At 35.6% G+C, this 57,671-nt stretch carries 39 protein-coding genes (1 of these 39 running past the window's edge); 36 read left to right on the top strand and 3 right to left on the bottom strand.

What is annotated here, in order from left to right; all coding sequences use genetic code 11:
• Both BD809_RS00195 and BD809_RS00190 read left to right on the top strand, forming a co-directional pair.
• Positions 1-11,087 carry the 3' portion of a T9SS type B sorting domain-containing protein gene (locus BD809_RS00195; RefSeq protein ID WP_148780938.1) on the top strand. The gene continues 6,796 nt to the left of window position 1, outside the view, so the window shows 11,087 of its 17,883 coding nt (coding positions 6,797-17,883); its start codon lies off the left edge, out of view; its stop codon occupies positions 11,085-11,087.
• Positions 11,088-11,176: 89 nt separating this feature from the next.
• On the top strand, positions 11,177-12,133 hold the full coding sequence (locus BD809_RS00190) for a PorP/SprF family type IX secretion system membrane protein (RefSeq protein ID WP_148780937.1): 957 nt from the start codon (positions 11,177-11,179) through the stop codon (positions 12,131-12,133).
• Between the two features lie 207 nt (positions 12,134-12,340).
• Here the strand turns inward: BD809_RS00190 and BD809_RS00185 are convergent, their stop codons facing one another.
• Positions 12,341-12,739, bottom strand: coding sequence for a DoxX family protein (locus tag BD809_RS00185; protein ID WP_148780936.1), 399 nt, complete (start codon positions 12,737-12,739; stop codon positions 12,341-12,343).
• Between the two features lie 14 nt (positions 12,740-12,753).
• A complete protein-coding gene (locus BD809_RS00180) occupies positions 12,754-13,908 on the bottom strand; it encodes a DNA polymerase III subunit (RefSeq protein ID WP_148780935.1) in 1,155 nt (384 codons plus the stop codon).
• A 168-nt stretch (positions 13,909-14,076) separates the two neighbouring features.
• On the opposite strand from BD809_RS00180, the gene BD809_RS00175 reads away from it, so the two are divergent.
• From BD809_RS00175 to BD809_RS00160, 4 genes are all read left to right on the top strand, one after another.
• A complete protein-coding gene (locus BD809_RS00175) occupies positions 14,077-15,264 on the top strand; it encodes a phosphoglycerate kinase (protein WP_148780934.1) in 1,188 nt (395 codons plus the stop codon).
• Between the two features lie 197 nt (positions 15,265-15,461).
• Positions 15,462-17,090 carry a lytic transglycosylase domain-containing protein gene (locus tag BD809_RS00170; RefSeq protein WP_246131381.1) on the top strand — a complete coding sequence of 543 codons (1,629 nt, stop codon included), beginning with the start codon at positions 15,462-15,464 and terminating at the stop codon, positions 17,088-17,090.
• Between the two features lie 16 nt (positions 17,091-17,106).
• On the top strand, positions 17,107-18,093 hold the full coding sequence (locus BD809_RS00165) for a DUF4837 family protein (RefSeq protein ID WP_148780933.1): 987 nt from the start codon (positions 17,107-17,109) through the stop codon (positions 18,091-18,093).
• A gap of 37 nt (positions 18,094-18,130) precedes the next feature.
• Positions 18,131-20,257 carry a Tex family protein gene (locus BD809_RS00160; RefSeq protein ID WP_148780932.1) on the top strand — a complete coding sequence of 709 codons (2,127 nt, stop codon included), beginning with the start codon at positions 18,131-18,133 and terminating at the stop codon, positions 20,255-20,257.
• Positions 20,258-20,312: 55 nt separating this feature from the next.
• On the opposite strand, the gene BD809_RS00155 is transcribed toward BD809_RS00160, so the two are convergent.
• Entirely contained in the window at positions 20,313-20,501 is a 189-nt protein-coding gene (locus tag BD809_RS00155; RefSeq protein WP_148780931.1) for a Sec-independent protein translocase subunit TatA/TatB, read from the bottom strand.
• Between the two features lie 219 nt (positions 20,502-20,720).
• Here BD809_RS00155 and BD809_RS00150 point away from each other — a divergent pair, with 219 nt between their 5' ends.
• The 30 genes from BD809_RS00150 to BD809_RS00005 all read left to right on the top strand — a co-directional run bounded on the left by BD809_RS00150 (position 20,721) and on the right by BD809_RS00005 (position 57,051).
• On the top strand, positions 20,721-21,593 hold the full coding sequence (locus BD809_RS00150; protein ID WP_148780930.1) for a M23 family metallopeptidase: 873 nt from the start codon (positions 20,721-20,723) through the stop codon (positions 21,591-21,593).
• 3 nt (positions 21,594-21,596) lie between these two features.
• The gene (locus BD809_RS00145; RefSeq protein ID WP_148780929.1) at positions 21,597-23,096 is read left to right on the top strand and encodes a GH3 auxin-responsive promoter family protein; all 1,500 of its coding nucleotides are present in this window, start codon (positions 21,597-21,599) and stop codon (positions 23,094-23,096) included.
• 25 nt (positions 23,097-23,121) lie between these two features.
• Positions 23,122-24,816: a DUF6909 family protein gene (locus tag BD809_RS00140; RefSeq protein ID WP_148780928.1), complete on the top strand. Its 1,695-nt coding sequence runs from the start codon at positions 23,122-23,124 to the stop codon at positions 24,814-24,816.
• A gap of 3 nt (positions 24,817-24,819) precedes the next feature.
• Positions 24,820-25,821, top strand: coding sequence for a hypothetical protein (locus BD809_RS00135; RefSeq protein ID WP_148780927.1), 1,002 nt, complete (start codon positions 24,820-24,822; stop codon positions 25,819-25,821).
• Between the two features lie 6 nt (positions 25,822-25,827).
• Positions 25,828-26,856: a dTDP-glucose 4,6-dehydratase gene (gene rfbB, locus BD809_RS00130; RefSeq protein ID WP_148780926.1), complete on the top strand. Its 1,029-nt coding sequence runs from the start codon at positions 25,828-25,830 to the stop codon at positions 26,854-26,856.
• A 19-nt stretch (positions 26,857-26,875) separates the two neighbouring features.
• The gene (rfbA, locus tag BD809_RS00125) at positions 26,876-27,730 is read left to right on the top strand and encodes a glucose-1-phosphate thymidylyltransferase RfbA (protein WP_148780925.1); all 855 of its coding nucleotides are present in this window, start codon (positions 26,876-26,878) and stop codon (positions 27,728-27,730) included.
• Between the two features lie 3 nt (positions 27,731-27,733).
• Entirely contained in the window at positions 27,734-28,285 is a 552-nt protein-coding gene (gene rfbC, locus BD809_RS00120) for a dTDP-4-dehydrorhamnose 3,5-epimerase (protein ID WP_148780924.1), read from the top strand.
• Positions 28,278-29,135: a dTDP-4-dehydrorhamnose reductase gene (gene rfbD, locus BD809_RS00115; RefSeq protein WP_148780923.1), complete on the top strand. Its 858-nt coding sequence runs from the start codon at positions 28,278-28,280 to the stop codon at positions 29,133-29,135. Before rfbC ends, rfbD begins: the two co-directional genes overlap by 8 nt.
• Before the next feature lie 86 nt (positions 29,136-29,221).
• Positions 29,222-30,244, top strand: coding sequence for a UDP-N-acetylglucosamine 4,6-dehydratase (inverting) (pseB, locus tag BD809_RS00110; RefSeq protein WP_148780922.1), 1,023 nt, complete (start codon positions 29,222-29,224; stop codon positions 30,242-30,244).
• Complete coding sequence (gene pseC / locus BD809_RS00105; RefSeq protein WP_148780921.1) at positions 30,237-31,388, top strand: UDP-4-amino-4,6-dideoxy-N-acetyl-beta-L-altrosamine transaminase; 1,152 nt, start codon at positions 30,237-30,239, stop codon at positions 31,386-31,388. The genes pseB and pseC overlap by 8 nt, the downstream gene beginning before the upstream one ends.
• Positions 31,381-32,094, top strand: coding sequence for a pseudaminic acid cytidylyltransferase (gene pseF / locus BD809_RS00100; RefSeq protein ID WP_148780920.1), 714 nt, complete (start codon positions 31,381-31,383; stop codon positions 32,092-32,094). The genes pseC and pseF overlap by 8 nt, the downstream gene beginning before the upstream one ends.
• On the top strand, positions 32,072-33,556 hold the full coding sequence (gene pseG / locus BD809_RS00095; RefSeq protein WP_148780919.1) for a UDP-2,4-diacetamido-2,4,6-trideoxy-beta-L-altropyranose hydrolase: 1,485 nt from the start codon (positions 32,072-32,074) through the stop codon (positions 33,554-33,556). Before pseF ends, pseG begins: the two co-directional genes overlap by 23 nt.
• Positions 33,543-34,562, top strand: a complete 1,020-nt coding sequence (gene pseI, locus BD809_RS00090) for a pseudaminic acid synthase (RefSeq protein ID WP_148780918.1) — start codon at positions 33,543-33,545, stop codon at positions 34,560-34,562. The genes pseG and pseI overlap by 14 nt, the downstream gene beginning before the upstream one ends.
• A 32-nt stretch (positions 34,563-34,594) precedes the next feature.
• Positions 34,595-35,842 carry a lipopolysaccharide biosynthesis protein gene (locus tag BD809_RS00085; protein ID WP_170251707.1) on the top strand — a complete coding sequence of 416 codons (1,248 nt, stop codon included), beginning with the start codon at positions 34,595-34,597 and terminating at the stop codon, positions 35,840-35,842.
• Positions 35,823-37,148 (top strand): capsular polysaccharide export protein, LipB/KpsS family, encoded by a 1,326-nt coding sequence (locus BD809_RS00080; RefSeq protein ID WP_148780916.1) that lies wholly within the window; start codon positions 35,823-35,825, stop codon positions 37,146-37,148. Before BD809_RS00085 ends, BD809_RS00080 begins: the two co-directional genes overlap by 20 nt.
• Positions 37,149-37,182: 34 nt before the next feature.
• Positions 37,183-38,589, top strand: coding sequence for a hypothetical protein (locus tag BD809_RS00075; protein WP_148780915.1), 1,407 nt, complete (start codon positions 37,183-37,185; stop codon positions 38,587-38,589).
• Positions 38,561-39,856, top strand: coding sequence for an O-antigen ligase family protein (locus BD809_RS00070; RefSeq protein ID WP_211356676.1), 1,296 nt, complete (start codon positions 38,561-38,563; stop codon positions 39,854-39,856). The genes BD809_RS00075 and BD809_RS00070 overlap by 29 nt, the downstream gene beginning before the upstream one ends.
• Positions 39,853-40,542 (top strand): WecB/TagA/CpsF family glycosyltransferase, encoded by a 690-nt coding sequence (locus tag BD809_RS00065; RefSeq protein WP_148780913.1) that lies wholly within the window; start codon positions 39,853-39,855, stop codon positions 40,540-40,542. The genes BD809_RS00070 and BD809_RS00065 overlap by 4 nt, the downstream gene beginning before the upstream one ends.
• A 130-nt stretch (positions 40,543-40,672) precedes the next feature.
• On the top strand, positions 40,673-41,773 hold the full coding sequence (locus BD809_RS00060) for an MraY family glycosyltransferase (protein WP_148780912.1): 1,101 nt from the start codon (positions 40,673-40,675) through the stop codon (positions 41,771-41,773).
• The gene (locus BD809_RS00055) at positions 41,774-43,084 is read left to right on the top strand and encodes a UDP-glucose dehydrogenase family protein (protein WP_148780911.1); all 1,311 of its coding nucleotides are present in this window, start codon (positions 41,774-41,776) and stop codon (positions 43,082-43,084) included.
• On the top strand, positions 43,081-44,052 hold the full coding sequence (locus tag BD809_RS00050) for a UDP-glucuronic acid decarboxylase family protein (RefSeq protein ID WP_148780910.1): 972 nt from the start codon (positions 43,081-43,083) through the stop codon (positions 44,050-44,052). The genes BD809_RS00055 and BD809_RS00050 overlap by 4 nt, the downstream gene beginning before the upstream one ends.
• Positions 44,053-44,073: 21 nt before the next feature.
• A complete protein-coding gene (locus tag BD809_RS00045) occupies positions 44,074-45,351 on the top strand; it encodes an O-antigen ligase family protein (RefSeq protein ID WP_148780909.1) in 1,278 nt (425 codons plus the stop codon).
• Between the two features lie 295 nt (positions 45,352-45,646).
• Positions 45,647-46,645 carry a hypothetical protein gene (locus tag BD809_RS00040; RefSeq protein WP_148780908.1) on the top strand — a complete coding sequence of 333 codons (999 nt, stop codon included), beginning with the start codon at positions 45,647-45,649 and terminating at the stop codon, positions 46,643-46,645.
• Between the two features lie 183 nt (positions 46,646-46,828).
• Positions 46,829-47,569: a hypothetical protein gene (locus BD809_RS00035; protein WP_148780907.1), complete on the top strand. Its 741-nt coding sequence runs from the start codon at positions 46,829-46,831 to the stop codon at positions 47,567-47,569.
• Between the two features lie 87 nt (positions 47,570-47,656).
• Complete coding sequence (locus BD809_RS00030) at positions 47,657-47,932, top strand: hypothetical protein (protein WP_148780906.1); 276 nt, start codon at positions 47,657-47,659, stop codon at positions 47,930-47,932.
• A gap of 38 nt (positions 47,933-47,970) precedes the next feature.
• The gene (locus BD809_RS00025) at positions 47,971-48,432 is read left to right on the top strand and encodes a tail fiber protein (RefSeq protein ID WP_246131380.1); all 462 of its coding nucleotides are present in this window, start codon (positions 47,971-47,973) and stop codon (positions 48,430-48,432) included.
• Entirely contained in the window at positions 48,425-48,886 is a 462-nt protein-coding gene (locus BD809_RS00020; RefSeq protein ID WP_211356675.1) for a T9SS type A sorting domain-containing protein, read from the top strand. The genes BD809_RS00025 and BD809_RS00020 overlap by 8 nt, the downstream gene beginning before the upstream one ends.
• A 10-nt stretch (positions 48,887-48,896) precedes the next feature.
• Positions 48,897-55,484, top strand: coding sequence for an RHS repeat-associated core domain-containing protein (locus BD809_RS00015; RefSeq protein WP_148780903.1), 6,588 nt, complete (start codon positions 48,897-48,899; stop codon positions 55,482-55,484).
• Positions 55,485-56,033 carry a hypothetical protein gene (locus BD809_RS00010; RefSeq protein WP_148780902.1) on the top strand — a complete coding sequence of 183 codons (549 nt, stop codon included), beginning with the start codon at positions 55,485-55,487 and terminating at the stop codon, positions 56,031-56,033.
• Positions 56,034-56,355: 322 nt separating this feature from the next.
• On the top strand, positions 56,356-57,051 hold the full coding sequence (locus tag BD809_RS00005) for a tail fiber protein (protein WP_148780901.1): 696 nt from the start codon (positions 56,356-56,358) through the stop codon (positions 57,049-57,051).
• Positions 57,052-57,671: the final 620 nt, after the last annotated feature.

Below are 57,671 nucleotides of genomic sequence, written 5' to 3'. Positions count from 1 at the left end.
TTAGAGTGACGGATGGAGAAAGTTGTGAGGCAACTTCTGCCCCTATAGTTGTGGCACCGTATACTCCGGTTACAGCTACTGCAACTCCAACAGATCCTACATGTCCAGGAGGCACAGGTTCTATTTTGGTTACAGCTACGGCAGGTTCAGGTCCCTTTACCTATGTATTGGATGGCACGACAAGTGTTGGACCAGTTGCAGCGACAAGCAACACCTTTACTGGAGTAGCTATTGGTGCGCATAGCATTGAGGTTAGCGACCAGTATGGATGTTCAGTAATGGTAAATGCAACGATTGCTTCACCCCCAGCACTAACAGCTGATATTGCGATTACAAGAGATTATAGTTGTGATGCAGCAGGTACAGGTATTATATTCGGTCAAATAAGTGTTACTAACCCTGCAAACGGAAATGGCTCATATGAGTATAGTATTGATGGGGTAGATTACACCAATGTTACAGGAGTCTTTGATAACCTTACTGATGGTACGTATACTTTATATATTAGAGATACCAATACGAGTGCATGTCCTGTAAACTTGGGAGATTTAACAATCGATCCCTTACAAGAGGTTACAGATATCGCTTTTGTACAAACACAAATGCAATGTCCTGCACTTACAACAGATGTAACATTAACCGCTACGGGGACTAATGGCGCTTCTTCATTTGAATATAGAATAGCTGCTCCGGCAGGAGACGCAACTACATTTGCAGCAACAGATACATATACATTAGCTGCAGGAACCTATACATTTGAGTCACGAACTACTACAGATGGCTGTGTGTATTCTGAGACGTATACGGTTGATCCTATCGATCAAATTGTAGTCAATGCAAGTGTTACTGCAGAGCCTACCTGTAACGGAGATACAGATGGAGCTTTATCATTTAATGTTACCAATTTAGGTACACATAATTATACCTATACAGTTACCAATGGAGCGGCAGTTGTTGTTGCTTCAGGAGGACCGATAGCAACTACCCCAACACCTATTACAGGCTTGGGAGCAGATACCTATACGGTAGAAGTTACGGATATCACTACTAACTGTACCAATACAGATACAGTTGTTATCACAGAGCCTGCGGTCATAACTGTTTCTGCCACGAGTGCTGAAGCTAATTGTGGCGATTCAACAGGAGCCGTTATTGCAACAGCATCCGGCGGACGTGGATCTTTACAATATGAGTTAAGAGACAGTGCGGGTGTTGTAATTATAAGAGGATACCAATCATCAAGTTTCTTTGCTGCACTAGCTGCTGGAGACTACACGGTTTTTGTTCGTGATGCTAGCTTACCAACAGCTTGTGAAACGCCAACAGGTGTGCCAATCACGGTTGGAACCAAAGCAGCGCCAACTATTGCAGCCGTTTCAGGCGGCGATGCATGTTATGATACAACAGATCAAGCGAGTCAATGGATTACCATTACTCCGGGAGTAGCGGCTCCTTTAGGTCCGTTTACGTATAGTTTAAATGGGGGAGCAGACGTAGCAGTTACGTTTTTACCGGGACCTGCACCCGCTAATACCTTTGAGATCCCAAGTTTAACACCGGGAACTTATGATGTAACCGTTACTAACACAGATACCAATTGTACGACAGCTACGACGACGTTTACAATTGCCCCACAAGTTAGAATAGTAGCCTCCTTAACCAAGGACTTAGATTGTAGTGGAAGTCCAGATGCAGTGATTGATGTAACGACTGCGGATGGAAATGGAACGAGAACTATTGAAGTGAGCTCTGATGGAGGAGCAACCTATACAGCAACTACTTCACCATTTACAACAGGCGTTGCGGGTAATTATCAGTTTAGAGTAACAGATAGTGAAGGATGTACTGCAGATTCAACAATAATTATAGTAACTGACAATCCAGAGCCAGTAGCTACTGCGGTTGCAAGTGATGCAACATGTAATGGTCTTGCAGATGGTTCTGTAGTAATTACAGTTGACACCACAATAGGTACAGGACCTTATGAAATAGACTTTAATGGTCTTGGATATAGTAATCAAACAACTTACGGAAATTTAGCAGCGGGAACATATACTTATTTTGTTCGTGATGCCAAAGGATGTATCAATAGCCCTGCATTTTCGATAACAGTAGGAGAACCTGCTCCAGTAGTTGTAGGTACTGAGAATAATGTTGATATTACATGTGGTGCTACGGGAAATGTTTTGGGAAGAATAGATTTATCTAATATTACCGGAGGAACATTGCCTTATACGTATAGTTTATTAAACTTAGATAACACCTTAGCTACAACCAGTACTGTTCAACCAATCGGTCCAACAACAGATGATTTTGTTGTCTTTAATGATCTTGATTTTGGTGATTACAAAGTGCGAATTGAGGATGATAATGGATGTATCTATGAATTCACTTACAATATTGCAACACCAGCTATTTTCACAGTAGCCACGAGTACAACTGCAACTTGTTCCAATGGAGTAACGGCTGATATCAACGTATCAGGAGGTACGGGGCCATTTTTGATTAGGGAGTACCCTTCGGGTGTTGCCGGACCATTAAATGGACTGCCGGTGAGTTCTGGAGCACCAGAGCGAAATCACAGGTTTACTAATATACCTTTCGATTCACCATATACATACGAGATAATCGATACGAATACCGGGTGTACTGATATTCAGAGTATAGCGCCTGTTAGTAGTCCATCATTAATGAATATCGCAGTTACTGAAAATAATGTCAGCTGTACTACAAATGCAGATGGCTCGATTGATTATAGTATAGATACTTATCAAGGAAATCAGCTAACTTACGATGTATATAGAACATCAGATTTATTCACTGACATTAATGGTACACTTGTTTTTGGAAACGGTAATCCTGAGGCTGTAGGAGCAACTGCCACGGGTACTATTAGTGGATTTGGACCGGGAGAATACTTACTTCGAGTAACTGAATCTGATCCAACAGTGCTTGACCCTTGTAATGCGTCAATAGAATTTACAATTACAGAGCCAACTCCGCTAGCTATAGTGGAAACTAGTAATACGGTAGGGAATTGTAATACGTTTGCTGAAGTGGTGGTGAACGGACAAGGAGGTACTCCTCCGTATCGTTATGCACCTGTTCTTGATGGGGCTGCGGCACCTGCACCAGCTGCTTACAATGCAAATAATGTACTTTCTTTAGATCAATCATTAGGATTGGACTGGGATGTGTATATATTGGACGCGAATGACTGTGCAGTTTTACCACCATTAGATGTGACAATAACAGCAACGGCAGATCCGGTTTTTACTAGTGTACCTGCATTTGTTGATGATGCGTGTACTTTTGATAATAATTATACATTTACTGTTAATGCAACAGGTACAGGTCAACTACAATATGGTATTGATGATGGGGATACGGGTACTGCAGATACACCAGTTTTTGTAACGGATACACCAAATGATGGAATCTTTACTTATACCGTGACTACTCCGGGAACCTATACTTTAACTGTTAGAGATGCCAATGGATGTTTTGATACAGGAAGCATTACAGTGTATGAAGAAGTTTTAGTTGATGCTGATTTTACTACACCACCAACATGTCGTAATGCAGATGGTGAAATTACTGTCACAAGTGTTACCGGTGGTTCTGATTATGCAACCAACCCAAGTAACTTTAGTTTTACATTGGTTGACAACGGAACAAATGCTATTGTAGCAGGTCCTCAAGCTTCTAATATTTTCCCAGGCATTGCTGCGGGTGATTACAGAGTTGAAGTGCTTGATTCTGCAATCGCATCTGCACCGGGTTGTACAGCAACTGTAAATGTATCACGTACAGTACCTTTAGATCCTATTGTCACGGGAACCTCAGAAGATGTATCTTGTTTTGGAGCTAGTGATGGATCAATTACGGTTGTTCTAGATCCAACTACCGATGGTGACACGCCATATGCTTATGAAATATATCAAGGAGCTACCTTAATTGCAGGACCACAAGCGAGTCCGGTGTTTACAGGATTGTTTGCGGCGGGTACTTATCAGATGGTTGTGACCTCAGGAAGAGGCTGTGCAAATGCGCCGGTTGATATAGTAGTAGGAACACCTACACAAGTGACAGCAACAGCATCACAAACAGCTTATAGCTGTGCTGCAGATAACAGCGAAATTTATCCTGATATTACAGTAACCATTGAAAATGGTACGCCTCCGTATACGATATCGTATACTACTCCGGCGATCACCGTTACCAATCAAACAGTTACTGATGCAGATGGCACTACTGCCGGAGTACAGTACGTAATTGATGCCGATCAGGCAGGGAACTATGATATCACTGTAAATGATAGTAATGGATGTCCGCTTGTATTACCAACAGAAACGGTAAATCCGTTCCCGATTATGAACAATCCTTTGGTTACCAGAGATGCTACGGCAATTAATGGTGGCGTAATTTCATGTGATAATCCTGAGGGTGTTATTGTTTCTATTGATAGAATTTTAGGAAACACATCGGGATACCAGTTTGATTTACTTCCAATGGGTACGGCTACACAGGTGGTTGCAGAGGATGCTTCGGGAACTACAAGTAGTGCTACCTTTAATTTGGCTGCTCCGGGTAGTTATACCTTTAGGATTACAGATTTACAAACAGGATGTACGATAGATACAGCTCCTTATGTAGTAGCACCTTACGATACCATAGATGCTATTGCTACCGAGGTAACTTCAGTACTATGTGCAGGAGATACTACGGGAGAGATTAATTTAGAAATTACCGGGTATACGGGTACCTATAATTATATAGTAACAAATACAACAACAAGCACTGTAGAGGCGACAGGTTCAGGAGATACTGCTCTGGCTAATCCTTTATTGATATCTGGGTTACCAAGCGGAACTTTTACAGTAAATGTTGAAGCTTTGGACACTCCGTTCTGTGATGAAGTTTCTAATGTTGTAACTATTACACAACCTACACCTTTGGCACTATCATTGTCAAGTGCAACAACACCAAACTGTACAGACTTAGTTTCTCATGTTGTTATGGACGCTGTTGGTGGGGTAGGACCTTATAGTTTCAATTATGCGGCAGGTGTATTGCCACAACCGGATCCGGCTACGTATCCAGAGACAAATACATTTGATTTGGATCCTGCTACAAGTTTGGATTGGGTAATTTTTGTACGCGATGCCAATAACTGTGTGGAGCGTGTTGAGATTACGATCCCGGATGTAACACCAAATCCGATATTGAATGCTCCGCTTCCACAATTTGTAGATGATCCTTGTACATTTGATAACAATTACACTTTCACTGTTACTGCTACCGGTTTTGGTACGTTAACATATCAATTAGATAGTGGGGTAGCTGTTGTAGGTAATGTTGATAACAACACGCATCAGTTCACAGTAACTGCAGCGGGAACTTATCAGGTAACAGTGTACGATGAGAATGGCTGTCCATCAAATCAGGAAACTATTACGGTGTATCCAGAGTTGATAGTCACAGCAACCTTTACTGATCCAACCTGTAGAGCTGCCGATGGAACGGTAGTTGCAACAGTAACCGGAGGTTCTGCGAGTGCAGCAAACTGGACTTTTGATCTTATTGATGTGGGCACAGGAGTGACACTGGTAGGTGTTACGCAAGTTGCCGGTCCGGGAGCTAATGAAGTAACATTTGGAAATGTACCTAATGGAGATTATCGCGTTGAAGTTACAGATTCAGCGATTGGTCCAGCACCAGGATGTACAGATACCTTTGATATTACAGTACCGAGATTTGAAGATCCTATTGTCACAGGAACTTCAGAGCCTGTATCTTGTTTTGGAGCTAGTGATGGAACAGTTACGGTTGTTTTAGATCCATCTACTGATGATGATACACCATATGCTTATGAATTATACCAAGGAGTAACCTTGATCGCAGGACCACAAGCAAGTCCAGTATTCACAGGATTAGCTGCTAATACTTATGATATGGTTGTAACATCAAGCAAAAGTTGTGTAAACACACCGGTAGCTATTACTGTAGGTACACCTGCAGTGCTGGATGCCACGACTTCACAGTCTAACTATACGTGTGATGCTTCTAATAATGATAACTTCCCTGATATTACGATTGATATCACCGGAGGTAATGCACCGTATCGTATTTCATATAACGGACCTACAGGAACGTTTACGAATATTGTAGTTAATGGAGTACAGCATGTGGTTGATGCCGATATTGACGGTACATATAACTTCACTATTGAAGATAGCAAGGGATGTACCTTTGCAGTTTCTGAAACGGTAAATCCGTTCCCGATTATGAACAATCCTTTGGTTACCAGAGATGCTACGGCAATTAATGGTGGCGTAATTTCATGTGATAATCCTGAGGGTGTTATTGTTTCTATTGATAGAATTTTAGGAAACACATCGGGATACCAGTTTGATTTACTTCCAATGGGTACGGCTACACAGGTGGTTGCAGAGGATGCTTCGGGAACTACAAGTAGTGCTACCTTTAATTTGGCTGCTCCGGGTAGTTATACCTTTAGGATTACAGATTTACAAACAGGATGTACGATAGATACAGCTCCTTATGTAGTAGCACCTTACGATACCATAGATGCTATTGCTACCGAGGTAACTTCAGTACTATGTGCAGGAGATACTACGGGAGAGATTAATTTAGAAATTACCGGGTATACGGGTACCTATAATTATATAGTAACAAATACAACAACAAGCACTGTAGAGGCGACAGGTTCAGGAGATACTGCTCTGGCTAATCCTTTATTGATATCTGGGTTACCAAGCGGAACTTTTACAGTAAATGTTGAAGCTTTGGACACTCCGTTCTGTGATGAAGTTTCTAATGTTGTAACTATTACACAACCTACACCTTTGGCACTATCATTGTCAAGTGCAACAACACCAAACTGTACAGACTTAGTTTCTCATGTTGTTATGGACGCTGTTGGTGGGGTAGGACCTTATAGTTTCAATTATGCGGCAGGTGTATTGCCACAACCGGATCCGGCTACGTATCCAGAGACAAATACATTTGATTTGGATCCTGCTACAAGTTTGGATTGGGTAATTTTTGTACGCGATGCCAATAACTGTGTGGAGCGTGTTGAGATTACGATCCCGGATGTAACACCAAATCCGATATTGAATGCTCCGCTTCCACAATTTGTAGATGATCCTTGTACATTTGATAACAATTACACTTTCACTGTTACTGCTACCGGTTTTGGTACGTTAACATATCAATTAGATAGTGGGGTAGCTGTTGTAGGTAATGTTGATAACAACACGCATCAGTTCACAGTAACTGCAGCGGGAACTTATCAGGTAACAGTGTACGATGAGAATGGCTGTCCATCAAATCAGGAAACTATTACGGTGTATCCAGAGTTGATAGTCACAGCAACCTTTACTGATCCAACCTGTAGAGCTGCCGATGGAACGGTAGTTGCAACAGTAACCGGAGGTTCTGCGAGTGCAGCAAACTGGACTTTTGATCTTATTGATGTGGGCACAGGAGTGACACTGGTAGGTGTTACGCAAGTTGCCGGTCCGGGAGCTAATGAAGTAACATTTGGAAATGTACCTAATGGAGATTATCGCGTTGAAGTTACAGATTCAGCGATTGGTCCAGCACCAGGATGTACAGATACCTTTGATATTACAGTACCGAGATTTGAAGATCCTATTGTCACAGGAACTTCAGAGCCTGTATCTTGTTTTGGAGCTAGTGATGGAACAGTTACGGTTGTTTTAGATCCATCTACTGATGATGATACACCATATGCTTATGAATTATACCAAGGAGTAACCTTGATCGCAGGACCACAAGCAAGTCCAGTATTCACAGGATTAGCTGCTAATACTTATGATATGGTTGTAACATCAAGCAAAAGTTGTGTAAACACACCGGTAGCTATTACTGTAGGTACACCTGCAGTGCTGGATGCCACGACTTTACAGTCTAACTATACGTGTGATGCTTCTAATAATGATAACTTCCCTGATATTACGATTGATATCACCGGAGGTAATGCACCATATCGTATTTCATATAACGGACCTACAGGCACGTTTACGAATATTGTAGTTAGTGGAGCACAGCATGTGGTTGATGCCGATATTGACGGTGTGTATAACTTCACTATTGAAGATAGCAAGGGATGTACCTTTGCAGTTTCTGAAACGGTGAATCCGTTCCCGATTATGACGAACCCAACAGCTACATTGGTAACTCGAATTAATTGTAATCCGGATCCGGAAGTTGTAACCGTTACCATTGATGGTGGAACACCGAGTGGGGACTTCTTGTTCGAAGTAACCAATGGTCCTGCTGTTGTAGCTTCGCAAACGATTACAGCTACTGGCCCTACAACGAGCGCTACGTTTAATTTACCGGCTGTGGGTACTTATAACTTCACCATAACGGATCAAACAACAACATGTACGATTCCGATAGCATATACAGTAGCTCAATTCAATACTATTGAAATTGTTGCTGCTCAGGAAACACCAGAAACTTGTTTCGGTGATGCAGATGGAACGATTAATATTTCTATTACTGGATACACAGGCGCGTATAGCTATCGTGTATTAGATGCATCGAGTACTGTAGTTGCTACGGGAACCGGTGACACCGCAGTTAATCCATATGTATTGCCATCGACCTTCTCCTTAGGAAGCTATACCGTTGAAATTACTGAAACAGTAGATCCTTTCTGTGTAGAAGTTTCGAACAGTGTACAAATTAATGGTCCGTTGGCACCACTGGATTTAACTATAATACCGATAAACTTACAAGAATACTGTGACCCTGCATCAAATGGTGGTTTCCAAGCTACTGTAACAGGAGCACAAGGAACAGTAACCTATAGTATTGGTGGTGCACCGTTACCTGATAATATTACAGGTAGGTTTGAAGGTTTGCCTGCAGGCACCTACACCGTAACGGCAACTGATGACAATGGTACATTTAGTTGTACGGATGTAGAAACAGTGACTATAGCTGCACCAGCAAATGATGTGGTTGTGACGCTTACTTCGACAGATGTAACTTGTTTCGGATCGGTTGACGGACAAATAGTAGCTTCTGCTACCGGTTCTAATGGACCGTTTAGATATTCGATCAGAGCGGGTGGTGGTACAGAAAGTGCGCCTCAGACCTCAAATACTTTTGAGAATTTACGTCCGAATGTAATGTATACAATTACTGCGTATGATGAAATCGGGTGTGTAGCTACAGAAACAGCTACCTTAGCAGAACCTGCAGAGGTAACAGTTAATGTAACTTCTGGACCATTACTAAATTGTGGAGACACAACTGGTACGTTTACTGTTTCGGGCACAACAAGTGCCGGTGGAGGAATAACAACCTACTATGTAGTCGATCAGGCAGGTATAACGACCTCTCAGGCAAACGGAAACTTTACGTTACCGGAAGGTTCGTATCAATTCTATGTGGAGGATGCTAATGGTTGTGAATCGCAACGCTCTAATGCTGTAGTGGTGGCACCAATTGAAGACATCACTTTAGTCCTGGATACTAGATTCTCCGAAAGTGTAAATTGTTTTGGTGAGGCATCAGCAAGAATAAACGCTTCAGTAACCGGAGGATTCGGAGACTACACATTTGAACTAGTTGGACCAGTTTCAGGAATACAATCTCAAAGTCTGTTTACAGATCTTCCAGCAGGTAATTATGAATATATTGTAAGGACTGCTAGGGCTTGTGAAGCGAGAGCTACCTTTACTGTGGATACACCAACTCAATTAGTAGCAAGTGTAACCGAAACTGACGTGTTATGTAATGGAGAAGATGATGGACAGATTAGAATCGAAGTAACGCCTGGTACAGGTACTGCACCATATTCCTTTGCTATTAGTACAGATGCTGGCAGATTCTTAAATGATGCATCGGATGGTCTACCTAACGAGCATACTTTCTCAGATCTAGGACCGGGAGTTTATGATGTATATATTCAAGATGCTAATGGATGTAGCTTAATAGAGCAACGTACGATTATCGAGCCTAATCCTTTACAGGTAGCTGTGCTAGGTGCAATTACACCGGAAACATGTGCTGACGAAAATGATGGTGGTGTAACGATCGAAATTACCGGAGGTACTGCGCCGTATGAAACTAATATCACCAATAACGACGCAGACTTTGTTGCAGGTCAGTTCATATTTGATAATTTACCCGGAGGCGGCTTAACGATCTTCGTTAGAGATGCCAATGGATGTCGTATTGAATTGCCTGTATTGATTCCTGAAGGTGTTGCACTTACTGCAACATTAGAACAAGGATTAGAATGTCCTGTTTATCAAATTGGAGAGGATAATCAAACGGTATTAGTTAGTGAAGAAAGTCACTTTATTCAATTCAACATTCCTGAAGTTCTTCAAGATGTCAATATTATTTACACCTTGAACGGGATCAATGGAACACCGAACCCTAGCTCAAATCAAAACACTACAGGACGATTTGTAGTGGAGCCGGGTCAATATGAAGCGGTAATGGAAAGTGGACTGTGTACACAAATTATTGATACAGTGCGCGTAGACGAATATGTACCATTAACTGTTCCTGTTCCTCAAATGACTAACAATCCGGAAGATCCTAATGAATATAGTATTCAGGTTGAAGGTGGTGTTGGTGAGTATACATACTATGTAACATTCGAAGGTGAAGAAAGAGAATTAACTTCTGATATCTTTGCAATTCGTAAAAGCGGACTGTACCTGATTCGAGTTGTGGACGCAAGTGGATGTGAAGTTTCAGCAATTCATGAACTCACATACATTAATATCCGTATCCCGAATTACTTTACGCCAAATGGTGATGGTACAGATGATTACTGGTATCCTGGTCAGATCACACCATTTGTTGACGATCCGTTCTATTTTGAAAACATGGAGGTTAAAGTGTTTGACCGATATGGCCGTTTATTAGGCGAGTTTAGTGGAGATGAAGAAGGATGGGATGGTATTTACCAAGGCAAAGAGTTACCATCAGGTGATTACTGGTATACCATTATCTTAAATGATGTAGATGACAGGCAATTTACAGGTCACTTTACGCTATATCGATAATATGAAGTAAAATAAAACGTTAGAAAAAGAATTGATCATACAACCGATTGTTGTGTAAAGCCCCCATCGGTCAATAATTTTAAGTGTAGATGAAAAAATGTAGTTTAATAATAGGGTTGTTTCTGGGATGTTTATCCTACGCACAAGAATTTTCAGCACCAGTGCAGAATCAATACCTTGCCGATAATCCATATCTTATATCCTCTGCCTACGCGGGGATAGGAGATTGCTGGCAGGTGCGCGCCTCTGGTTTTGAGCAATGGGTGAGTATCGAGGATTCTCCGGGCACACAGTCCTTATCTTTTGATGGAAGAATCTCAGACCGCTCAGGTATTGGTGCCATTTTATTTAATGACCAAAATGGGTTTACAACGCAAAAAGGAGTACAACTTTCTTTTGCACATCACTTGACGCTGAGTGAATATGATAATATGTATCTTTCTTTTGGGTTAAGTTATAAGTTTACCCAGTTTGGTATTGATGCCAACGAATTCAATAATGGAAACCCGGATGAACCTATGAATCCGAATCTACCGGATGTAACCGTAAATAATTCCAACTTTGATATCGGTTTCTTATATCGTTTTGGTCGATTTTTCTTTAGCGGTAATGCGGTAAACTTGTTACAGAAGGAAATAGATGATTTTAATCCTACAGAACCTTCTACGATACAGAATTATTATATGTATACCGGGTATACATTTTTTCACCGATTTAGTAATATAGAGATCGAACCTTCGGTGTTATACCAGAATTTTGCAGGAGATGGACGTAGTACAGCTGATTTAAATCTCAAAGTGCGAAAAATGCACGATACAGATTACTATTGGGCCGGATTAAGTATCCGTTCGCTCGTAGATCAGAGTTTTAAGCCACTTTCGGTTTCTCCCATGGTGGGAATAAAGAAATTTAATTTCTATGTAGCCTATGCGTATCAAATTAACGTAAATGAGGTTTTACAGCCAAGTACGGCAGCAGGGTCTCATATGATCACGTTAGGGTTTGATTTTGGATGTCGTCAAAGTAAATGTGGATGTACCTATTAAATCTATTAACCACAACTTAAATTTTGAACCCTTTGCTGTACAGCAAAGGGTTTATTTTTTGAATGATAGTGTAAGAAAATACTTTTATATCCGGTAAGGTCGAGCGGAATCGAAATCTCTTAATGATACTAATCAAACTGGCCTCTGGATTCCTGTGGTTCGAGCGCAGTTGACCAGTCGAGTAAAACACTTTAGACTAATGCATCACTAGGCGTTTACCACATACAAACCGAAAATGGCTACCAAGAAATAGCAGGTAATGGTTAAGGCACCCGGATAATCTTTTGCCACCCGTTGACCAAATAAAAGGGCAAGCAGGGTAATACAAGAGATAAACATAGCGAACGTCGCCACATACGTCTCTCCGGAATATATCAAAAAAGTAACACCCAGGATACAACCTAAAGCTGCGATAAATTCTAAGACTAAAACAATACCTAATAAAATAGGAACCTGTTTTGCAAGTATGGTATTTTCAAAATGTTGCTTCAGCCAAACCGTGTTACCTTTAAAATCGAAGACTTTGTCTAACGCAGATTGTAAAAAGGTTATAAACAAAAATGCCAGAATAGTTATAGGCACAAGGTGAGTAAGAAAATTTTTCATTAGGATATGGATTATTATTGAGATTTGCGATGAAGCAAACGTGTGAGCTGTATGGACAGATCGGTTAATATAATTTTGGCATTTCCATTACGCTCTATATGAAACATAGCATCTTGCAGTTCGTTAGTAATATCCATAATATTGGCACCATGTACAAAAGGAGCAAACTTTGCAAGATCAAAACCGGGCGTATTGGGTTCCAGAAACACCAGCTCCTGAGCGCCATAATTAAGTAGCATCGCCTGTCTGAAGAAATCAATACAATACTTCAAAAACTTCTTTTGAGTTTCTCTCCCTGCTCCGGCGATAGATTCACTCCAAACTATCAGATCATTGACAGCAGATTTATTTCCTTTTGCTCTAAAAGCAGTTCGAATCCATTGAATGAACCATTCTTCAAACTGATCATCCCCGCCATCGTGATGCAATAAGTGAATCGCTTTATTATAATCGCCCTCAGCCTGATGTGCGATTTTCGTTATTTCGTTTTCCCCGGCTTCAGATAAGGAAAGTAAAGCTTCCTTAATCACCTCTTCTCCCAATGCAGGAAAATGTACCACTTGACAACGGGAACGGATAGTTTGCAAAAGTTGCTCTTCATTTTCTGTAATCAGAATGAAGATAGTTTTCTCAGGAGGCTCTTCAATTAACTTCAATAACTTATTTGAAGCAGCATTGTTCATTTTATCTGCCATCCAGATAAGCATCACTTTATATCCGCCTTCATAACTTTTTAAGGAGAGCTTTTTGACAACCTGTAAGGCTTCATCAACTCCAATTTGTCCCTGCTTATTTTCGATACCCAAAGAAACGTACCAGTCAAAAATACTTCCGTAGGGAGTTTTAGACACAAAATCCCGCCACTCTTCGGCAAACTGATCGGCAGTTGGATGTTTTTTTACTTTTTGATTTGTAGCCACCGGATACGCAAAATGTAAATCAGGGTGTGCCAAATGATCAAATTTTATATTGCACGCTTTATTGGCACCGCCGTTTTCCCCATCAGTATTCCCACATAAAATATATTGTGCATAGGCAATAGCCATGGGCAATGTGCCACTGCCGTTAGCACCGACAAATAGTTGAGCATGAGGAATTCTTCCTCGATCTACACTCGTTGTTAAGTAATTCTTTATATGACTTAAACCTAGAATTTCAGAAAATCGCATGAGCAAATATATTTATTATTACTGGCTCCTTGTCAATCAAGCAAGAAATTATGTAAGCTAATTATCTGATGCTGGTGAATCAGCAAAAGATTGCTGTAAATTTTTTGAATTCTTTAATAACTTTTTAGATTAATCCCTTTATTTTCGTTTGCAAATAACCACCGTACAATGAAAACGATACAAGACTTTAATTTTGAGAATAAAAAAGCACTAATCCGTGTAGATTTCAACGTTCCTTTAAATGAAAATAAAGAGGTAACAGATGCCACTAGAATAGAGGCAGCAAAACCTACTATTATTAAAGTTTTGGAAGATGGCGGGAGCGCTGTTTTAATGTCTCATTTAGGTAGACCTAAAGGAGTTCAGGAAGAATATTCCTTAAAACATATTGCTGATAAGGTATCTGATAGCATCGGTGTACAGGTAAAATTTTCTGAAAACTGTATAGGCGAAGACGCTGAAAAAATGGTTGCTGATTTGGAACCTGGAGAAGTGTTGTTATTAGAAAATTTAAGATTTCATAAAGAAGAAACCGAAGGGGACAGAAAGTTTGCTGAACAATTGTCCAAAATGGGAGATATATACGTTAATGATGCGTTTGGAACCGCACACCGTGCACATGCATCAACCGCAATTATTGCAGAATTTTTTCCGAATAAGAAGTGTTTTGGGAACCTATTGGCAAAAGAAATAGAGAGTATCGAAAAGGTTTTGAAAACAGGGGAAAAACCTGTCACTGCTGTTTTGGGAGGATCTAAGGTATCATCAAAAATAACCATCATAGAAAACATCCTTGATAAAATTGACCACCTGATTATTGGTGGGGGAATGACCTATACTTTTATCAAAGCTCAGGGAGGAGCCATCGGAGATTCTATTTGTGAAGACGATAAGCAAGAGTTAGCACTGTCAATACTTAAAAAAGCTGAAGCAAAGGGTGTTGAGGTACACTTGCCGGTTGATGTTCTCGGTGCAAATGCTTTTAGCAATGATGCAGAAACGCAGGTAGTGGCAGTAGATAAAATTCCGGATGGATGGCAAGGATTAGATGTAGGTCCCGAAACCATCAAAATATTTCATGACGTACTTATGAAATCCAAAACGATCCTTTGGAACGGACCTTTGGGGGTTTTTGAAATGGAAAATTTTGCAGAAGGAACAATAGCTTTGGGAAAATCTATAGCTAAGGCAACTGAGCAAGGAGCATTTTCTTTAGTTGGAGGGGGAGATTCTGTCGCTGCTGTTAAACAGTTTGAACTTGATGATGAGGTAAGTTATGTCTCGACTGGAGGTGGTGCTATGTTAGAAAGCTTGGAAGGCAAAACACTGCCAGGTATCGCAGCTATGGAAGAATAGAAAGCCGCTCTAAACGTAAGAAAAGACCTATTAAAAATAGAATTAGTTAAAAACCAGTTGTTTAAACTGGTTTTTTTTGGTTTTTAACTAGTGGATTTTTTTGTTTTTGGAAAAAATATACGATTTTAGCACTTATGCAGTTACTAGCTGTATAGTAACGTAAAATATCACACCAAATTTCCAAATGTAGTATGAAAATGAGTCGTTTTTTTAGAGTAAGTATACGTGTATTTCTTTTAATTATGGTTGTCCATGGATCAGCCCAAGAAAAAGAAACACGAGCTTCTAAGCGCAACAAGAAGAAGTCAAAACAAACCGAACAAGCTATAAGTATCGGTCAAATCACTAAAGATACTGTACAAGTTGTAGATACGTTAAGTATCGTAAAAAAAACGGTTCAACATGAAACGACTACAATTACCTTAACAAGTATCAAAGATAGTGTCATAGATGTCGCCAGAGATCACCCCAAACTGGCTGAGCTGGATTCGATTTGGAAACAAGAACTTTACAATTCTGATTTATTTGACAGCTTATACAAATCGGTTACCACGCTGGACTACAAACCTGTAGAGTTTGTGGATTTGCCTACCGATACGTTAAAAGCAAGATTGGCAGAGCTCAATGCCAGAACCCCATTTAATGTAGAATACAATCCATCGTTGGAGAGTGTGATAAAGAGCTATCTTAAAAATCGTCACGAACACCTTGATCGATTGATGGCGCTTAGCGAGTTTTACTTTCCACTATTCGAGCAAGAATTAGATAATTATGATATTCCTTTAGAAATTAAGTACTTAGCTATTGTCGAATCAGCGCTAAAACCAAGAGCAAAGTCCCGTGTTGGTGCTACAGGATTGTGGCAGTTTATGTATGGTACCGGTAAGATGTTCGGTTTAGAAGTGAGTTCCTATGTAGATGAGCGTATGGATCCTTTAATGGCGACTAAAGCAGCTTGTAAATATCTAGCAAGTCTGTATCGTGTCTTTGGAGATTGGGATTTAGCCTTGGCATCCTACAATTCCGGGCCAGGAAATGTTACAAAAGCCATACGACGTAGTGGCGGGTATACAAATTACTGGAACATTCGCCATAATTTACCTAGAGAGACCGCGGGATATTTACCTGCATTTTTGGCCACTATGTATATTTTTGAGTATGCCGATAAGCATGGATTCCAACCCAAAAGGCCAAAATTTGCATATTTTGAAACAGATACAATCAAAGTTAAGCAAATGATCACTTTGGAGCAGGTGTCAGAAAAAATGAATATCGATATCGAAGAGCTACAGTTCTTAAACCCTTCTTATAAACTCGATATTATACCTTTTATAAAAGATGAGAACTATGTGTTGAGATTACCTTTGGATAAAGTAGGAGATTTTGTGGCTAATGAAACGCAATTATACACAATCGCTAAAGCCGAATTTGATCAGCGAGAGAAACCATTACCGAAGTTTTTTGAAGCAAATGACCGAATCCGCTATCGTGTTCGTAGCGGAGATTATCTGGGTAGGATTGCCAGGAAATACGGAGTACGAGTTAGCCAGATTAAGAAATGGAATCGCATGCGCTCAAATAATCTGCGCATCGGGCAACGTTTAACTATTTACCCAAGAAAACCCGTAGTTACGAGAACAGCAACCTCAAAAAAACCGACTGTCGTAAGCACGTCAACAAAACAATATACCGTGCAGGCTGGGGACACTTTATGGAGCATCTCTCAAAAATTTAAAGGGGTTACTATAGAAAATCTTAAAAATTGGAACGATATTAGTGGTACTGGAATAAAGCCGGGTATGAAACTCAAGCTTTCAAAATCATAACACTAAGTAAACCTTCATGAGAAATTTAATGTTAGCCCTGTTGAGCCTTGTCGTGCTTTACAGTTGTTCAGAGTCAAAAAGTAAAACAAAAGCAACCAGTCAGGATGCAATGGCACATTCGGTTGGACGCATCAACGAACTTTCGGTAATTGTGGATAATGAATTGTGGAAAGGAGCCGTTGGAGATTCTATACGCAAATATTTTGGTGCAGAAGTTCCCGGATTACCTCAGGAGGAACCTTTATTTTCTATGCGACAGATGCCACCCGTTGCTTTTTCCGGGATGGCAAGAAAGAACCGAACGTTTTTGAAGATTGAGAAAACGGCAACAAATGGCATTAATATTCTAAAAAACAAATTTGCCACTCCGCAGGTTGGCGCTGTTATAAGCGGAACTACGGATGAAGAAATTGTCAATCTGATTCGTCAAAATGTGGACAAGATTGTGAGTGATTATAAAAAGGTAGAGACTGTTGAAAAACAAAAACGTATTAAAAAATCCCTTGAGAAAATCCCTCAGCTAAAAAATAATTTTGGGATAACCATGAAAGTTCCCTCTGCATATCGCATAGCAAAAGATGAAGATAAATTTATGTGGATACGTAAGGACATCCCACAAGGGAGCATGAATCTTATGGTGTATGAGTTGCCTGCAAAAGCTATTACAAGAGATTCAACCACAGTTTCTCAAATTATAAAGATGCGGGATTCTATTGGAGCTCTAAACATTCCTACCTCAGCTACAGGAAAGTTTATTACAGAAAAGGCGTATGCTCCTTACCTGTTTGAAAACACCTTGGATGGTAAATTCGCTCTAGAAACTAAAGGTATTTGGGAAATCAAAGACCGTTTCATGTCCGGACCGTTTGTAAACTACATTATCGAAGATGAAGCCAATGATAGAACATTGGTTTTAGAAGGATTCGTTTTTGCACCGTCGGTTCGTAAACGTGACAAGATGTTCGAACTGGAAGCCATCATGAAATCGATAAAAATTCAGTAATACACCATTTCAAAAAAGCTAACCTCAAAATAATGTAATGAACGTATTTTCTTTTATTAAAAAGGAACTGTCGGTATCCGAAAATCAACTGGTCAAAACCATACAACTCCTTGATGAAGGAGCCACCATTCCTTTTATTGCTCGGTATAGAAAAGAAATGACAGGTAATCTAGACGAGGTTATTCTCGCCGATATTGTAAAATATAAAGCAGCTTTTGAAGCCTTAGAAAAGCGTAAAGAAAGCATATTGTCAACCATAAAAGAGCAAGGGGCACTTACCACAGCGCTTGAGGTCAAAATTAAAAATGCAGATTCGTTGCTCGTTCTTGAAGACTTGTATCTTCCGTATAAAAAGAAACGTAAAACTAAAGCAGACGTAGCCAGAGAAAACGGTCTGGAACCGTTAGCGCATCTGATATTTAAACAAGTAGAAGAAGAAGTTGAGTTTAAAGCGCAGCAATTTACTACTGATACGGTTACTACTGTCGAAGATGCCTTGCAGGGTGCAAGAGACATTCTCGCAGAATGGATCAATGAAGATGAGAGAATACGCAGTACGTTACGCAGACTTTATCAGCGAAAAGCTGTTATTTCAGCTACAGTCATAAAAAGTAAAAAAGAGCTCGAAGAAGCGCAAAAATATAAGCAATATTTTGAGTGGGAAGAACCTTTACATAAGTGTCCTTCCCACCGTTTATTAGCAATCTTAAGGGCAGAAAAAGAAAAAATAGTTCGCGTTAAAATAACAGTGCCAGAAAGTGATGCTTTAGACGCTATAGATCGTCATTGCATCAAAACGAACATTGAAGCATGTACAGATCATATCTTTATTGCAAGTAGCGATGCCTATAAACGCTTACTTGCACCTGCAATGGCTACCGAAGTCTTGGGGCAGGCTAAAGAAAAAGCTGACAATGATGCGATCCATGTTTTTGCACAAAACTTAAAACAATTGCTGCTTGCTTCTCCTTTGGGACAAAAACGAATTTTAGCCTTAGATCCTGGTTTTAAGTCAGGATGCAAAGTTGTTTGTCTGGATGAAAAAGGGGATTTACTTCACAATGAAAATATTTACCCTCACCCACCACAACGAGATACAACGCTTAGTATCAAGAAAATAAAATCATTGGTGAACGCTTATAAAATAGAGGCTATTGCTATTGGTAACGGTACGGCAGCAAGAGAGACCGAAGCATTTATCAAAAAAATTCCATTTGACCGCGCTGTTCAAGTCTTTATGGTGAATGAAAGTGGTGCATCGGTATATTCTGCCTCAAAAATTGCCAGATCAGAATTTCCAGATTATGATGTAACTGTTCGGGGTGCAGTTTCTATAGGTCGCCGATTGGCAGATCCTTTGGCAGAATTGGTAAAGATTGATCCAAAAGCGATTGGCGTCGGACAGTATCAGCATGATGTGGATCAGAATAAATTAAAAAATGAATTGGATACGGTCGTTATGAGCTGCGTGAATACGGTGGGTATTAACGTGAATACAGCCAGTGCTCCTTTGCTGAGCTATGTATCCGGCATCGGAGATAAATTGGCCGAAAATATAGTAACATACCGATTCGAAAACGGAGCAGTAAATTCAAGACAAGAATTAAAAAAAATTCCGAGGCTAGGAGGGAAAGCGTTTGAGCAGGCAGCAGCCTTCTTGCGAATAACGAATTCAAAACACCCTTTGGATAATTCCTCTGTACATCCGGAACGTTATGCTTTGGTAAAACAAATGGCAAAAGATGCAGGTCTTACCGTTCAAGAAATGATTGGTAATACAGCAGCGATACAAAAGATTAATATATCTAAGTATATAACTGATGAGGTGGGGCTACCAACTTTAAATGATATCATAAAAGAGCTGCAAAAACCAGGCGTAGATCCGCGCAAAACAGTTTCGGTGTTTGAATTTGATCCTACGGTTAAAACAATCCAGGATGTTCATACAGGGATGAAAATACCCGGTATTGTTAATAATATTACGAATTTTGGATGTTTTGTGGATATTGGTATTAAAGAGAGCGGTTTGATTCACATCTCTAAACTTGCAAATGAATACATCTCTGATGTCAATGCTGTAGTACAATTAAATCAACAACTTATGGTAACCGTAGTTGAGGTGGATACAGCGCGTAAACGAATTCAATTGTCTCTAGTAGATTAAACAAAAAAATCCCAACTATTACTGTTGGGATTTTTTTTGTATGCTGAAAAATGCACTATTTTTTTTCATCGATTTTAGGATCCTCTTCTTCTTTTGAAGCATCTTTAAATTCTTTGATTCCACTTCCTAAACCTCTCATTAATTCCGGAATCTTCTTACCTCCAAATAATAAAAGTACGATGATGACGATCAATGCGATTTGCCATGGACCAATCATTCCTAAAAATATACTTAATGTTATCATGATCTAATCTATTAGAATGCAAAGTTAGTAAGAAATAAATAAAAAGCTCTTTTAAGGTGTTAAAAATGCTGGTATTGTTTGTATTTTGTGATATAAGGAAAACTAGAATTTTATAAAAACCGTTATTCTTGATAACAGAAGTTGTTTGAATTTAATTTTCTGAAACTTCAATTACGTTTTAGCATATGTGCAGAATATGTATATTTGCGCTTATTAGATATGGCAAGAAAGAAAAAAGAACCCAAAAGAATTGCAAAGAAGCTACTTAATAAGTATCGCTTGGTTATTCTTAATGAAGATACTTTTGAAGAACGTATATCGTTTAAGCTAACGAGACTTAATGTTTTTGTTCTGGTGACAATTACATCCATTGTTTTAATTACAGGAACAATAATTTTGATTGCTTTTACCCCACTGAGAGAATATATCCCGGGATATTCTTCGACACGTCTTAATTTACAAGCGTCTAAGTTAGTGTCTACCACAGATTCATTAGAAAATGTAATTCGAGTAAATCAAGAATACTACAATTCCATCCGCAAAGTATTAACCGGGGATGTCAAGACAGTTGCCTTCGACTTAGATTCGGCAGTTCAATCACAACAGTTGGATATAGAGAACATCAACCTGGAACCTTCAGAAGATGATATAAAGCTAAGAGAAGAAGTCTCACAGGAAGATAAATATAGTGTTTTTGAAGAAAGAAAAGAAGATATAAATTTTTCGCTTTTTCCGCCAGTTAAAGGAACGATTACAGCGGCTTACAATGCTAGTGATAAACATTATGCTGTTGATGTGGCCGTATTAAAAGATACGCCGGTGAAAGCTGCAGCCGCAGGGACTATAATTTTTGCTGAGTGGACAGCAGATACAGGACACGTCATTATTATAGAGCATGGCAGTAGTCTAGTCACCGTTTACAAACACAATGCCTCACTTAACAAAAGGCAAGGCGATCAGGTAAGACCAGGCGAGGTTATAGCCATTGCCGGATCGACAGGTGAGTTTTCAACCGGCCCTCACTTACATTTTGAATTATGGAATGATGGATTACCCAATGATCCAACCAAGTTTATAGATTTTGAATACTAAGGTATGTCAATCAAGTCATTAGGAGCAAAATTTTTTGCCGCATACGTAAAGAAAAAAATTGACCGATGGTCGAATAACCCCATAAAGACTCAGGAGAAAGTGTTTTGGGAGTTGATTCGTGCAGCAGAATCTACCGCGTTTGGGAGAGATCATAATTTTAGTAACATCACTACCCATCAGGATTTTGTTAAGAATGTTCCCGCAAGAGATTACGAACAATTACGACCGTATATGGATCGTGTGGTATCAGGTGAAAAAGATGTAGTTTGGCCTGGTAAACCACTGTATTTTGCAAAAACATCAGGAACTACCAGTGGTGTAAAATATATACCCTTAACCAAAGAATCCATACCCACACATATCAATGCGGCTCGTAATGCGATCCTTTGTTATATAGCAGAAAGCGGCAGAACGGATTTCGTAAACGGAAAGATGATTTTTTTGCAAGGAAGTCCAGAACTTTCCGAAAAAAACGGCATTAATTTGGGCCGCTTATCAGGCATAGTTGCTCATTATGTTCCAAAATATCTTCAGAAAAACAGAATGCCAAGTTGGGAAACCAACTGTATCGAAGATTGGGAGGATAAAGTAGAAGCTATTGTAGCAGAAACCATTCATGAGAATATGACGGTTATCAGCGGGATACCGCCGTGGGTACAAATGTACTTTGAGCGGTTAAGCGACAAATCGCAAAAAACAATAGGGGAACTCTTCCCTAACTTTGAGTTGTTTATCTACGGCGGCGTAAATTATGAACCGTATCGTGCTACATTCGAGAAGTTAATTGGGCGAAAGGTTCCAAGTATTGAACTATATCCAGCTTCTGAAGGGTTTTTTGCTTTTCAAGATAAGCAAAATGCGAACGGAATGTTACTGCAATTAAACTCAGGCATGTTTTACGAGTTTATAAAAGCAGATGAGTTTTTTAATGAAGACCCTCAACGCTTGACTATTGGAGAGGTAGTAACCGATGTTAATTATGTGATGCTTGTGTCTACTAATGCTGGCTTATGGAGCTACAATATTGGGGACACAATTATGTTTACAAGCACTAAACCTTATCGAGTGCTTGTTTCAGGTAGAATAAAACATTTTATTTCAGCGTTCGGAGAACATGTCATTGGAAAAGAAGTTGAAATTGCATTACAGGTCGGTGCAGATAAAACCGGGATGATGGTCAAGGAATTTACGGTAGCACCACAGATTAATCCAACTGACGAATCCATACCTTATCACGAATGGTTTATAGAGTTTCAAGAAGAACCTGATGATATTGAGGAACTAGCAGAGGCTATCGATAGTGAATTGCGATCTCAGAACAGTTACTATGATGATTTAATTAGGGGTAAGATGTTACGACGCCTTCAAATTAGAGTAATGCCCAAAGATGGTTTTAATGAATATATGAAATCAATTGGCAAACTGGGAGGACAAAACAAGTTACCACGATTATCCAACGATCGTAAAATCGCTGATGTCCTTAGCGGTATGATCGCTAAATAAATTATATCTTTGTTCGGAAAACTATATGGCAAATCTTAAACTACAAGGGAGAACGAGAGCTCAAGAAAGCTCAGGAGCTATAGAACGCATGTATATAACGATGCGGCATCTATTCAATAGAGGTTTTTATAAGCCTATGGGTATCTCGGGAGATACATTACGAGAAGGACTGCTCACGTTGCGTCCTGAAATCTACGGATCCATTGCAGAAGAAAAAGTTGAACTAAGTGGGCTTTTGTATGTAATTGACAGATTGCCTTTAGGAATTGAAGAATGTCGTTATATCAACCTGACAAGCGATGAAGGATATAAAAACTCTCATTTTAAACCAATAGTTCCGCCAAAAAGGCGTCGTAACTGTTATCGGATTGATGAGGAACAGATGAATATTGAGATCACACGCGGACGCTCAGAGATTTATGATATCCTTACGCATCTTACGTTCATGTTTATAGAATCTCATAAGATCATGAAACGGGTGGTGATCAATGAAGAAGGTAATGTAACCCGTGACTGGCAAAAACTGGAAAATGCCGTTTTATCGACCAAAGAACTTACAAAAGCAGAACGAGAAGTAGCTCTTACGCACACGGCCAACATCTTAGGAAGAACTTTTGCAGAGGTTTCCTCAATATATCATAATTTTTCCTGTGCAGAAAATAAAGAACGATTTTTGCACATTATATATTGGTTGGGTAAATTAGCGATCGAAGAATCCATTCATGATAATAAAAGAATAGTAACCTTTAGTCCCGTATTGAGAGAACGTCTGGGCCACCATATACATGGAGAGTTATGGGCGACTACTATTAAAGATAAGCTAAAGGACTTAAAACTCTTAGATCGCCCGATTCATGTGATTAGTGCTAATATGCATAGTGTAATGAATTCACTATACGCCTCGGTAGCCTTAAAAACCGAATCGAAAAATAAAACTAGTCTTCAGGTGTATGAGCTCTTGAGTGATGCAAAAAATGATAAGCTTCGTGGTAAAGTAGAAAAGCTTGCGTTGCAAAAGGGAATGACCTATATTGAAGATCAGAGTGGTGCTAACATCAATGTGCAGATTTTTGATATTGCAAAATATGACGGAGAAGCTTTACAACCATTACTTGGTGAGAAAAAAGCGGGTGACTTACCGGTAATTATAGTTATGGACTATGCCTTTGGTGAACAGGCATACGAAACGATGGATGAGCTGTTGAAGCCTTATGTTGCTGCTGACGAAACAAAAAGCTATCTGGATGTTCGATCTGTTTCCATTATGGGTAAAGCAGGAATCTTAGAAGGAGGCAAAGGAGATATCATGATTCCGTCAGCACATATTTTTGAAGGAACAGCAGATAACTATCCTTTCAAAAATGGCTTGAAAAAAGAAGATTTAGAAGGTAAAGGAATCAATGTTTTTGATGGCACGATGATTACGGTATTAGGAACCTCGTTGCAGAACAGAGATATACTGAAATTCTTTCACGAATCCACATGGAATGTTATTGGATTAGAGATGGAAGGTGCCCATTATCAAAAAGCTATTCAATCAGCTTCAAAACTACGAGGAAGTATCAATGAAAAAGTAAAAGTGCGCTATGCGTATTATGCCTCAGACAACCCTTTAGAAACTGGAAGTACTTTAGCATCAGGAGGGTTAGGAACCTCCGGAGTAAAACCGACCTACTTGATAACAGAGAAAATAATAGAACAAATATTTACACAAAAATAGGCTATGAATCAAACACAATCAAATGATGAAATTGACTTAGGTCAGTTGTTTAAAATGATCGGAACGTTTTTTAAACGTGTGATTCGATTGTTTATACAAATGCTTCTGTTTTTTAAGAAAAAAGCGATCTTGCTTATTAGTTTATTTGTTGTGGGTGCGGTTGCAGGATATTTTATCGATAATTATGGAGAGACAAAATTTGAATATGTACAGCAAATAGTTTTAGAGCCGAACTATGAATCAACTAAGTTTTTGTATGATTTTATTGAGGATTTTAAAGAGAATGTAGTAAAGGACGAAGAGAATCTCAAAAAAATCGGCATTACAATAGAGCAGGTAGAAAATATAAAAGAAATTACATTAGAACCCGTTGTGCAAGCTACAGCAGTGCTGGATCACCTACAAGAGCGATATAATGGTAAAGATTTCTTCAAAGAGATTATGGAGGCGTACGATGAGGAAGATTTGCAAGAAGACAGGTATTTGGAATTTTATAAATACCATCGATTGACTTTTGTTTTTAAATCTGCCGGTAGTTTGAATGAGAAATTTTCTAGCACAGTGCTTGATTACTTTAAGTCCAATACCTATTTTAAGGAGGTAGCCAACTTAAAAATTAGGCAGTATAAAAATCATCTTTCACAAAGTGAAGCTTCCTTGACATTTGTTAATGAGTATTTAAAAGCTTTGAACAATACTTCATCTCAACACACTAATCAGCAAACTGTAGTGGTTGCTGAAGAAGGTAAGGCGGTTACCGTGGCATCATTACTGGAGCAGAAAGAAGAGTTGTTAGAAAACATTAGTGATCTGGAAAGAAGGATTCTGCTTGGAGAGCAAGTTTTTGCCACTGTAAATTACGGAGATATCATTCAGCAAAAAAAGAGTTTAGATAAGCGAGTTCTTTTTCTACTTCCCTTTGTGCTTTGTGGTATAGTCATTGGTGTATATTTCCTAAAGTTTCTTTTTGAAAGGATGAATAATTTTGCAAATCAACCCGACTAAACATATATCTTGAAAAGATCAATTTTAATAACAGGCGGCGCAGGTTTTATAGGATCAAATTATATTAACTATATAGCTAAGCAAGATGGTAGGGATAGGCTGATAAACCTTGATAAGCTAACCTATGCAGCCGAGTTGTCAAATGTCGAACTTGTTGATAGCAGTGAGACTGAGTATCATTTTGTTCAGGGAGATATTTGCAATTACGAATTAGTAGAAGAAATATTCACAAAACATGAAATTGATACGGTAATTCATTTTGCAGCAGAATCGCATGTGGATAACTCAATTGAGAATCCCAGAGCATTTATTGATACAAATATTGTAGGGACTTATGTTTTACTTCAGGTAGCTTATAAGTATTGGATGTCAGAACCAAATAGGTTAAAATCAGGGTTAGAAAACGCTCGCTTTGTTCATATTTCAACTGATGAGGTATATGGTTCTTTAGGTGAAGAAGGTTTTTTTACTGAAAACACTGCATATGCCCCAAACAGTCCATACAGTGCATCTAAAGCATCGGCAGATATGTTGGCACGAAGTTATTTCCATACCTATGGATTACCTGTAGTCACAACAAATTGTTCGAATAACTATGGACCAAGACAACATGATGAAAAATTGATACCTACTATTATAAGAAAAGCATTGACTGAAGAACAGATACCTATCTATGGAGATGGCAAAAACATTAGAGATTGGTTGTTCGTTGAGGATCATTGCAGAGGGATTGAGCTGGCATTACATAAGGGAACTCTTGGTGAAACTTATGTAATTGGAGGAAATAATGAACGAGAGAATCTATATATAGCAAATAAAATTTGTGAGATTTTGGATACGCTTCGACCTAGAGAAAACGCAATATCATACAAGGATCTAATAACATATGTTACAGATAGACCGGGACATGATTTTAGGTACGCGATTGATGCTTCTAAGATAGAAAATGATCTAGGCTGGAAAGCATTAGAAAATTTTGAATCGGGAATAGAGAAAACAGTCCGATGGTATCTCGAAAAGTATACTAATAGATAATTTTCAAATAGTTTTAGTAATGAAAGGTATTATTTTAGCTGGAGGCTCAGGCACGCGGCTCCATCCGTTGACATTATCAGTGAGTAAACAGTTGATGCCTATTTATGATAAACCGATGATTTACTATCCGTTAGCTACCTTAATGGCTTCCGGAATTAACGAAATACTTATAATTTCTACTCCGCAAGATTTACCCTTATTTCAAAAATTGTTAGGTGACGGCCAGCGTTATGGCTGTAGATTTGAATATGCCGTTCAAGAGAATCCCAATGGGTTAGCAGAAGCCTTTATTATTGGAGAATCATTTATAGGCAACGATAAAGTGGCGCTTATATTAGGGGATAATATTTTTTACGGATCAGGTCTCGATAAGCTTTTAGAGGAGAACAATGACCCTGATGGCGGAATTATCTATGCCTATCATGTTCAGGATCCCCAACGTTATGGTGTAGTTTCTTTCAATTCGGATGGAAAAGCGATTTCTATAGAAGAAAAACCGGTGACTCCCAAGTCAAATTATGCTGTTCCCGGGATTTATTTTTATGATAATTCGGTAATTGAAAAGGCGAAAAATATTAGACCTAGTAAAAGAGGAGAATTGGAGATTACTGATATTAACAATGCATATCTTCAGGAAAGTAATTTACATGTCACGATCTTGGATAAAGGTACAGCATGGTTAGATACGGGTACATTTGATTCTCTGATGCAAGCCTCGCAATTTGTTCAGGTGATTGAAAAGCGTCAAGGCTTAAAAATTGGGGCTATAGAAGAAATAGCGTACAGACGGGGATATATTAATAAAAAGCAATTGCATAAATTGGCTGAGCCATTACTTAAAAGTGGTTACGGACAGTATTTAAAACAATTATAATGTATGGAAATTGAGAAAACAGCATTAGAGGGTTGTGTTATTTTAAAACCAACTGTTTTTGCTGATGATAGAGGCGCGTTTTTCGAGAGTTTTAATCAAAGTGTATTCGAAATAAGTACCGGGATATCAACAAATTTTGTTCAGGACAATCAATCTTTATCTTCATTTGGTGTACTAAGAGGGTTACACTTTCAAACGGAAGAATTTGCCCAAGCAAAACTAGTCCGTGTTATCAAAGGAGAGGTATTGGACGTTGCTGTTGATATAAGAAAAGGATCCAAAACATTTGGTAAGCATATCTCCATTGTTCTCAATGATAAAAATAATAAACAATTATTTGTTCCCCGTGGGTTTGCTCATGGTTTTGTAACCTTAAGTAAGCAAGCTATTTTTGCTTATAAATGTGATAACTATTATCAAAGATCAGCAGAGTCTGGTATACTGTACAACGATACTACCTTGAATATTGACTGGAAGGTACCCACTAATGAAATCAAGCTTTCTGATAAGGATAAGATTTTACCAACCTTTGATCAGGTAGAAGCATATGGGTAATACGACAAAAAAAATACTTGTAACAGGGGCTAACGGGCAATTAGGCCAATGTATCTATGATATTAGAAGTAAATTTGAAACGTATGAGCTGATTTTTGCCTCATCAAAAGAGCTGGACATCACAAATGATGAGTCCTTGAATAGTTTTTTTTCAAATAAAAGATTTGAATACATAGTTAATTGTGCTGCATATACGAATGTAGATCAAGCAGAAACAGAGCCGGATAAAGCCTTTCTGATTAACGCAGAAGGTGTAAAAAAGCTTGCTATGCTTTGTAAAGCACAAAATAGCAAGCTGATTCATATATCGACAGATTATGTTTTTGATGGTACGAAGGGTCATCCATATACTGAAACTGATGTTCCCAACCCTATTAATGTTTATGGAAAATCTAAGTTGATAGGCGAGCAGTATATTCAAGAAGCATTAACTGATTTTTTTATAGTTAGAACATCATGGTTATATTCTCAACATGGTAAAAATTTTTATAAAACCATTCTGGATAAATCAAAAACTGTAAAAGAGCTAACAATAACAACTGCAGAAACAGGAACGCCAACGAATGCCAATGATTTAGCGGACTTTATATTATATCTAATTGTGAAAGACGTTATGGAGTATGGGGTCTATCATTTTAGCAACTTAGGAGAGGCTACTTGGTTTGATTTTGCTAAAGAAATCTTAAAAAAGAACAATCAATTAGGCTTAATCACCCTTAAAAGCACAGATAATTATCCTACTTTTGCAAAACGACCAGCTTATAGTGTATTGAGCAAGAAAAAAATAATTGAGTTTTTTGAGCCAAAGCTATTAAACTGGGAAGAATCAATAAATACATTACATAATTGAATTTGATAGTCTCAAATTAATTATCATATGATTAATTAGATTCAGAACTTTTAAAATAACAATATTCAAAATAAAATCATCCAATTATGCTAGATTTAAATGGAAAATCAATCTTAATCACTGGTGGAACGGGTAGTTTTGGCAAAACATTTACCAAGCTTATTTTACAACGGTTTCCAAATGTTAAACGATTAGTGATTTTTTCTAGAGATGAACAAAAGCACTTTCAAATGGGAATGGATTTCCCAGAAGAGACATACCCTCAAATTCGTTATTTTGTAGGTGATGTTAGAGATTATGACAGACTAATAAGAGCTTTTGAAGGAATTGACATCGTTATTCATGCTGCGGCAATGAAACACGTACATATAGCAGAATATAATCCAATGGAATGTGTCAAAACTAACGTTTTAGGTGCAGAAAATGTCATTAATGCTGCTTTAGAAACAGGAGTAAAAGAAGTTGTTGCTTTGTCAACAGATAAAGCGGCAGCACCAATAAATCTTTATGGAGCAACTAAACTGACCTCGGATAAATTGTTTATAGCTGCAAATAATATCAAAGGAAAGAGAGATATTCGTTTCTCTGTTGTTCGCTATGGTAATGTTATGGGCTCCAATGGATCTGTTATGCCCTTTTTCTTAAAAAAGCGTGAAGAAGGAGTTTTGCCAATTACAGATAAAGAAATGACACGTTTCAATATATCGCTTGAGGATGGCTGTGAGATGGTGTTTTATGCGATAGACAATGCCTGGGGGGGGGAAATTTTTGTACCAAAGATTCCATCTTATAAAATAACAGATGTTGCGACTGCTATAGCGCCTAATTGTAAACAAGAAGTTGTTGGGATTCGACCAGGTGAGAAAATTCACGAAGAAATGATTACCGCTTCAGATTCATTCAACACTTTAGACTTGGGGAAATATTATGCCATTTTACCGCAAAAACCTAATTTTAATGTTGAAGATTATAAAAGCAAATATGACGGGAAGTATGTCCCGAAAGGATTTTCTTATAATTCTGGTAATAATACAGAATGGGAAACAATTGAAAGTTTAAGAGCTCTGGTGAAGGAATATGTAGACCCTAATTTCGAAGCACATGAGTAAGTTTAAAATTCCTTATGGAAGACAGTCAATAGAGCAAGAAGATATAGATGCTGTTATCAAAACATTGCAATCTGATTTTTTAACTCAAGGTCCCAAAGTATTAGAATTTGAGCAAAAATTTGCGGACTACGTTGAAGCGAAATATGCAGTTGCAGTTAATAACGCTACTTCTGGCCTGCACCTTTCTGTTCTTGCTTTAGGATTAAAAAAAGGAGAGCGGGTAATAACAACTCCGATAACCTTTGCTGCTTCAGCGAACTGTGTAAGGTTTGCAGGCGGTGAAGTTTGGTTTGCAGACATTGATCCAGAAACTTACCTGTTGGACCTTAACAGTGTAAGAGAACTGATTGAATCAAAACCGAAAGGCTTTTTTAAAGGTTTAATTCCAGTGGATTTTGCGGGACTCCCTGTAAACCTAGAATCTTTTAAAGATTTAGCTGATGAACATGACTTATGGATTATTGAGGATGCATGTCACGCACCTGGAGGATATTTTATAAATTCAAAAGGTGGCAGAAACCGTTGTGGAAATGGTAGTTACGCAGATTTAGCAGTGTTTTCGTTTCACCCTGTAAAGCACATAGCTTGTGGGGAAGGAGGTATGATTACCACGAATTCTGAAGAACTCTATAAAAAACTCTTACTTCTTAGAACACATGGTATAACTAAAGATGATATGTCTGAAGATCATGGAGGTTGGTTTTATGAAATGCAGGAGCTAGGCTTTAATTATAGGTTAACAGACATGCAATCTGCTCTAGGTATAACACAATTAGCTAAAAATGAGGACGGTGTTATTAGACGTAATAAAATTGCCGACACCTATAAAATAGCTTTTGGTAATAAAGTGAAATTTCAGTTTTTGCCAAAGGATTCCTACAATGCACATCACCTATTTGTTATTGAGTGTGAAAATAGAAAAGGATTATATGAGTTTTTAAGAGCACATGACGTATATGCTCAAATACATTACATTCCTGTTCATATGCTTCCATATTACAAAAAAATTGGATATGAAGGCGCTAATTTAGCGCATGCAGAAAAATACTACGATTCTTGTATTAGTCTACCAATGTATCCTACGTTGACAGAGGAGGAGCAAGAATTTGTTATAGATAAAGTATTATCATTCGTACATGGCTAATTTAGCAATTATACCGGCAAGAGGAGGTAGTAAGCGAATACCCAAAAAAAATATAAAACCATTTTTAGGTAAGCCAATAATTTCTAACTCTATAGAAGCGGCTTTAAACTCTAATCTATTTGATGAAGTTATGGTTTCTACAGATAATAGTGATGTAGCTGATATAGCAATCAAGTACGGAGCTAAAGTTCCTTTTTTACGAAGTGAGCATAACGCAAATGACTTTGCAACACTTTCAGACGTTGTTAGGGAAGTTGTATTGCAGTACAGAAACTGCGGCAAAACATATGAAAAAGTTTGTTGTATACTACCTACAGCTCCTTTCGTAAACTCAAATAAAATTAAAAAAGGATTTCAAGAATTGGTCTCAAAAAAGCTTGATGTTGTTTTTCCTGTAATAGAATTTTCGTATCCGATACAACGAAGTTTAGAATTTGAAGAAGGAAAGATAAAAATGGTAATGAGAGAACATTTGAATAGTCGTTCTCAAGATTTACCCCAACGTTTTCATGATACAGGACAATATTATTGGATTGATGTTGAAGCATTTTTGGCGACAGGAGCGTTATTTACTTCAAACTCTGGAGCAATAGTTATTTCACCATTAGAAGCTCAAGATATTGATACAGAAACAGATTGGAAGTTAGCAGAATTAAAATATCAACTAATGCTTGAACGTGATAATGGAAAAGAAGATTCTATTTAGGGCCGATGGCAATGAGACAATCGGGTTAGGACATCTATATCGGTTATTCGCTTTGGTTGAAATGCTTGGCAGTACTTATAAATACACGTATCTCACACATGCATCTTCTACAGTAAAAGTAATACCTGAAGGGTATCCTTTACGTGTTATTCCACAAGAAATTAATATTGATGAAGAACCAAAATGGCTAGCAGAACACTATAACGCTAAAGAATATATTATTATAGCCGATGGTTATCAGTTTTCAACAAGTTATCAAAAGAGTATCAAAAAGCTTGATTTTTCTTTGGTGTATATAGATGATCTGGCAAAAGAACACATGTTTGCCGATATTGTAATTAATCACTCACCCTCCACAACAGTTTCTGACTTTGATTATGAACACTACACAAAATTCTTGTTAGGAACTAAGTATGCTCTTATCAGACCGTCTTTTCTAAAAGCAGCTAGGCAAGAGAGAGAAGTAAAAAGTATCGATCGCGTTTTTGTTTGTTTTGGTGGATCAGATAAATTTAATTTATCTCTAAAAGCAACAAAAGCATTATTGTCAATTGCACAGATCAAAGAGATACATGTAGTTTTGGGAGCAGCGTATTCTAAAAAAGAAATTTATGAATTACAAAAAAATTACTTAGGCAAACTACATATCTATAGTAATTTATCAGAAAGTCAGCTACTTAAATTAATGATATCTTGTAATTTTGCAATAGCACCGGCCAGCACTATTTGCTATGAGTTATGTTCTGTAAAAATGCCAATACTTAGCGGTTTTTATGTGGATAATCAGAAGAATATTTATAAAGAACTAGTAAAGAAAGGCGTAGTTATCGATGGAGGCGATTTTTCGAAATATGAAATCGAAGATTTTCAGAGCAAAATTAAGGATGTACTCGACATAACAACAGATAGTTTAACCTCATTTCTGTTTGAGCAGAAGCAGTTATTCGATGGCAAAAGTGATGTGAGGATTTTGGGGGCCGTTAATGGCTTAAACCTTTCTTTTCGTCAGGTCTGCGAGGATGACATGATGAGAATGTATGACTGGTCAAATGATGAGATAGTTCGTCACAACTCGTATCAATCTGATTTCATAAAATTAGAAGATCATAAAAGTTGGTTTCTTAAAAAGATATCTGATAAAAATACCTTATTTTTAGTAGGTATGGTGAATAATATTCCAGCAGGAATAATTAGGTATGAAATAAAGAATAATGATGCATCTGTTGGAGTTTTGATATCAAAAGAATATAGAGGTCAAAAGTTGGCAGGTTCATTTTTAAAAAAATCTGCTGATCTCTATTTTAAAGAATATGAAAAGCCTATTTTGGCTTATATTAAAGTCGACAATTTAGCTTCCGTAAAATCGTTTGAGAATGCAGGCTATATTTATTTTAAAGAAGAAATTATTAGCGGTCATGATAGTTTGGTATATAAATTAGAAAAAAGGGATGTTATCAGATAAGTGTTTTATAATAGCAGAGTTATCTGCTAACCATGGAGGAAATATAAATATTGCGAAGGAAACAGTACGCGCTGCAAAAAGAGCAGGAGCAGACGCAATAAAATTACAAACGTATACAGCAGACACCATAACACTTGATGTAAAGAAAGATTATTTTAAAATATCTCAAGATACAGCGTGGGACGGTCAATATTTGCATGATTTATATAAGGAAGCGTCTTTACCATGGGAGTGGCACGAAGAGTTGTATCAGGTGGCTGATGAAGAAGGGCTGGTTTGTTTTTCCTCCCCTTTTGACAAAACTGCTGTGGATTTTTTAGAAGAACTTAACACACCTATTTACAAGGTTGCTTCTTTCGAAATTACAGATATTCCATTAATAAAATATATTGCATCAAAAAACAAGCCTATTATTATATCTACTGGAATAGCAACGCTCGAAGATATTGAGTTAGCTATCGATACTTGTAAAAAAGAAGGAAATAGTAATATTACTATTCTAAAATGCACTTCTGCTTATCCGGCATCTCCTGAGGATGCAAATCTTATGACTATTCCAGATATAGTGAAGAGGTTTGGTGTAAATTCTGGATTATCGGATCATACAATTGGCATTGAGGCACCGGTTGTGGCTGTTTGCTTGGGAGCTAAGGTGATTGAAAAGCATTTTATTTTAGATAAAAAAATTGGTGGTGCAGATGCTCACTTTTCTCTGGATGAAAAAGAATTCAAGAAAATGGTAGATGCTGTTCGCTTAGCCGAAGTCATGTTAGGTAAGGTTGACTATGAAATGACAGAGAAAAAGAAAAAGAGCAGAGAATTTTCAAGATCATTATTTATCACTAATGATGTGAAAAAAGGAGATCTGGTAACGGATAAAAATGTGCGCTCAGTAAGACCAGGATTTGGTTTGCACCCTAAATATTATAATGAAATACTTGGCAAAAAATTTACTGGAGATATTGAAAAAGGAACTCCTCTTAAGATGAATCATTTGTCTAATTAGATCATAATTTACAGAGGATGCTAATAGACTTTTTGAAAAGCCAAACAAAATCGCTAGCTAATTTAATTTTAAGAGGAGCATCCCTATTATTAAAATTTGTTTTTGTCGTATTTATAGGTAAATATTCAATTGACGAGAGCAATTTGGGGATTTATGGTATTTTCAATTCTTCAATAGGCTACACGATATACATCGTTGGCTTTGAATATTATGTATATGTTTCTAGAAAAATCACTCAAGAAAAAACAGAGATTGAATATTATCTTAAACATCAACTAGTTTTCTATTCTCTTACTTATTTGTTGTTATTACCCCTAATCATTTTTATTTTATTTGGATTTAATTTCATTGAATATTCTTATATTTTACTTTTTTGTGTCGTTCTTATAGCAGAGCATTTAGGTCAAGAAGTTTTTAGGTTATTATCTGTACTAAAGAAACCCCTTAAAGCAAATTTCGTTCTCTTAATAAGGTGTTTATGGATTGTACTTTCAATTGTGCATTACCTCAGTTTCAAAGAAATTAGTATTAGAACTTATTTTCTCTTTTGGAGTTTAAGTTCATTGTTTGGACTACTAATTGGAATCCTTCTAATGAAAAAATATGTTGATTTTAAAAAATTACTTTATGTCAATGTAAATTTTTATGAAATTAAAAAGGGTGTAAAGGTTTCATTATTTTTCTTTATTAGTTCTTTGAGTATACAAACAATTTTATTGTCGGGAAGATTTTTTTTAGATTTTCATTATAATAAGCAAATAGTTGGTGTATATACTTTTTACTCAAATATCATTAATCTTATTGAAGTAGTAATTTATAATTTAGTCATTATGATTATTTTTCCTTACATGCTTGAGTCCGCATATTCCAATAAAGAGAAGTTTAAAAAAATCGCTACAAATTTCAGGAAAAAAGCATACTTACTAACTTTTATATCCAGTATAATAATTGCACTAATCATGCCTTTATTACTATTATTTTTAGACAAGTCCTTAGCAACTGAAAGATTGTGGGGTTTTTATATCTTACTAATAGGTTCACTGATGTACAATTTCTCATTGGTTCATCATTATATATTATATGCTTTTAATAAGGACAAGTACATTTTAAAAGCCGCATTATTTTCAGTCTTAGTGAATCTAATTTTAAATTATTTTCTTGTAAAAGAATATGAGTTGTATGGTATATGCATTTCTTATTTTTTTTCTATGCTAATAATTTTATTATGTAAAGGCTGGTTCAAGAAAAAAACATACGTTTATGAAAATATTGATAATTGAGAGTAGAAGTAATATAGTTTTATGGGATGAGGTTTTTCAAAACAACCTCGACGATACTGTTGAAGTACACTACTTAATTTTTAACGCCCATTTTTCATCCAATTTTGGAATTAATCACTATGTGAAGAAAAATAAAGACGAAGGAGATAATATAGATGTGCCAATTCAATTTGACAGACAGAGAAATTTTTTTAAATCCACCAATGTTCATCATTATGGCTCTTATTACCGTCAAATATATGAAATCATAAATAAAATTCAGCCTAATGTAGTTCTAGGAGAGGCAGCCTCTTTTCAGGATTATTTGACGATTAAAGTTTGTAGAGAGTTTGGAATTTTATATCTGAATCCAATGACCAGTCGTTATCCATCAAATAGATTTGCATTTTATATAGAAGACACGTTAGTCCCTTTTTTAGGTTCACGTGAGAATTTAAATGAAAATAACTTAACTAAGATTTATGAAGGAATAGTGAATAGAGTCGTTATTCCGGATTACATGTCAAAGAAAAACTATAAGTTTTCCATAGTTAAAAGGATCTTAGATTTGAAAGTAAAGCTTTTATCTTATCTTAAAGGTGATCCCAACACCCCCTCTGCGCTTTATTTTATTTCAAGAACAATTAGCTTAAAAAAGATTGAAAAGCAGTGGAGCAATGTTTCTGTAAATGATTTAACAAGCGAAAACAAATTTAAGCTTTTGTATCCAATGCAAATGCAACCAGAATCAAATATAGACGTGTATGGAGCCCCTTTTAATAATCAGTTCGAAATTATAAAGAGTATTTGTAAATATCTGGATAAAGATGATGTTCTTTATATAAAACCAAACCCAAAACCTTTTATGGAGATTTCAGAGGAACTAGTTCGGTTTGCAAACCAGTCTAAACAAATTAAGCTATTATCGTTTGACAGTTCTATGAATGACATCTTTCCAAAGGTTGACTTAATTATTACAGTTACTGGAACCGTTTCTATTGAAGCAATTTTAGCGAACAAACCAGTGGGTGTGTTTAAAACGACCTATTTTAATGATACAAAAAACTGTTATCAAATAAAAAATTATGAAGATATTGCTGACCTTATAGGAATGGTCAAAACAAAGAGTTTTACAAAATTAAACATTGAAGACAGATTGGATCACTTAAATTATTTGAATAATATAAGTTATCAAGGAAGAATCTCCTTTGTTAATTTACAAGAAGACGAAATTTTAGAAATTCGAAAAAGTTTCAAATTATTTTTAAGCCAGTTCAGTTTAATTGATCCAAAGGAAATTGAGAAGCATATTTCAACAATTAATTAATATCTTATAGTTGCGAATATCTTAGCTAATAAATATGAAATTACAGTTGAATAGATCTTTTTTAGAATTAACGACTATTGCACTTTTAATATGTTTAGGGGTGTATTTCATACTATCTTTGAATATTATTGCTGGACTACTTTCTTTTCTTTTCGTTTTTTTTCTTTTCAAAAAGAGACCAAAAATTCTCTTTATTTTCTTTTTGTTATTTGTTTTTTTCCAGAACACATTTCTTTCCATTTTCTCAAGTTTAATTCAATCGCAAGAAACGTTTAACTTGCTTCATGGAGTGAATTTTTTTGCTCTAGCAGTGCTTTTTTTTGTTTTCATAATTGAAAACAAAATGAGTTTGAGAAAAGTGGATTTTATGAACGTCTCCCTATCAATATGTTTGTTACTTCTTGCTTTTTTTATCTTTGGAACGTTTCACTTTGGAATTAAAAATAGTGCATCTTATCTGAGGCTTTTCACGGCACCTATTTTTGCGTTATTTGCAGGCTTATATTTTTCTAAAAGAATAGAAGAATATTTTCTATTTTCTTATTTAAAGAACCTATTTGTTATATGTGCATTAATAGCTTTTATCCAAGTTTTTTTCCCAAAATTAATGGGTTATTTTCTAAATGAACTTGCTTACTATAAGTTAAAAAAAGGTATCACGAACTGGGATGAACTATTAAACTTTTATGGAAGGCATAATCTATTTAACATATCATGGATTCAGATTAAAGCCGTTCGTATCGGGTCATTAATCAAAAGTATGATATCTCTAGGGTATTTCTTAACTATACTTGGATTTTATTATTACTGGCCCAAGCATAAGTTTAAGTTTTTTTTGATTCTAATGACAGTCATACTAGCGGTTAATTCAAAAGGAGTTCTTCTTATGATTTTTTTTATAATTCTATTATATTTCTTTATTTATAAAACGAATTTATCAAAATCCCTAGCCTATATACTTTACGGAGTTTTCATTTCTGCCTTTGTAATTGTAGGCTATTTAAATAATAATGAACACATTTTGGGTTTAGTAAATGGATTTAGCTATTTATCTACCTTTGGCAATGGTATAGGTTTCTCTGGTAATGTTTCGGATATCTTACTTACGTCATGGGATGGAAAACCGTTGAAAGATATAGGGTATTGGACACGATTTCAGAATGGTAGCGAGAGTGTTTATGGAGTTCTTTTTTCAAGCTTAGGGATTTTCTCTGTAGTTTATATTATTTATTTTCTAATCGTTATATATCTCGCAGGAAATATAAAATCAAATAACACTCAAATAAAAATTTTAAAAATTTTAACAGTTGTTTTGTTTGTTCAAGGTATATTTCAAGAAGAAGCTTTTTCCCCTTACGCGTTTGGATTAGTTATGTTTTTAGTTGGATTAAATTATAAAGTAAGTCATACAATTGGAAAAAAAGAATTTGAAAAAGAGTAACGTTCAAAAGTTATATGAAATTTCGTTCTATTTCTTACCAATATCATTATTGCTGAGAGAACACTGGGGAAGTAAGGCCATTATACTTTTTGTATTTTTAGGTCTTATTGCTTCAGTTAAATTATTAAAAGAATCATTGTTCAAATTACTAAAAATTAGATGGTATATTTTCAATTTAATTCATTTATTTTTAGGGATGCTATCTTTGTTTTATTCGTCAAACTGGCAAGCTGGAATAGGTAGACTCTCTTTCTCATTACTGTTTGTTTTGTTCCCAATTTTTCAACTTACATTATTTAAAAAACTAGGAACAAATAGAATTAGTTTAAAAATGCTACGCTTTTTTTCTATTGCAATATATTGTTACTGCATCTTAATTTTAATAAAGCTCTTGAGTATACTCATGCTTACCGATAGTACTTTATTAGATATTAAAAGAAGTTATGGGTATCTCAATTTTAATAATATTTATGAATATACGGAAATCAATAGTATGTACTTCTCAATGCTCTTGTGTTTTGCTTTATTTGTCATTCTTGATTCTACAAGCAAATTCTTGAGTGGTTGGTCTCGTATAGTTTCTCATATAGTTACAATTTTAGTAACTTTAATTATGTTAATATTAATAGATTCTAAAGTAGCATACCTGGCATTTATTTTAATACTTATTCTTTTTTTATATACGAGAAATATTAGCAGAAACATCAAAATATTATCGATTGGTTTATTTCTAGGTTTAATTATATCTACATTAGTTATTACTCCTCCGAATAGAATAAGGAGGTTTATAGAGGCCGGGGATACTACTAGAGTTAATAATTATGTATCATCTGTTGAGGTGATTAAGAATAACTACCTCTTCGGTGTTGGTTATGGGGACGAATTAGATGAATTACAAAAAACACGAAAATTAGCCGATAAGGTTGATAATTATATTATAAAAATGGAGTATAATGCTCACAATCAGTTTTTTGAAACAATCATAGGTATTGGGTTTATTGGGTTTACACCAATCTTTGTTTTAATAATTTTTTCTGTAATGAGTGCTCTTAAAAATAAGGATGTTTTATTTCAAAGCTTTCTAATTGTTATGTGTTTATTCTTTACGGTTGAGTCTGTTTTAGTAAGGCATTATGGTTTTCTTTTCTGCTCATTCATTTGGAGTGTCTTTTTAACCTATAACATCGGAAATTCACAAAAAGTAATTGATGATAAAAGGTCTATTTTTAACCGTTTACAAATTACAAATATATTTAGATCACGATGAGCTTCATAAAAAAAATACAATCTAAGTTATCAAAAAATGACGAGGACGAAAATAAATTAATAACTTTCATTAACCCTTTTTCATATTTAGAGCTGAGAAAAAGTAATGTTATTGATAGAATTGATAAAATTTACGTAGATGGCATTTTGTTAGTAATAATGTTCAAAATAATTGGTATAAATATTCAAAGAAAGAGTTTTGATATGACTTCGCTAGCTCCGGTTGTTTTTAAAAAATGTGGTGATGAGGGTAAACAAATATATTTTATTGGTTCTAAAACTTCTGAGATTAACAAATTTATAAAAATAATAAAAAAGGAATATCAAAATCTGAATATTATCGGCCATAGAAATGGTTTTTTTAAATCAATTGATGATGAAAATGAGACAATTGATGAAATTATCACTTTAAACCCGGACATTATAATTGCTGGACTTGGAACACCAAAACAAGAAATATTTTTAATTAAATTGAGAAAATTAGGGTGGAAAGGAACGGGATACACTTGTGGTGGATTTATTCATCAAACCTCCAAGGGAATAAAATATTATCCCATTATTTTTGATAAATTAAACTTAAGATGGTTATATCGTTTTTTAGATGAAAGAAGAGTTTTTTTCAGAACTATTAAAACTTATCCTATATTTATGGTAGTTTTTTTTAGAGACTATTTTAGAAAAAACTGATATTAGTTTCGTAATATTTTCACCTCCTTACTTAAAGTTTGATTAGATTTGCCAAATAAATCCTTAAGTTTTGCAATTATATTATCCATTTCTTTTTTTTATAGGAGCTTATGTCCTAACGTTTTTAACAATGCCCAAAATAATAGGCCTTGTTGAATACAAGAAATTAATGGATAGTCCCAATAAAAGGAGCTCTCATTTAAAAGTAACGCCTACTTTGGGAGGTGTCTCCTTCTTTTACTCCTTAATTTTTACACTGTTTTTTTTAAAAAGCTGGGGGAGTTTGGATGAGGCAATGGCATATATCCCTGGCCTTACTATTCTTTTTATTATAGGTTTAAAAGATGATTTAGTTGTACTCTCACCGTATACAAAACTTATAGCACAGCTTGTTGCAATAACATTTATTTTAAGCAACGACAGTTTTAGAATTTATTCACTAAATGGTTTTTTCGGTATTCACGAAATACCATTTTATATACATTATATAGTTGCAGGATTTATGATGTTAACCATTATTAACGCCTACAATCTTATTGACGGGATCGATGGGCTTGCCGCAATAGTTGGGGTCGTAATTTTAATTATATACGCTGCAATATTTTATATAACTAAAGAATATTTTTATGTCCTACTTTGTCTTAGTTTAAACGGGAGTCTCATCGCTTTTCTTAGTTATAATCTATCTTCAACGAAAAAAATTTTTATGGGAGATACAGGGTCTCTAATTGTAGGTTTTATTATAAGTTCTTTGACCTTAAAATTTTTGGCGCTATCTCCTGAATCTTATGATAGCCTACCTTTTTTATTAGAAAATGTCCCTTTAATAGCTATAGGAATATTAATTGTTCCTTTATTTGATACAGCCAGAGTGTTTACAATTCGACTTGCCAATAAAAGAAGTCCTTTTTCTCCAGATAGAAACCATACACATCACATCCTTATTGATTATTTTAAAATATCACATCAACAAGCTAGCTTCATTATTGGAGGTTTTAATTTAGTTTTTGTCATCTTATTTGTACTCCTAGGTAGCTCGTCGTACAATTTGTACTTGGTAATCACATTAATCACCGTTGTTATTGTATTAGGATATCTTTTTTACAGATTTGATTATAGTTTTTCTAATATTCGTAGAAAATTGTTTTTTAGAAGAAAAATAGACGACTTAAAAAACGAAGTTAAAAAAGGAAAGAATAAAATGATTAAAAACAGGAAAGGCAAAAAATAAATGAAAATAGCAGTAATAGGAACCGGTTATGTGGGTTTAGTTACCGGCACATGTTTGGCTGAAACCGGAAATGATATTATTTGTGTTGATATCAATGAGGAGAAAGTACAAAAAATGCGAAATGGTATCGTTCCTATTTATGAACCTCATCTAGATGTTTTATTTGAAAGAAACATTAAAGCTGGAAGATTATCTTTTAGCACCAGTTTGAAGGAGGGTGTAGAGCATGCGGAGATAGTGTTTCTAGCCTTGCCAACACCCGAAGACGAAAATGGATCAGCCGATCTTTCCTATGTGTTAGACGTCGCTGATAAAATTGGACATCTCATAAGAGAATATAAGGTTGTAGTTGATAAAAGCACGGTGCCTGTAGGTACCGCAGAAAAAGTTAGAGGAGTCATCGCAAAAAATGCTAATTGCGAATTTGACGTGGTTTCTAATCCGGAATTTTTAAGAGAAGGGTTTGCTGTTGATGATTTCTTAAAACCAGAGAGAATCGTAGTAGGCTCAAGTTCAGAAAGAGCAACCGAATTAATGAATCGATTATATAAACCCTTTGTAAGATCTGGTAACCCAATATTGATCATGGATGAAAAATCTGCCGAACTTACCAAGTATGCGGCAAATTCATTTTTGGCTGCCAAAATTACCTTCATGAACGAGATTGCAAACTATTGTGAATTGGTGGGAGCAGATGTAGATAAGGTTCGAATAGGCATGGGTACAGATTCCCGGATCGGTAAACGTTTCCTGTTCCCTGGGATAGGATATGGCGGCTCTTGTTTTCCCAAAGATGTTAAAGCATTACATCGATCAGGCAAGGAGGTAGGTTATGACTTCCGGATCTTAAATTCAGTCATACAAGTGAATCACGATCAAAAAGTTTCCTTGCTTCCTAAGATCAATAAGTACTTTGGCAATACCCTTCGTGGAAAAACTTTTGCAGTTTGGGGCTTGGCTTTCAAACCGGAAACTGACGATATTAGGGAGGCTCCTGCATTGGACATCATAGACAATTTGCTGAAACAGCAAGTTACGATTAAAGCTTTTGATCCCGAGGCCATGGTAAATGTGGCTAAAAAGTATGGGGATAAAATACATTTTGCCAAAACAATGTATGAGGCATTGGAAAACGCAGATGGACTCATTATCTGTACTGAATGGAGTATCTTTAGAACACCTGATTTTAAAAAAATAAAGAAACTGTTAGCGAATCCTGTTATCTTTGACGGTCGTAACCTGTATGATCTTAGTGATGTTCAAAAAGAAAATATCCATTATATTTCAATAGGAAGAAAAGCCATTACATGAAACGCGTACTTATAACAGGAGCAGCAGGATTTTTAGGATCGCATTTGTGTGATCGATTTACAAAGGATGGGTGTTATGTGATTGCTATGGACAACCTTATTACTGGGGACTTAAAAAACATAGAACATCTTTTTAAATTAGAAAACTTCGAGTTTCATCATCATGATGTGACAAAGTTTGTTCATGTTGCGGGAGATTTGGACTATATTTTGCATTTTGCTTCCCCGGCAAGTCCTATCGATTATCTCAAAATCCCTATTCAGACATTAAAAGTTGGTTCTCTAGGAACACACAATCTTCTAGGACTTGCCAAAGACAAGAATGCAAGAATTCTTATAGCATCTACTAGTGAAGTATATGGGGATCCACTAGTGCATCCTCAAAATGAAGATTATTTTGGGAATGTAAATACGATTGGTCCTAGAGGAGTGTATGATGAGGCAAAACGTTTTCAGGAATCCATTACAATGGCCTATCATACCTATCATGGGGTAGATACACGTATCGTTAGAATTTTTAACACCTATGGTCCAAGAATGCGATTAAATGATGGTCGCGTTGTACCCGCTTTTATCGGACAAGCATTACGTGGTGAAGATTTGACAATATTCGGTGATGGTTTACAAACACGTTCTTTTTGCTATGTAGATGATTTGGTTGAGGGAATTGTTAGATTATTACATAGCGACTATGTCTATCCGGTAAATATTGGGAACCCTGACGAAATTACAATTAAGGAGTTTGCTGAAGAAATAATACAGCTTACGAATGCAAATCAGAAAGTTGTCTATCGACCCTTACCAACAAATGATCCGTTGCAACGACAACCGGATATCACAAAGGCGAAAGAACTACTTGATTGGGAGCCGAAGGTTAAACGAGCTGAAGGTATGCAAACCACTTTAGAGTTTTTCAAAAAATTTTCAAGAGAAGAGTTATCTATAAGTGAACATCGTAATTTTAATTAATAATGTTTTTACCCGAACACCGTGCGTTTAAATTTTGCTCAAATCAAAAAAAGCATTTCTGAAGTATTTTATGACATTGAAAACAACGATTGGATTTTAATTAATTTTTGGAATAGCTTATATCTTGCGTTTTTTTTATTACCTCTTGGTATTAATTTACCCACACCCTTTTTTGTGATTGCTATTATTTTAGGAATTACTCAGGTGATAAAAGCAAAAAAAAATTACTTATTACAACATAAGGCGGTTCTACTCTTTCCAGTTTATTTTTCCATTTTAGCATTAAGTCTAACGTACACAGAAAATTTTAATGATGGTCTTGAGATTATACAGAGATCACTCTCCTTATTGTTTTTTCCTGTGATTTTTCTATTTGTGAAAGAAGATGCTTTAAAAGTTAGAAAACTTTTTAAATTTTTATTAATTGGGATAATCACTTCTTTGTTTTATAATTTTTGTGTTAGTTCATTAGAAATCTTTGAGTTTATTATTGAACAAAATTATTCTTGGACGAAGTCTTTTGTTTTACACAACCTGCGCGAAATAATGCATTACTTCGGTGGTTTAAATTTTGGTACATTAATTGACAGCAATTATATTTCATTGTACATACTTTTGATACTTAGCTATTTTTCTGATAAAAAAATAGTTAAGACATATCATTTTTTAATAGTTTTTTTCTTATTTGCTTATCTTTATTTACTAGCGTCTAGAACTGCATTTCTTATAGTAATCGTTTTATCTATATTTTCAATTTCCACGATTAAAGATCAAAACAAAAGATTTTTATTGATAGTGATTTTTATGTTAGGATGTATCGTTTTTGCAATGAATGCAAAAATGTTTCCCGAATTTTCAAATAATAATATCCCGTCAACAATTAAAACTTCTCTACACTCAAGGCTGCTCACATGGAAAGCAAGTTTCAATGCAATTCAAGAAGAACCTTTCATTGGATACGGACTAGGTGATGCTAAACCTGCATTGCTAAGGAAATATCAGGAATTAGGTTATCAACAAAACTATTTGAAAGCGTATAATGCACACAACCAATTTTTAGAAACATGGCTCCAAACAGGGATAATAGGTTTAAGTGTTTTACTTTCTATTTTTGTTTTATTAGCGTATAAACTTAGAAGAAACAAGAATGAAATGATGGTGCTCTTGATTCTTTTTATATCACTATTTTTTGAATCAATGCTCGTAAGGTTTAATGGCATAGTGCTCTTTTCGATTATAATTCCACTTCTTATGAAGGAACGTAGTATTTTGAGTGCTAAAATCATTAGAAATTATTAGCAAAAGTTGAGTTTCAATTTGGTCGGCTGATCATTTTAAGAATAAATAGTAAAAATTTGTTTTTATTAACATAATCTTTACATTTGTAAAGAACTCTTTAAGATTTGAACTTTTAAAACCAATATAACTCTCAACCATTAAAAAACCGAATTTTTTCATTTTCACCAATATTTGAATAGTTGTCAAACACATAATTCATCTGAATTTGTATTGATAACCGATTAATCTTTGGACTTTACAATATGATTCATTCAATATTCTGGTCAAATGCAATTTGTTCAAATATTCTGGGGTAATGATTCATCCTATTAAGATACTAATTTTGAATGAAGTCAGCCAAATAAAATTAGATATGAAAAAAATACTTTTATCAATAATATTATTGGGATTTACTATAGTAATAAATGCACAATGGAATCCTGATGGTAATAATGCTACTGTTGGAGCGGTAATAATTAAAAACCCTGGTAATACTGCCGCAAATTCTGTTTTGTCTTGGTATAACGATACTGCACGGATTAGAATTGGGGGGTCAGGTAAGGGTGCAGAGAATGGTTTTTTGATTCAAGGAGTTGGTGAAAAAAAATTATTTGAAGTAAATGATGGTTTTGCCAGAGTATTTAATCCAAGTAATAGTGATGCGAATTTTGCATTATCATGGTGGAATAATTATGCTCGATTAAGAATTGGAGGGTCAGGAAATGGTGTAGAAAATGGATTTCTGATTCAAGGAGTTGGTGAAAAAAAACTATTTGAAGTAAATGATGGTTTTGCTAAAATATTTAATCCACGTAATCGAGCAGCAAATTTCACAATGTCTTGGTTTAATAATGTAGCTAGACTTAGAATTGGAGGGTCAGGGGAAGGAGCTGCGAATGGTTTTGAAATTCACTCAGTAGGAGAAAAAAAATTAATGAAGTTAACCCATAATGGAAACCTCGCAATTTACGGAAAAATAGAATCAAATGAAGTAAAAGTGAGTTTGACTCCGACAGCAGATTTTGTGTTTGAAAATGATTACAACTTACCTACTCTTGATTTTATTGAAAACTATATTAAAGAGAAAAAACATTTGCCAGAAATAGCGGCTGCAAAAGAGATGAAAAAGAATGGTGTTAACATTGGTGAATTTCAAATCCAATTGCTTCAAAAAATAGAAGAATTAACGCTTTATACCATTAATCAGGAGAAAAAAATTAATGAACAGGCTAACGAAATTAAAGAACTAAAATCTCTAAATGATGAATTTATTGAATTACAATCAAGAATCGAAAAGTTAGAATCTAAAAAATAAAAAACTTAAAACAATTTATATATCGTATATGCTTCCTTCAAGAACGCAACATATAACAGTGGTTAATATTAAAATTTTATATCAGTATTGGAGTTAGCAGAGTGATATTAAAAATGACTGACTTTTATTTTTATACCCCACCAGTTCCGTAAATTCAAACATTTAAATAAAAAGCCGAAAAATATGAAAGTATACATTTTTATATCCTTATTAGTAGTAACCATCAGAATGTATAGTCAAGATTGTAATTGCAATTCATTTGCAAACGATGTAATAATGGGAACGAATGTGGGAGAAGGAAAATTAACAACTAATTCTGCGGATAATGAATTATTTAATTTTTTTCATCCTAGATGGAGAGGAGGTTGGAAATGGACTACTAACAGTTCTCAAGGTACCACAAATATAATGCAGCTAAAAAGCCTGTATGATAAAGGTACAAGTATAGATTTATCACTAGGTAGCGGGACCGGTTCGATATCATTAACTTCAAATATTGTTGATAATGGAGTTTTTGATTTTTATATTCCAAGATGGAGAGGAGGTTGGAAATGGACAACAGCTTCAAGCAATGGAAAGGTTACAGCTATGCAGTTACACAACAAAAATAATGGAGGTGATATTGAGCTGAGACTAGATGGAAATTTGATAACAAAAGAAGTTGAGGTTAAATTAAATGTATGGGCTGATTACGTGTTTAATACTTCGTATAATTTGCTCCCATTGAAAAAAGTAGAGGAATACATAAATTCTAATGGACATCTTCCAAATATTCCTTCTGAAGAAGATGTGTTGAAAAATGGAATTTTATTAGGAGAAATGAATACTAAACTTTTAGAGAAAATTGAAGAGCTTACATTATACCTTATTGACCAACAAAAACAAATAGATGATCTAAAAAAAGAAATAAAAACATCAAAATAAGCAAATAATAGATTCAGTGGATAGTTTATCTTTCAAAAGCTACATGAATTCTTGTTGAATTTTTCGCTCACAATTAAATTTTTGACTATGAAGAAAAATTACTTTCTAGTAATCTTATTGATGTGCGGATTGCGTACATTTTCTCAGTGGACAGATTATGGAACAAAGATAGCTACTTCCGATAGTGTAGGGATAGGGATTAGTACATCATTATCCAAATTACATGTTGCCGTAGATGAAGATGCTCTTACTTGGCCAGTTATTATAAATAATAATAGAAACAGTTCGATTGTTACAAAATATGGAGTAGGTATAGAACTTAAACATTCTTGGAATCATGAAAACTGGAAGTGGGGGGTATAGCTTCAATTCAGGAAGGTGCATATGCAAATCACTCTTCATTGGCATTATATGCTAACGAAACAGAATATCTACGGATCAGGGCTAATGGAAATGTCGGAATCGGCACGACTACCCCAGATTCAAGACTTACAGTTAAAGGAAAAATACATGCAGAAGAAGTTAAAGTTGATCTTAATGTTTCTGCACCAGATTATGTTTTCAAAGAAGGATATCAGCTTTTAACGCTTGAAGAAATTGAACATTACATTCAAGAGAATGGTCACTTGCCTAACATAGCAACTGCTCAAACTATGGAAAGTGAAGGAGTGGAACTTGGAGGTATGAATATGAAATTACTTGAGAAAATCGAAGAATTGACACTTTATTCCATTTCCCAGGAGAAAAAAATAAAGAAACAACAAGATATAATACATAAGCAAAGGACTTATTTTGAAAAGAGGTTACAGATTCTTGAAGGAACAATTAAAAACTTACTAAAGGCACATAAAAATGATGATTAGAATATTAATAATAACGTTTTTTTCAATCTCAACGATAGGTTTTTCACAGTCAAAATTAATTTTCACATACGATAGTGCAGGTAATCAAGTTAAAAAGGTGTACTGTAAGACTGGGAACTGTGAAGTTTTATTAAAAAGTGCGAATGCAAAGAGTGTTATTGAGAAAGTACAAAGCGAAAAAGAAATTATTGAATACAAAGAGTTTAATAATAGTATATCCATATTCCCTAATCCCACTAAAGGACTTTTGAATTTAAGATGGGATAGTCAATATAATGACTTGATTTCAGAAATAGTAGTTATTGATACTGCCTCAAAAGTTTATTCCTTGAATTTCGTTTCTGACGATTCGATGATTAAACTTGACTTATCTTATTGGCCAAATGGATTATACTTGGTAAAATTTCTTTTCAATGACGGAAATTTGATAACTAAAAAAATTATTAAAAAATAATCTGTTTAGTATGAAACTACAAAAACATTCTCTAGTACTATTGCTTTTTTTGTTGTCTGTAAACACTTATGCGCAGCAAACAAGAGACGATGTATTAAAAAACTCCTCTGATCTTATAAATATTCCATTTGAGAATATCAAAACTTCTCAATCTTCTCCAGTTGTATTTTCAGAAAAATCGAGTACAGCATCCACAGTATCTTTTAATAATATAACGTCAGGAAGCGAAGTGGGGGCTACTGTAGCAGATTTATCTGTTACATCGAGTGGTGGAGCCAACTATACAGTGCCAATTGTAGTTCCACCAGGAATTAAAAATATGGCTCCCAACATTTCTTTAACCTTTAACAGTCAGTCTAGTAATGGCATTGCAGGTTGGGGTTGGAATATTTCTGGGTTATCTACTATTACCAGAATTCCTTCAACCACATATCATGATGGAATTATTGATCCGGTAGATTTTGATAGTACTGATAGATACGCTTTGAATGGCCAACGCTTAATGCTCAAATCAGGTAGTTACGGAGCGTCAAATTCTGAATATCAAACAGAGAGTTACTCAAATATAGTTGTTAAGGCTCACGGGGTATCTCCTTATGGGACCAATTATGGGCCTTCTTATTTTATTGTATATTATCCTAATGGTTCTCGTGCTTGGTTTGGTAATGCCGGCGGATCTAGAAGTAGGCTGGAGTGGGCGATATATAAATTACAAGATGCTCAAGGAAATTATATACAATTTTCTTATACGGAAAGTGATGGAATACTGCAAATTAATGAGATATTGTATGGATCAAATATTGGAACATCTGCACCGCCTAATTCGATACGTTTCACTTATAAAAATAGAGTTCTCCCAGAAAAGTCTTATGTCGGAGGTCATTTATTTAAAAGGTCAAAAATTTTAGAAAAAATTCTCGTTTTTAGCTCAAACTTGCTATATCGTAAATATCAAATAACGCATGAAACGCTGCATCTTGGCTATGAAAAAATTTCGCAAATTCAAGAATTTAATAGGGAGAATAAACCTTTTACACCTGTTTTGTTTGATTATGGATCAAATGCACCTTTTCTGGAAGAATTAACACCGGTCAATAGCCAACCTACGTCTATAGCTCCTGGAGCGAGATCGGATCTACACGGCAGCTTATCTGGAGATTTTGATGCGGATGGAAAAATGGATTTTATTACCTATAAAAGGGACAAACTTGGAGAGATCAACTTATTTTGGAGATTTTTTAATAGCTATAATGGAAGTAGCCCTACTAATCTTGGTCGTACTTATCAGTTAGGAAAGTTTGACGCAATTTTATCTAGTACGTTTATGGCTGAAGACGTTCAGAATAATAAATATAAAGTAATGCCAGGTCAAGCTTTTACTCTAGTCTCTGAAAATTATGCCGAAAACAATTCGACCTCAGACGTTCACTTTAAATCCTATCAAATAGGGGGAGCAGCTGGGTTGTATGGCTATGATAAAGTTTGGAAAGCACCAACGTATGTGTATAACAACGGTGCTTCAAACACCTATAACGCAGTTTTAGATATAAATGGATCTACAGTAAATAAATATGAGGACCAGATTATTGCAAATCATTCAATATATAATAATGCTAATGTAACGTATGGTGTTTCAGAACAGTTGACGTTGAAGCCTGGATTTACTGTTACTCAAGGCAGTAAGTTTCATGGTAAAATGGATCATCGAGATCGTCGTAAGATTCCAAAAGAATATGTTACAGGTGATTTCAACGGAGATGGAATCGTAGATGTTTTAGCGATTCAAAAGAGTTATGAAATTGGTCAAGAATGTCACCCCGTTCGTGACCCACACGACCAATATCCAGAAGTAGAATGTAGTTCAATAGAAATCAGTGATCCAAAGGTTTATTTCGTCGATTTAAATCGTGCTAAAACCACAGATTTCGCCAATCTTGCAGGTACTCTTCAAGACGCGTTAACTTCTACACACCCTCTATTGTCAGGCGATTTTGATGGGGATGGCAAATCAGAGTTATTTCATTTTAGAGAAGGAGGGGTTAAAATTTATTCCTTGAATAAATCAAACAATTTAGTTTTGATTGAAAACTTATCCGATATTAAAATTAGTGCAAATACACCTAAACTCTTCGGTGATTATAATGGAGACGGAAAAATAGATTTTGCAACGCCTACAAGTAAAAATGACTATATTTGGCGCTTTTTTACATCTACAGGTACAGGTTTTAATATTAGTGACATTAATACCAGCATGACTTATAAAGAAGGTTATGGAACTTCTGACACTGGAATTGTGGAAGAAGGAATTGCAGCGCCTTTTGTGGAATACCATTATATCGCTCAAGATTTTAATGCGGACGGTAAAACAGATTTAATCAAACATAAGGTGGTTACGCCTTATGCTGCCACTGATCGTTCTTTTGATAGAATATCTTATTACTTTAATCAAGTTGGTGGTAATAGTGCAAATGCTCCCTTTTCTGAGAGAACTTATGAGAAAAGAAATCAAGGCAATCAAAAATATGGTATTCCTGTTTTTTTAGACGCAAACACCTCCAGTAGTAATTTAGAATACGGTTACATAGGAGTCAATAGCTTTTTTGCGTATCAATTCAATAGGGACGTTCAAAAAGAGACACAGTTAAATAGTATTTCTAACAATGGTTTTGTTCATGAAATAGCATACGGTTCTATTGGTGGAGAGGATTATGATAATATTTACACCTCAAGTTATCAGGATGGATTTCCATATGTAAACATTAATTTATCTCCTAATCTTAAATTGGTCAGTAAGATTATAGAGAAGGGTTCTGGTATAGAAAGAAGCCAACGGTATTCATATGGAGGTGCCACTTCACATGTAGAGGGGCTAGGTTTTTTGGGATTTAGGACGCTTAAAAAAACGAATTGGGATGGTAGTGGGGTTACTACCATATGGAATATATCAAAACAAAATCCGCAGTTGCGAGGTGCAACAGTTTTAGATTGGTCTTCCACGAGTCCTTATTCTCATGGTGATCCGAGTAATTATATATCCAAGTCAACATATGATTATACGTATTCACTTTCAGGTAACAAAGTTTTCAGTATCTCAGCGAAACGTATAATAATAGATGATGCAATTCATGGGATTACATCTACAAAAAATATTACTTATGACCAATATAACAATCCCTTATCGGTCAACACAACCTCCTCAGGTGGTTCTAATACTGAGAATTATACCTATTATAATAATACAGCCTCGTATGACTCAAATTATCATGTTGGACGGATAAAAAATCAAATATCAAGTAATACACAGTACGGTCATACATTTACTACAGAGACCGAATTCGTTTACGACAGCAACTTAGTTAGTACTATTAAGAAAAAAGGAAATAATACCGATTGGTTAACCGAATCAATGCAGTATGACAATTTTGGGAATATTATTACTAAGTCTATAAACGCTCAAGGTATCGTGCCAAGGATTACACGCTTTAAGTATGACCCAAGCGGTAGATTTATAGAAAATGTTACTGATATCGAAGGTTTAGTAAGTACTTATGATTTTAATCCAAATACGGGGAATTTAAAAACCTATACAAATCCCTACGGTCAGAAAACTTCTTTTATTTATGATGGATGGAATAGAGTAACTAGCCAAACAAACTATTTGAACAAGACGACTCATACCAGTTATAAAAATGAATCAGGATCTCTATTTATGTCTGTTTTGACAGATTATCCGGAAGGGCAAGATAAGCGTACATTTATTAATCGTTTTGGTTGGCCGGTTAAAAGCAGTGTACTGAGTTTAAATAACAAATGGATTTCTAAAAGTATTGAACATGATATATTGGGAAGGATTAAAAAAGAAAGTCAGCCCTACTTCTCTGCACCTTCACAATGGGATATTACAAGTTATGACCAGTACGGCAGACCTGTTAGTTTTCAAATGCATACGGGTAAAACGGTGTCTACTACATACAGTGGCTTAACGAGTACAGCTACTGATGGCGTCAAAACTGTAACTTCTACAAAAGATGCCTGGGGCAATATTGCCGAAGTTACTGATTCCGGTGGTACTGTATCATATAACTACTATGCAAATGGAATTATGAAATCAGCGGACTATGGCGGGAATAAAGTTGAAGTCGAAATTGACGGTTGGGGTAGAAAAACCCGATTAACCGATCCCTCTGCAGGAACATATACCTATGCTTATAATGCTATAGGTGAATTGATTGAAGAGACTACTCCAAAAGGATTAACTTCTTATAAGTACGATAACTACGGGAAACTTATACAGAAAAAAATAGAAGGAGAAAATACGGCCTTGCAGTTGGATCTGACTTATAATGCGGCAAGTAAAATGATCGAAAGTATAACTGGGCGGGATAATTTTTATAATAAATCCTTTCAATATACATACGCGTATGATGCTAATTATCGACCCTCAGATATTACTGAAATCACGGATATAGCAAGATTTGAAAAAAGTTATACGTATGATGCATATGATAGAGTTAGTCAAGAGAAAATTACTACTACAAGTACAGGTCAAAACAGTATTATAACAACCAAAAATAGCTATGATACAGCAGGAATTAGAAATGAAATTCTTGATGTGACAACAGGTAAAAGTTTATGGAAGGTTAATGATGAAAACCATAGAGGTCAAGCACTTACTATTACGTTAGGAAATGGTGTTGTGAAAAGTCGAGAATATGATGCGTATGGATTTATGAGAACAATGGTAGACACACATACGGATACACAAGGAATAGTCATGCAAATGTCGTATATTTTCAACGGTGCCAGAGGAACATTGACTTCAAGAAATAATCTTAGCTTTAATTGGCAAGAAAATTTTGATTATGACAATTTGGATCGTTTGACAGCAATCAGTGGTGCTGTTGTAAAAACCCAGAGCTACGATACTAAAGGTCGAATAGTCAATAACTCTACGGTTGGAGATTATACATATCAAACTAATAATAAATATCAATTAAAAGAAATTGGTCTCAACACAGTTGGAGATCAATACTACGAACAACACGCGCCACAAGAGATTACATACAACGCTTTTAAGAAACCTGTTGAGATTCGTGAAGCTAACAATGGTAGAGTAAGCTTTGAGTACGGTCCTTTAGAGAATCGTAGTCATGCATGGTATGGTGGGTTAGACGAGGACAAGCTGTTACGTCGATATCATAAACAATACTCTTCAATAACTCCAGTAGAGGTTATACATGATAAACAGGACAACACGTATAAAATTATAACCTATTTAGACGGTGATGCGTACACAGCACCAATTGCTCATATTAAGAAAAATGGTGTAGCACCCGTTAACGATTTTTATTATCTACATAGAGATTATCTGGGAAGTATATTAGCGATAAGTGATGCTAATGGAGAGGCTATAGAAAAAAGACAGTTTGGTGCTTGGGGTACAGTTGATAAGTTTTGGTCTACTACTGGCAGTACCGAATTTAATTATGATGCCTTATTGGATAGAGGATATACAGGTCATGAACATTTTTTTAGTGTAAGCTTAATACATATGAACGGTCGTATGTACGATCCACAGCTTGGGAGGTTTTTATCACCGGATAATTATATTCAAAATCCTTATAACACACAGAATTTTAATCGTTACGGCTATGTGCTCAATAATCCACTTATATATAATGATCCAACTGGTGAAATGACAAACTCATCCTGTGTATGTGAAACAACCGAAACACCTGGTTTGACTAACGTAGAACAAGTAGGATATGGTAGTTTAATTATGACCATTGCAAATAATTGGGACGAGTGGCGCATAGGAGATTGGCTGGGTACTAATATTGAAAGTGTGGCTGAAGATATCGCCACACCATTTAGAGAAGCTGGAAGAGCGATTAGAAGATTTTTTGGTGAAGAAAAAAGCTCTGGACCAAGGACTATTAAGTTATCCACGAATCAAATTAGTATTGATGCATCGACTCTCTCTGGCTCTGGTGTATCTCCGATATTAATAAGTAATTCAAGTTCAGGAACTAGTGTTAGTGTCTTAGGAATTGCGAATTATGTTGGTGGCCTTAAAGATAGTTTTAAAAGCGGTTTTAATAACCGAGTAATTGATATTGTCGATTTTGTGCAGAATGATCTGTTTCGATCGGATTATTATAAAAAATCGTTGTATACTGGATTCAATAATTTATTGCAAAGGAAAACGCTTCTTTCTCCTAGTGATGAGTATCTAAATGAAATTTACGACAACATCTCAAACATGTCCGCAAACGACTTTGCTTATGCCGCAGGTTATTCAACACCCGATCTCGCTTTAACTTATGGTGGTGGGTACGCATTGTCTTCTTTGAGATTTACAAATGGTTTGAAGATAGGTTTTTCGGGAAAAACTATTTTTCAAAGTAAAATTCTAGGTTACAGAAGTCATTTGTTTGGGAGATATCATTCACAGTGGCTACCGGATGGTAGAAGAGGATTCTTTAATCGCGGGCCTTTTAGAACTGGATGGGGGAATAATAAAGGCAAACATGTGTTTAGAACTTCTATTGGAAATCCTCCAAATAACAAACATATAGATTGGTTTTATAACGAATAAATGGAAAATTTTAAATTTTTTAAAGAAAACATAGAGTATCTTAACGAGAAGATCAACGAGTTTGAAGGTTTTGACACTGAAATATCAAAATTTGTTTTAGAATTATGTTCTGAAATCCCATCAGTCAAAATTGACTTCAATAAGTCTTACATAAAAGTTAAAGATCATAATATAAATGGAGGTTTTTTTTTCAAATTAATTTCTAATCATAATAATCTTAAAATAGAAATAAGTTTATTTAGAAATTATATTGAAATGATGATTGATGATAACTGCTATATCGTTTATGATTCATTTCTCGTGAAAAATAAAAATAAAATCAAAGAAAAAATTAGCGATTTTTTTCACCAAACTATAGAAAAGCAAACTTTGTACTATGGAACTGATATTAAAAAAGTTTCCTTCTTTTATCGAAGTGAAAATGATCGACTAATTTTTATACATAAAACAGAAAATCTGAAATATTTCTTTAAAAGAGCAAGCGATGTCCAAATAGCACATTTTTCGAATTGGATCGATTGCAATTTTATTGGACTACCTCCCGCTTAATCATTAATCAATTTTTTAACTTAGAGTTTTTAAAAGTTAAAAAACTAACACTAAAAATTGTTTAAAGAGGATGGAAACAGGTGATATCTAATGATATAATGAGCCTGTCAAGGTTCAAAAAAAGTGATTGATAGATTATTAGGTGTTCTGAGGTCTAAAACGAATCCTCATTTAATCCTAGTAAAAGTGAGATTAAATAAGGGCGTTTAAATTGTGAAGATTTAGAATCAAAAGCAGAAACTTTACATTACTAGATTATATTTCTAGTATTAAACTTTAATTACCTTTTATTATTAGAAGATAGTATTTAAAATATTTAAAAATGATTAGAATAAAACTAATTATAATATTGTTAGGAGTCACTTTGGGAACTAGTGCACAGATAACAGAGTTGGCAAATGGAAATGTTGGTATAGGTACAACAAACCCGTTAAATAAACTTCACGTTAAAGGAGATGGCAGTTCCAAACAGATTCTCAATATCCATAATCCATCAAATGTAAATGGTGCAACAATACGGTTATCTGATTCCCAATGGAACTCGGTAATTAAAACTACTCCTAATAGTGGTGGTGTCTCCGAGAACTTAGACTTTATTGTTGGGTCAAAGCATGGTATGAGAATTAACGAAAGAGGGGATGTAGGGATTGGGACGTTAGCTCCAGATGCCAAACTAACAATAAATGGTAATATTCATGCAAAAGAGATCAAGGTTGATCTAAACGTACCCGCTCCAGACTATGTTTTCAAAGAAGACTATAAATTAAAAAGCTTACCAGAGGTTGAAAGCTTTATAAAAGCAAATGGTCACCTTCCTGAAATTGCATCTGCCAAGGAGTTTGAACAAAATGGAATTTTGCTGGGACAATTGGATATGATGCTTTTAAAGAAGATAGAGGAATTAACACTTTATACTATTCAACAACAAAAAGATATTAAGCAGCAAAATTCGAAAATAGAACACCAGCAAAAGGAAATAGAAAAATTACAATTGCTGTTGAGACAGTTGTCGAAGTAAAAAAATAATTAAATATTAACCATCTTCTCAACTTCTTAATAAGTAGTATTTCTAACAAGATTAAAACATTAACGAGTTTTAATCTGTAAAGTAACAGAAATTAGCAGCAAAAATTGAGTATTAATTTTGTTGTATTTTGATACTAGCTCTGATTTGATTATATAATACACCTAGTTCCATGTCTGGAGACTGTGCATAAGGTTCAATTAGAGACAAAGCCTTCTTTACATACTTATTAGAATCGTTATGGTAATCATATAACGTGAGGATTATCCAATAAGATCTGTATATCCCGAATTATAGGCTGTAAAATTATAAAAAAACTGAGTAAACTTATCTTAGTTCTTTCTTGTATTTTTTAAAGATGTTAGTGTAGGCTTCCCCTAATTAGAACTGCTTATTTTTCTAAAACTTTTATAAAGTTATTATTTTTAATTCTTGTTTGGCTAGCCAAACAAGAATTAATTTCGGCATATTTTACTGGAGAGATTTTACCAAGTGCATCATGAGGCCTGTGATTATTAGTGTAGGCTTCCCCTAATTAGAACTGCTTATTTTTCTAAAACTTTTATAAAGTTATTATTTTTAATTCTTGTTTGGCTAGCCAAACAAGAATTAAT

Source organism: Aquimarina intermedia, assembly GCF_008124785.1.
In the GTDB taxonomy this organism is placed as follows: Bacteria; Bacteroidota; Bacteroidia; order Flavobacteriales; family Flavobacteriaceae; genus Aquimarina; species Aquimarina intermedia.
Note: the sequence above shows the minus strand (reverse complement) of the source record. Positions and strands in the feature narration are given on the sequence as shown.

Bases quoted from the DNA above. Each gene is read 5' to 3' on its own strand.
- pseB (WP_148780922.1), top strand. From the start codon at position 29,222: ATGCTAGATTTAAATGGAAAATCAATCTTAATCACTGGTGGAACGGGT.
- BD809_RS00145 (WP_148780929.1), top strand. From the start codon at position 21,597: ATGTCAATCAAGTCATTAGGAGCAAAATTTTTTGCCGCATACGTAAAG.
- BD809_RS00020 (WP_211356675.1), top strand. From the start codon at position 48,425: ATGATTAGAATATTAATAATAACGTTTTTTTCAATCTCAACGATAGGT.
- BD809_RS00055 (WP_148780911.1), top strand. From the start codon at position 41,774: ATGAAAATAGCAGTAATAGGAACCGGTTATGTGGGTTTAGTTACCGGC.
- BD809_RS00180 (WP_148780935.1), bottom strand. From the start codon at position 13,908: ATGCGATTTTCTGAAATTCTAGGTTTAAGTCATATAAAGAATTACTTA.
- BD809_RS00080 (WP_148780916.1), top strand. From the start codon at position 35,823: ATGAAAATATTGATAATTGAGAGTAGAAGTAATATAGTTTTATGGGAT.
- BD809_RS00160 (WP_148780932.1), top strand. From the start codon at position 18,131: ATGAACGTATTTTCTTTTATTAAAAAGGAACTGTCGGTATCCGAAAAT.
- BD809_RS00030 (WP_148780906.1), top strand. From the start codon at position 47,657: ATGAAGAAAAATTACTTTCTAGTAATCTTATTGATGTGCGGATTGCGT.
- BD809_RS00150 (WP_148780930.1), top strand. From the start codon at position 20,721: ATGGCAAGAAAGAAAAAAGAACCCAAAAGAATTGCAAAGAAGCTACTT.
- BD809_RS00035 (WP_148780907.1), top strand. From the start codon at position 46,829: ATGAAAGTATACATTTTTATATCCTTATTAGTAGTAACCATCAGAATG.
- BD809_RS00010 (WP_148780902.1), top strand. From the start codon at position 55,485: ATGGAAAATTTTAAATTTTTTAAAGAAAACATAGAGTATCTTAACGAG.
- rfbC (WP_148780924.1), top strand. From the start codon at position 27,734: ATGGAAATTGAGAAAACAGCATTAGAGGGTTGTGTTATTTTAAAACCA.
- BD809_RS00060 (WP_148780912.1), top strand. From the start codon at position 40,673: ATGCCCAAAATAATAGGCCTTGTTGAATACAAGAAATTAATGGATAGT.
- BD809_RS00185 (WP_148780936.1), bottom strand. From the start codon at position 12,739: ATGAAAAATTTTCTTACTCACCTTGTGCCTATAACTATTCTGGCATTT.
- BD809_RS00015 (WP_148780903.1), top strand. From the start codon at position 48,897: ATGAAACTACAAAAACATTCTCTAGTACTATTGCTTTTTTTGTTGTCT.
- BD809_RS00065 (WP_148780913.1), top strand. From the start codon at position 39,853: ATGAGCTTCATAAAAAAAATACAATCTAAGTTATCAAAAAATGACGAG.
- BD809_RS00155 (WP_148780931.1), bottom strand. From the start codon at position 20,501: ATGATAACATTAAGTATATTTTTAGGAATGATTGGTCCATGGCAAATC.
- BD809_RS00170 (WP_246131381.1), top strand. From the start codon at position 15,462: ATGAGTCGTTTTTTTAGAGTAAGTATACGTGTATTTCTTTTAATTATG.
- pseF (WP_148780920.1), top strand. From the start codon at position 31,381: ATGGCTAATTTAGCAATTATACCGGCAAGAGGAGGTAGTAAGCGAATA.
- pseI (WP_148780918.1), top strand. From the start codon at position 33,543: ATGTTATCAGATAAGTGTTTTATAATAGCAGAGTTATCTGCTAACCAT.
- BD809_RS00135 (WP_148780927.1), top strand. From the start codon at position 24,820: ATGAATCAAACACAATCAAATGATGAAATTGACTTAGGTCAGTTGTTT.
- BD809_RS00190 (WP_148780937.1), top strand. From the start codon at position 11,177: ATGAAAAAATGTAGTTTAATAATAGGGTTGTTTCTGGGATGTTTATCC.
- BD809_RS00005 (WP_148780901.1), top strand. From the start codon at position 56,356: ATGATTAGAATAAAACTAATTATAATATTGTTAGGAGTCACTTTGGGA.
- BD809_RS00175 (WP_148780934.1), top strand. From the start codon at position 14,077: ATGAAAACGATACAAGACTTTAATTTTGAGAATAAAAAAGCACTAATC.
- BD809_RS00140 (WP_148780928.1), top strand. From the start codon at position 23,122: ATGGCAAATCTTAAACTACAAGGGAGAACGAGAGCTCAAGAAAGCTCA.
- BD809_RS00075 (WP_148780915.1), top strand. From the start codon at position 37,183: ATGAAATTACAGTTGAATAGATCTTTTTTAGAATTAACGACTATTGCA.
- BD809_RS00165 (WP_148780933.1), top strand. From the start codon at position 17,107: ATGAGAAATTTAATGTTAGCCCTGTTGAGCCTTGTCGTGCTTTACAGT.
- pseG (WP_148780919.1), top strand. From the start codon at position 32,072: ATGGAAAAGAAGATTCTATTTAGGGCCGATGGCAATGAGACAATCGGG.
- pseC (WP_148780921.1), top strand. From the start codon at position 30,237: ATGAGTAAGTTTAAAATTCCTTATGGAAGACAGTCAATAGAGCAAGAA.
- BD809_RS00040 (WP_148780908.1), top strand. From the start codon at position 45,647: ATGATTCATCCTATTAAGATACTAATTTTGAATGAAGTCAGCCAAATA.
- rfbD (WP_148780923.1), top strand. From the start codon at position 28,278: ATGGGTAATACGACAAAAAAAATACTTGTAACAGGGGCTAACGGGCAA.
- BD809_RS00050 (WP_148780910.1), top strand. From the start codon at position 43,081: ATGAAACGCGTACTTATAACAGGAGCAGCAGGATTTTTAGGATCGCAT.
- rfbA (WP_148780925.1), top strand. From the start codon at position 26,876: ATGAAAGGTATTATTTTAGCTGGAGGCTCAGGCACGCGGCTCCATCCG.